Source organism: Pseudomonas sp. Sample_9 (genome assembly GCF_004307535.1).
GTDB lineage: Bacteria > Pseudomonadota > Gammaproteobacteria > Pseudomonadales > Pseudomonadaceae > Aquipseudomonas > Aquipseudomonas mercuritolerans.
Map to the genome: position 1 here is coordinate 1 of NZ_RAZO01000020.1, position 40,881 is coordinate 40,881.

The following is a 40,881-nucleotide window of genomic DNA, read 5'->3' on the forward strand; positions in this document are numbered from 1 at the left end:
CCTGCCGGATCTGCCGAGTCCGACCAGTGAGGGCGTCAGCTTGTGGGATTGACCCCGGGCGCCGTCGCACCGCCGCGTTGCGCGCGACGACACTTTGTTTTTCTGACCCGCCTTGTGCGGGTTTTTTATTGGGAAAAAATCCATGACTCCGATGTTTCGAATCGTCGCCGATGGGGCCGACGTCACGGCCAAGGTCAACGATCGGTTGTTGTTGCTGCGTACCTCTGACAAGCCGGGCATGGAGTCCGATGAGTTTGAGTTGCGTATCGACGACCGGGATGGGCAGGTGAAATTGCCACGACGTGGCAGCTCAATCGAGATCTACCTGGGGTATGCGGAAACCTCATTGGCGCGCATGGGCAGTTACACCGTGGACACGGTCGAGGTATCAGGTCCACCCGATACCATCGTGATCAAGGGCAAGGCCAGCGACATGCGTGGCAGTGGCAAGACCATCCGCAGCGGAAGCTGGGAAGACGTGCCGCTGTCGAAGATCGTGGCTGACGTTGCGGCGCGCAATGGCTGGACGCCGGTGTGTCCGGTGTCGACCAAGGTCGCCCGGGTCGACCAGCTCAACGAGTCCGATTTTAATTTTATCACCCGGCTGGCCAAGCAATACGACTGCACAGCCAAGGTCGCCGACGGCAAGCTGTTGGTGATGCCGCGCCAAGGTGGCCAGACGGCCAGCGGGAAAGCATTTGGCGCCATCACCTTGACCCGCAGTGACCTCAGTCGCTGGCAATTCAGTCTCGGTGATCGCAACTCGCATAAGGCGGTGTCCACCAAGCACCAGAACAAGAAGGACGGCAAGCTGGCGGTGGTTACCATCGATAACGACGACGCCCCGGACGGTCTGCCGGCGGTGCATACCGATCGCCACATCTACCCGAACAAAACCGCTGCTGAAGCGGCGGCCAAGGCCCGTCTATCAGCGTTTAACCGCTCGACCGCCGACGTGCGGCTTGAGATGCCCGGACGCACGGACATCTTCGCCGAGCGTCCCATCATCGCTCAGGGTTTCAAGGTCGGGCTTGATGGCGAATATCTGGCGGATTCGGTCGAGCAGGTGTTCACCCAGTCCGGCTGGTCGACCACGGTTGAATGCAATGCCGGCAAAGCCGGCAAATCCAAGGGCAAGAAAAAGAAAGGGCCGAAACCACCACTCAAGGTGGTGAACATCAAGAAGCAATAACCGCATCCCATCGCCGCCTGAGTGCGGTTTTTTTACGTCTGGAGTTTGTATGTCCATCACTGAACAACAGCTGCAAAGCATCATGCCCAACGCCCGCCGCCAAGCGGGCGTTTTTGTATCCGCCCTCAACGCAGCCATGGCCCATCGACAGATCAACACGCCGAAACGCCAAGCCGCGTTTCTGGCGCAAGTCGGTCACGAGTCGGGTCAGTTGCAGTACGTCCGGGAACTGGGCGGCGATCAGTACCTGAGCAAATACGACACCGGCAATCTGGCTGCAAAACTGGGCAACACGCCGGCAGCGGATGGTGATGGCCAGCGCTATCGCGGTCGCGGCCTGATCCAGGTCACTGGCCACGACAACTACCTGCGCTGCAGCTTGGCGCTGTTCGGTGACGAGCGATTGCTGCGTACGCCTGAATTGCTGGAGCTGCCGCAGTGGGCCGCCGAGTCGGCCGCGTGGTTTTGGTCCGTGAATGGGCTGAACGCGCTGGCCGATCAAAATGAATTCAACACGATCACCCGCAGGATCAATGGCGGTCTCAACGGCCTGCAGGATCGGCTGGAGTTGTGGGGGCGGGCGAGGGCGGTGCTATGCGTCTCGGCGAACTGATCCCGACGCCGTATCGGCTACTGGCAAAAGGCGTGCTGCTGGTCGTCTTGGTCGGTGGTTCTGCGGCCATCACCTGGCGAGTCCAGGAATGGCGTTATGGCGCCCAGCTCGCCGAACAGGGCCGCCTGCACACCGAAACGCTCAATCAGATAACCCTTGCTTCGGCCGCTCAGCAGCGTGCCGAACAGGATAAACGCCTCGCGCTCGAGCAGCGCCTGGCCACCAGCGAACAAATCCATTACCGAGCCTTGAGCGATGCCCAACGTGATCAAGGTCGCCTGCGCGACCGCCTTGCCACTGCTGATCTGCGCTTGTCAGTCCTCCTCGACGCCACCACCGGCGCCGGCAACGGAACGGTGTCAGCCACCACCGCCTCCGGCGGCGTGGTTCATGGCCCCACAAGAGCCGAACTTGACCCAGCGCATGCTCAACGAATTATCGGCGTCACCGATGACGGCGACCGGGGGCTGATTGCCCTCGCGGCCTGTCAGGCATACGCCAAAGAAGTCTCAACACCGAAGTAAAAAAGAGCGGCCGGTCCGTATGCGTCAACATCCGGATCGACCGCCGTCCCTGCAGATGGTCCCTGCAAGTCCAGCCAAGGCTCTTGCTCCGTGCACAAAGCGCGGCGAGCCTAGCACCTGTTTATCCATACAGTAAAGGTCTTGCTTTTTATGTCTACACCCATCATCCCTTGGATGGGCGGCAAACGCCGCCTGGCCGACCGCCTCATTCCGCTTTTTCCGCCACACGAATGCTACGTTGAAGTCTTTGCCGGCGGTGCCGCGCTGTACTTCATGAAGCCCCAGCCATCGCCGGTCGAAGTCCTGAACGACATCAACGGCGACCTGGTCACGCTTTACCGCGTCGTGCAGAACCACCTCGAAGAGTTCGTGCGCCAGTTCAAATGGGCGCTCAGCTCGCGGCAAGTGTTTGAATGGCAGAAAATGACCCGCCCCGAAACCCTCACCGACATCCAGCGCGCCGCCCGATTCTTCTACCTGCAGCACCACGCCTTCGCCGGCAAGGTCTCGGGCCAGACTTTCGGGACGGCGACGACTGCCCCGGCCATCAACCTGCTGCGGATCGAGGAAAACCTCTCGGCCGCGTGGCAGCGCCTGTCCGGCACCTACGTCGAAAACCTCCCCTGGCTTGAATGCGCAGAGCGCTACGACCGTGCCCACACCTTCCACTACATGGATCCGCCTTACTGGCAAACCGCCGGCTACGGCGTGGACTTTCCGTTCGATAACTATGAACGGATGGCCGACTTCATGCGCCGTTGCAAAGGTAAGGTGATGGTCAGCATTAACGACCATCCCGAAATCCGCCGCGTATTCGAAGGCTTCCACTTCGAGACCTTGGACATTCGCTACACCACTGCCAACCAGCGGCAAGGCAAGGCCGAGGTGAGCGGTGAGCTGGTGATCATGAACTGGGCGCCAGAATCGTTGGGCGGCTTGTTTTGAGGAGTCTCGGGCTTACTTACTCCGCCCGGAGACAGGCGGGGTGGCACACTCCGCTCCGATAGCGAAGCGCCACGATAGTGCTGCTGGCTCAATTGCGTTAAAACTCGGAGGCATTGGTCAGCGGCAAAGGGTTCGAGAGATGTCCCATGGCTTAGACGTTCCCATCACGCACGAATATCGCGGTCATAAGCTGGTCGTGAAGTTTGATTGGGATAGGCCCAACGATCGATCCCCGACGGCGGCACACGTACTGGAAGAGAGCGGGGTGCACGGGCTCGCTGATACGGTTGCGGAACTGCCAGGCCCATGGCCGGATTATCCCGTGCACTGGCTGAGGCGATGGCGGCCGCTGAATGCTGGATTGATAGTCAACTGCCCTGACAGCCGATCGTCTGACCGAACGACTATGTTCTCCAAATGCTGTCATAATGATGTCATATGGATGGCGCGGATGCGCTTTACACTCACGCCACGAAGTATGACGTCATGCCCTCGACTGATGATTTTCGTTTCAATGCCCATCACCTGTTGCTCGATCTTGATGCAACCACCAATCAGCTCATGATGCTGGTCGTTTCACACGAAATCTTTGGAAGTCGTTGGAATGAGGCGGTCGCTCGTCAGAAGCAAGCCTATGCAGCGTGGATTTCCATCCTAACGGGTATTCAAATCGACCCGATGCCTGTGCTGGACGGCAGAGCAGTGGGCGGGGACACCACTACTTCCGAGTAGGTTTCGGTATTGACTATTTACGCGTGGTCTTCCTCCCAAACGACCGATACCGATCCTCGCCATTTCACGTCGGTCACGCCGAAGCGTTCGGCCATCGGCTTGGAAAAGCGCTTTAGTGGCGGACGGCCCGGCCTGGGAATGGGCGTAAGGCCGGCGTCACAGCTTGCCCACTGCCAAGCCTCGGCGTTGTTCATCACTTTAGTTCTGATGATGAAGCTCCTCGATTTTCCATGAAGTTGGTAATCGATGACATACAGATCGGCTTGAGTCACGAGACCTCCTATTGCTCATAGTTAAATGAGTTTGCGGGGCGCAAAAGATTCAGAGAAATGTACGGCGATTGTTAACGCAATCAGTACGCCACTAATCCGCATGCAGTGAACAAGACTACAACGCAGTCAGCGGTCGACAGGAGAGCATTCGTCATCTAGGCCGGATCTCGTTAGCTCTCGTGGCTTCACGGAATGAATCAGCGCCTCCACTAGCGCGTCGGTGCGAACCAAGCTGTCCGGGTGATCTATCTCGATTGCCGTGACCGGCATGCTGGACACCACCGCATCGCCCGGATCTTGCACTAGGCTAACCCCACCGGCCGCCCGCACAGCGGCAGCACCGGCGGCGCCGTCCCTGCCATTACCGGAGAGAATTAAGCTGACGACTCGTTCTCTGTATACCGTTGCGGCTGTGCCAAACAACCGGTCTACGGCAGGTTTTGAGAAATGCAGTTTCGGTCCATCGCTGAGGTGCAAGACTCCCGGTTCTACGACTTCAAGATGTTTTCCAGGCGGGGCAAGGTAGACACGGCCCGCTTCGATGGGTATATCGTCGTCTCCATAGACAACCGGCAACGCGGACCAAGCGTCGAATATCGACGCGAGCAGCCTGGGGCTGGAAGAGCCTATATGCACAACGATCAATACCGCAGCGGGAAAGTCCGCAGGTAACCCTGAAAGAATCTGACGCAGAGGGAGAAAGCTTCCCTCCGATCCGCCGATCACAACAATGTCTCTCACTATATCCATGTCGCTCGCACGCTCTGTCTTTCATGAGTGGATCAAAAGCGCCGGGCAAATGTTCAATGCAGCGCGGAAAACTGCGCTTGAGGGGCGAGGGCGGAGCCCGTGAATAGACATTGCCCGGGAAAATGCTTCTGCAGGAGGCGCTCTGACTCGTTTTGCCTTGACCTCACGTCACCTGTGAGAGGGAGAGCTAAGGCGTAAATCTGCTCATAACGCCACGCTTTCGACAAAACGGCTCACGCCCGTCAACAAGTACAGATGCGCAGCGGCTCACACCGCGAGCGCACCGGTGGCCTGCGTCCCCGGCTTCCGTCCACACGAATCGATAGGCACCAGTTGCGGGCCGCCATCGACTTTGGTCGCGAGGCAGTCACGCAAAGCGTGCTGTTCAACCGATGCGCGCAACACTCCTTATGAATGCCTTCGCCGATCATCTTTCAATTCCCGCTGGCGCGCCTGTAAGGCGCGATCAAATATCATGTACAAGCCTTCGATCACCCCAGCGTCAAGCGCCTTCGGTCTCAGTGCCCAGGGCAAACCCTGCGGCACGGCCGGCCGCGTGCAACGCGTCGGCGACGGTGCTTGCCTCGGTATTGCCGAGAGCAGTTTCCATGCCCGCGCCTGTACCAAGCGCGGCAGGTTCAGCTCGGCAATTCGCCGTCTTCATTCATTGCCATTGCCATCCATTCAGGGTGCCTGGTTGCTCAAGCGCTAATTCGTATTGCTCGACGTCGATCAGCAGCCAGCCGCCGGTGGGTTCGTTAGACCCGTCGACTATGAGCCCCTGCACCATTGTTCCATGCGGCAGCATCACCCGTAGCGCATTGGCCTCCTTGGGGCCTTGCAGGTAATGTTGCAATTCGACGCGGACACGACCGGAGCCTACGTTAACCAGGCGCAACGGGAATTCGAGACTTGTTCGCTCGGCCGGCTCCTGCCCCTCATAGAGGGCCAACACGGTTACGGTGGCCAAACCTTCATAAACGCACATGGGCATCCTAAGCAAAATGATTGGCTGAAGTGAGCCAAGCGGTAGAAGGATGGTAGACCAGTCCTGGGGACGCCTGGTTTCCACTGCGCATGAAAAGGCCCCACGCGGGGGTAAGGTGTGGGAGCCTTTTGAACATAAACGGCGTCAAACGTAGCAGACGTCAACGGTCATACCCGGTCGAGACCTGACGTAACAAAAATCTTGATTTCGAGAGATTTATTATGGCGAGACTCGTAAGCGGCTTCACAAAACTCAAAAATATTACCAGGCGCTTTATCTCTATATCTTCGCGGCAGGAGTCTGGTGATCAGCGAAATAGACAAGAGATGGGGTGCGAACGAGGTGGAACTGCGATTCCACGTCCATTGTATTCAAGTCAAATTGAGTCCATAAATGAAAGTATGCCCCCAAGGATCGAAAAGCCGCTCCTCCAAACTGGAGGCCGAATGAGGCGTCGGACGATGATGAAAAATCCGCAAACTATTTCCGCATGGCATGAGGCCACTGATCGCACCAACGAGTTATTCCAAGAGGCAGATCGCCTAAACGCCATAGCTTATGAGCTGCTCACTCATGCGGCAGATTCGCCTGAAGCCATGATCGCGTTTCAAAAAGCGCGCGCTGCAGCTGATTCTAAAAGCCTTGAAGGGAAAAAAGCTTGGGACCAGGCGAGGGCTAAATTCCAGAAGAAACACTGAGCGCTAGTCGCGCTTCAATTGAATTTCCGCCCGATAACGTCGCCTTCCACTCGGACGGGTGTTATTTGGCGTAGTGCTTTGGTACAGGGAGGTGGTTTTGGATGCAGCTCGATAGCCGGGGTCGGATTATTGTTATTGGTGCTTCTGCCGGCGGAGTCGAAGCGTTGAGAAGCCTATTTCGCTATTTACCTGCTGACTTACCGGCAGCGTTTTTGGTCGTGTTACATATTCCTCCACACTCTCCAAGTGAGTTGAGCAGAATACTTGCTCGAGAAACCAGAATGGAGGTCGTTTCGGTCCAAGCCAATCAGTCTCTTAGAACCTCAACCGTCTACGTCGCCAGCGCTGATCACCATCTGCTTTTGACGGAGGAAGGTGTTCGTCTCACCCGCGGCCCCAAGGAATGCAGAGTTCGTCCAGCTATCGATGTGCTCTTTAGATCAGCGTCTGTCGCTTATGATTCTAGGGTGATCGGCGTGATATTGACCGGCGCACTGGACGACGGAACTGCGGGCCTTTGGGCAATAAAGGATAGAAACGGTACGGCACTCGTGCAGGATCCTTCTGAAGCTACTTATGATTCCATGCCCCGCAGTGCGATAGAGCACGTGGAAACAGACTTCGTAGGCACGCTCGCGGAGCTGGCGAATCAGATTGCAACGCGGGTTAGATTACCAATAGAGCAAATGGTTACAGGCCCCTTGAACGAGCGCCATCTGATCGAAACGAGCATCAGTGAACACGGCAACGGCTTGGAAGCTGGCGTTATGAATATAGGGAATATCTCAAACTACACATGTCCCGATTGTCACGGAGTTTTGGTGCAAATAAAGGAAGGATCGATCGTCAGATTTCGCTGCCACACGGGACATGCTTTTTCGATAAAGACCCTAATTGCTGAAGTTAACGCCGCGATCGATACCGGGCTGTGGGACGCGCTTAGAGCGATTGAAGAAAGAATCATGCTGCTTCGTCAAATGGGTGATCTGGCAGAAGCGCAAGGATCTAAGGAAGATGCGGAGCTTTCCCGATCCCAAGCCAAAGACGCCGAGGAGCATTTGAAGCCGCTTCGCGAGCTTGTATTAGACCCAGACTTTTTTCACACCGGTTGAGTCACGCAATCGATCACGACCCATTAAGCGGATCAGCGGCTCATTGCTCCTGGCCGATCACTACGTACCGGTGCGACTGCCTAAACCTGTCGTAGCCGGGTAATCGCATGTGTGATCGCTTTTGCGTTTGTATCCAGCGTCTCCAAAGCGGCGACGGCGTTATCGACCTCGGTGTCTGTGCCATCCCGTGAAATCCAATGAATGATCTCTTCGATTGCCGCACCCAGCGCATGCTGGTTGTGCAGCAGCAGCGTAAGCGCATCGGCAGTGGCGATATTGGAATCCGAATTATTTGGCATTTGGATCGTCCTTGAATGAAAGCTTGGAGAGCTATACGTTCCTGCCAACAAGATTAGACAAGGCATCTTTTTCTGCGAAGTTTATTTCGCACCAAAAAGCGCGTCTGTCCCATATGGGCTTTTTTTCAGACGGCGAAAACCACAAACCCCCGGCTTTCTTCGGACAATCAGGGGCTCGCGATTACTGAATTTGACTGAGAAGGAGGGATTCGAACGTTCTGCGTCGTAACCCGAAATTAATACACGCAACATCCGACCGCTCAACACAACGCTTGCATCCGGAATATCGTGTCGGCGGCCGCTTATCGCCAAAAGCAATCGTCCCATCAGTCGCAACGAACGTTTGCTAAGGTGTCAATCGAGCTGTCAGCAATGCCTAAGCGCGTTCTCCACAGCTGCTAACGAACTGCGGAGGCCATAGCAGACCCCAAATCATTCATGGTAATCAGCGCCTGCAACAGCGCGTAAATAGGCCTGGTCAGCTTCGATTCGCAACTCCTTCCACTCTTGCCCATTGATTACGCCGAGCCTGTCCATTTCATCCGCAAGGCGCAGGAGCTCCTCATGGTAGGCATCCGGGCAATTTTTTCGAAGCGTGCAATCATCCAGCGCTTGGTGCCAGCTAGCATAGGCGCGCAGCTTGGCTTCCTGGTCCAGCGAAAAGATGTTTTTGCAGATATTCATGGCGATGACTTATCGAAGTGGTTTATGAGTGGAGCCCGGTTAGGCCCAACAGTTCAGTAGCGTCGATGAGAAAAAAAGCGACGAATAAAGCAGATGGGAAACCTGAGATCTCGTGGCGTCTGGTCCGAGTAAGTGGCGCATCAAGGTGCCACGCTCATGCTTCATCTTTTCGCTTCGAGGTTGGGATCTTCGGAGCGGATAAGGAAGGCTTGAGTTATTTCCGGAAGGTGTTGGAGCAACCAGTCAGCCATCTCGATTTCCTGCGGCAGGATTTGCTCGCAGGCGGCGAGAGTCTCGGTGTCGCCTGCAGCTCTTGCAGCTGCGATAAGTACGGTATATGCAGCAATTTCGACGTTCTCAAAAACGTACCCTGCCATAGCACCTTTGACTACTTCATCGCTCATCAGTGTCCCGCCTACCGCTTGGCCAAACGCCATTAGTCGACCAGTCATGTCTTTGATGGTCGACGAACTGCCGCCGAGCCTAGCGAGGCAGTCATCAATCAGTTTTTGCTGATCGAGCGTTTCCTCAACGTGCTGGTCAATACGGGCTTTTAGTTGCGGGTAGTGCTCCAACCTCTTCGATTGAGCTCTCAGCATTTGTTCGGCTTGTTGCTCCATTGCGTGAGCATCACGGAGCCAATCAATCAGATTCTCTTGCGGAGTAGCCATATCGATATCCTCACTATGTGTGTAATGAGGTGGATGCGCTTGCAATCAAAGAGTTCAGGTTTTTTGAAGGCCCCTGCACCGTTGGTCTAGATATGGTCGTCTACTGAAAATTGTTGAAACTCCCAGCCTACACGGAGAATCTTAATACTAGCCTGGCACCATTTGCAGGCTGCTCATGGAACTCCTTTTATAGCCCATACCCCGTGTGGGCTCTTTTTCCAGATCTAAAGAATTCCGCGTACGCGGATGTGCGTTTTGGAGAGACCGATGGACGTCAGCACGCTTAGGTCAAAATCTCGATCCGAATGCTCGCATCCGTACATTCGAAAAGGGTATTACTTAGGCTTGCCTCCTGAGGTTTATGTATGCACGAGGTGCGGGGAGCAACGTTTAAAAGTTCAATGGGAGAATTTCGAGTTGCGTCGACGACCGCCCTCTGGCTTGTTAGATTACTGATAAATCCGTCTCTTACGAGTTAGCGCCGTCCTCGGGGCTCATTGATACACGTCATGTCCCGAAGCAGCGAGGATATCTCAAGGCCCGGCAACAATTCTTGGCCATTTGCAGCTCACTGCTACTTCTCTATTAGCCCACAATGCCGGACTCTGCCCACCTGCTGGAGAAATCAAGCCTTTTGGCATGGCCTACAGAAACCGCTCTTCTTGGTCGCTTAGAAATTGCTACGCAGCACTGTGCTACACCAACTAAGTTCAACGTACTGGGCTTTGATGCGGTCTTGGATCCAATCCATCGGACCTAACCAGCTGGGGCCGTTGTCGGCTGAAACGGATACTCGCACGGTGAGCAATGACGTTGCAGCGCCGCTGGGTTGAGAGCTGAGTTAATTCGCGAACCGATCTTCTATCCACTGTAAATCAATAAACAGATAGCCAAGCTGTTTCCCGGTGGGATCGGTAAGGAGATTGACGTTCATGATGTTTTTAGGGCAGATTTAGGGCAAATTTAGGGCCGCAATAGACCGCATGACGCCAAAGGTTCGGACGTTAAAACCCTTTTTTGTTGGCCTTAAGCGGCCTGCGATATCGACAGAAGGGGTTCGAATCCCTATCTCTCCGCCATTATTGAACAAGACGAAGCCCCCGTAATCATTGCTGATTACGGGGGCTTTTTCGTTTCTGGCGTTTTGTTCGTGAGGCTTTTCAGGTACAACCTGCCGACTGCATAAAAGGAACAGCTCGATGAGTGAAGTTCAGCCGTTGGTGGGTGATGACGACGTTAGGCCGCAGGCCGTGAGTCTGCGCGTGGCGTTCTGGTTCTGGTTGAAGCTGGGCTTTATCAGTTTTGGCGGGCCGGCCGGGCAGATTTCGATTATGCACCAGGAGTTGGTCGAGCGGCGGCGCTGGATTTCCGAGCGGCGTTTTCTGCATGCCTTGAACTATTGCATGTTGCTGCCGGGGCCTGAGGCGCAGCAGTTGGCGACTTACATTGGCTGGCTGATGCATCGGAGCTGGGGCGGGATTGTGGCCGGGGCGTTGTTCGTGTTGCCTTCGCTGTTCATCCTGATTTTCCTGTCGTGGCTCTATATCGCCTTCGGTGAAGTGCCGGTGGTCGCCGGGCTGTTTTACGGGATCAAGCCTGCGGTGACGGCCATTGTCGTGCAGGCGGCGCATCGCATCGGTTCGCGGGCGCTGAAGAATAATTGGCTGTGGGCGATTGCGGCGGCGTCGTTTACCGCGATTTTTGCGTTCAATGTGCCGTTCCCGTTGATCGTGCTGGGTGCGGCGGTGATTGGTTATTTCGGCGGTCGACTGGCGCCGGAGAAATTCAGGGCGGGCGGGCATAGCGCCGCGAAGAAGTCTTTCGGCGCGGCGTTGATCGACGACGACACGCCAACCCCGGCGCATGCCCGTTTCAGCTGGACGAAACTGGCCATGCTCGCCGTGATTGGTGCCGCGCTGTGGGCATTGCCGATGGGGGTATTGACCGCGCTATTCGGCTGGCAAGGCACGTTGACGCAAATGAGCTGGTTCTTCACCAAGGCAGCGCTGCTCACCTTCGGTGGAGCTTATGCGGTGTTGCCCTATGTCTATCAAGGTGCGGTTGGTCACTACGGCTGGCTGACCCCGACGCAGATGATCGACGGCCTGGCGCTGGGCGAAACCACACCGGGGCCGCTGATCATGGTGGTGGCGTTTGTCGGTTTTGTCGGCGCTTATGTGACGCAGGTGTTCGGCGCCGATCAGGTGTTCCTCGCCGGAGCGGTCGCCGCCGCGCTGGTGACGTGGTTTACCTTTCTGCCCTCATTCCTGTTCATCCTCGCCGGCGGCCCGCTGGTGGAGTCGACGCACGACGAACTCAAATTCACCGGCCCACTGACCGCGATCACCGCTGCGGTGGTCGGCGTGATTCTCAACCTGGCGTGTTTCTTCGGCTACCACGTGCTCTGGCCGCAAGGCTTCAGCGGCAGCCTGGACTGGCCGTCGGCGTTGATTGCGCTTGCCGCGGCCATTGCGCTGTTTCGCTTCAAGCGCGGAGTGATTCAGGTGTTGCTGGGCTGTGCGCTGGTCGGATTGGTGGTGCATCTGCTGCGTTAGTGATCGCGGCGCCGGAAATCGAATCGCGCGCTGGAGACTCGATTCCGGCAATAAGTTCCAGTCGTTCCAGTGCGAATATCCCCAGCGGTACACCCCCGCTTCGCTTGCTCGCGCGGTTCAAACCATTTGTCCTGTCCCCACGATTTTTTTGAAATTTTCGCACAGACAATGCTTCACAAAAGGGTAGGCAGGCTTTTAACCCACGACTTGCCACGCTTATCCGACTGAGGAGATTTGTCATGTTTCTACATAACAAGCGACTTCAATACACCGTTCGTGTCGCCGAGCCCAATCCGGGGCTGGCCAATCTGTTGCTCGAGCAGTTTGGCGGCGCACAAGGTGAACTGGCGGCGGCTTCGCGCTATTTCACGCAAGCCCTGGCCGAGGACGATCCGGGACGCAAAGACCTGCTGATGGACATCGCCACTGAAGAACTCAGTCACCTGGAGATCATTGGCTCGATCATCGTCATGCTCAACAAGGGCGCAAAAGGCCGGATGGCTGAAGGCGTCGAGCAAGAAGGCGAGCTGTATCGCTCGCTCAATGGCAACGGCAATGACTCGCATATCACCAGCCTGCTCTACGGTGCCGGTTCTCCGCTGACCAACTCGGCCGGCGTGCCCTGGACGGCGGCGTACGTCGATACCATCGGTGAGCCGACCGCCGACATGCGTTCCAACATTGCAGCTGAGGCACGGGCGAAGATTGTTTATGAGCGCTTGATGAACGTCACCGATGATCCCGGCGTAAAAGAAGCATTGGGCTTTCTGATGACCCGTGAGATTGCGCACCAGTTGTCCTTCGAAAAAGCCCTGCATTCGATTCAGCCAAACTTCCCGCAAGGCAAGCTGCCCGGCATGCCTGAGTTCACCAACGTCTACTTCAACATGTCGCAAGGCACCGAAAGCATGCGCGGTCCATGGAATCAGGGCGACGATTGGGAGTTCGTCGAAAGTCCGACGCCGGCGGTCGACGGCGGTGATGGCCTGGCCACCGTGCAACTGGACAGCGCCGACGAAGCGCTGCTGGAAAACATGAAAATGCGCACCATGTCCGACCCCAACAGCGAGCCGGTCACCGGTGCGGATCTGGGCTCCGGCGCGCAGGCCAAGCCTGGTTTGTAAGACACGTGGGGCGCGCCGGATATCAGGCGGCGCGCCCCGGTTGATTACTGTGAAATCATCAAGAAGAGGACTCGACAATGGCTACTCCACAGGAAAACCTGCTCGACTGGCTGCGTGATGCCCATGCCATGGAGCAACAGGCCGAGCAAATGCTCAAGGCACAATCCAAACGTCTGGAACACTACCCGCAGCTCAAGGCACGCATCGATCAGCACATCGAAGAAACCCTTGGCCAGCAGAAACTCATCGACGAATGCCTGCAACGTCTGGGCGGCGATTCGTCGACGATCAAGGACCTGGGTGGCAAATTGATGGCGTTCGGTCAGGCGGTTGGCGGCTCCTTGATGAGCGATGAAGTGATCAAGGGCGCCATGGCCGGCTACGTTTTCGAAAACATGGAAGTCGCCAGCTACACCGTCCTTATTGCAGCGGCGAAGGCGGCGGGGGACACGCAAACACAGAAGGCCTGCGAACAGATTCTGCCGCAGGAGGTGGCCATGGCTGAATGGCTGCTCAAGCATTTGCCGCAACTGACCGAAGCGTTTCTGGAACGCTCGGCGGATCCGGACAAGGAAGCCAAGAAGTAACCCTGCCCACCAGCGTCCGCCTGCCGAGCGGGCGGACGCGGTATCAAAGCTACGGCGCGATTTCCATCGCTTTGCGCTCGATTGCCACGGGCAGCAAATGCCCAAAGCGGTCGAGGTGATAGCGTTGCAGATCCCGCGCCAGAATCAGTTGGCCGTTATACAGCGCCGCCGCTTCACTGCGCACATCTTCGATCGACGGACTCACCGCCGGGTTGGCCTGATAGCGCGCGCTGAAGTGCGTCAGCACCAGATTGCGCACACCGGCGGCCTCGGCAAATCCGGCGACGGCGGCGGCGCTGCTGTGGCCGTAACTGGCACGAGCGCGGTCGATTGCTGCCTGCACGAATGTCGCTTCATGCACCAGCACATCCGCCGATTGCGCCACTTCTGCCAGCAGTGCCGGCCGATCGTTGTCGCCGCAGACGATGATGCGCCGATCAGGTCGCGCGCTCAGCAGATAGTCGCGAGCGTGCAGCATTCGCCCGTCAACCTCCACATCCTGACCATGGGCCAACTGACCCCAGAGCGGGCCGCGTTCGATGCCCTCGGCATCCAGGCGCCCCACGTCCAGACGCGGCTCCGGGTCGGACTCGGTAAACACATAACCATGACACGGCACACGGTGGGACAACTCGACGGTCTGCACCTGAACGTTGAAGTTGCGCCATTCGGTAAGCGTTTCCACAGCGTGCAGGTTGATCTCGAAGGGCAGATGCGATTGCGTCACCTCCAGGCTCATTCTCAGCCACGGCTGCAGCGCCGCCGGCAGAATAATGTCCAGCGGCCGCGTGCGTCCGGACATGCCGGTGCTCGCCAGCAGACCCGGCAAGCCCAGGCAGTGATCGGCGTGCACATGAGTGATGAAAATCGCCCGCAATTCACTCAGTGACAGCGGCGTGCGCAGCACCTGATGCTGAGTGCCTTCGCCGCAATCGATCAGGTACCAGCCTTTGCCGGCAGAAGCGATCAATGCCGTTGCGCTGACATTGCGCTGGCGGGTCGGCACGCCGGCAGACGTGCCCAGAAACAACAAATCCACGGTGGTTCTCCCTGGCGGACCTCGGTGAGCTTTCGACAATCAGCGACACGATTCGGATCCGTCGATGTTCTGCGGCAATTCATCGGACGCCCGCGCTATCGGCGTCCGGCCTTGGCACTACGCTCGCAGATGATGGTCACAGCGAAACGGCAGTAACTCAGCGGAGGTCAAATTGCCCAGAAAATCCAGGCCGATCGTCGACCGCGCCGATGCGGCGACCCTTTCGCAAGAACGCAAAGATGTGTTTTTCGCGGCGGTGCAGGTCAGCCGCATGGCCATGATTGTCACCGATCCTGCGCAGCCCGACGATCCCATCATTTTTGCCAACAATGCGTTTCTTGAACTCAGCGGCTACGAGCTGGAAGAAGTGCTCGGGCGCAACTGCAGATTTCTGCAAGGCGAGCAGACTGATCGCACCGTGTTGCAACAGGTCAAGCAAGCGCTCAAACATCAACACGAAACCTGCGTGGAGGTGCTCAACTACCGCAAGGACGGCTCATCGTTCTGGAACGAGCTGTTCATCGCGCCGCTTTTCAACGAGCGCGGACAATTGGTGTATTTCTTCGCCTCGCAAATGGACGTCAGCCGCCGACGCGACGCCGAGGACGGTCTGCGCTACAGCGAGAACATGGAAGCGCTGGGCCAGTTGACCGGTGGCATTGCCCACGATTTCAACAATCTGTTGCAAGTGATGATCGGCTACATCGAGCTGATCCAGCACACCGCCAAGCGGCCGAGCATCGATCCGCAACGCATTGTGGTAGGCGCCGGTCACGCCCGTGCGGCGGCGGAAAAAGCTCGTCTGCTGACCCAGCATCTGCTCGCGTTTTCCCGGCGGCAACGGCTCGAAGGCCGGGTGATCAATCTCAATGCCATGCTTGAGCGCTCTGCGCTGCCGACGCATGAATCCGCCGATCTGGAACCGCGATTCGAACTGGCCGAGGACTTGTGGAATTGCCGGCTCGACCCGGCGCAGGCCGAGATGGCGCTCAATCATTTACTGTCCAATGCCCGTGACGCCCTGCTGGGGCAACCGCAGCCAGAGATCACCGTGCAGACCCGCAACGTCGTTGTCCCGGACGCGACGGACCCGCACCAGGGCGGACTGGCGGCGGGGCGTTACGTCTGCATCGCGATTGCCGATAACGGCGTGGGCATTGCCGCTGACGATCTCGATAAAGTGATGGAACCGTTTTTCACCACCAAGGAGGAGGGCAACGGTGCCGGCCTCGGTTTGTCGATGGTCTACGGTTTCGTCAAGCAATCTGGCGGCGTGGTCAAAATCGAATCGGCGCCGGGGCTCGGCACCACGGTGCGCCTGTTCTTCCCGGCGGATGACAGTCAGCTATCGGCACCTGGCTCCGCTGAAACCGCAGAAAACCTCAAGGGCACGGAGCGCATCCTGATCGTCGAGGACCGTCCGGAAGTCGCTGAACTGGCGCGTCTGATCCTGTCCGAACACGGTTACCGCACAGCCATTGCTGCAGACGCGAGCGAGGCGCTGGCGATGTTGCAAAGTAGCGACTTTGAGCTGGTCTTCACCGATCTGGTCATGCCCGGTGAGATGAACGGGCTGGCACTGGCGCGGGAAATCAGCCGGCGCTATCCGGCCATGCAGATCCTGCTGACGACCGGCTACTGCGCGGACGAGTCGGCGCCCAATGAGCTGGCTGACAATGAGTTCGAATTGATTGCCAAGCCCTACGCGCCGGTGGATCTGTTGCGCAAGCTGCGCTCGATGCTCGATTAAAAAAACGAACTGTCGGCGCGGGGCCGGCGTCCATCCTTAAGACCACGTTGAGCATTCATTGAGGGAACCAGTCCCCGAGGAGATGTTGGCAATGAGCGATTATCCGATGGACGAAACCGATTCCGATCACCGCAACCGCCAGTTCGGCCAGGCGCTGGGGCTGGATGCTGACGAGGTGGAGTCGTGGGTCAGTGCAATCGAAGAAGATGGCAGCGGCATGGGCTATGTTGTGCATTTTTCCAGCGAAACGCCGGTGGACGTGCTGGCCAAGGTGCAAGGGCTGGGCGATGACCTGATGATCAATATCGGGCCGATTGATTGACCGCCGGGAGGGCGATCCATGCAGGAGCAACCGTTGGTAGTGATAACCGGCGCCAGTGCTGGCGTGGGTCGCGCAGTGGCCCACCGGTTTGCTGCTGGCGGCTACCGCATCGGCCTGTTGGCGCGTGATCCGGCGGGACTGGCTGCCACGCAAGAGGAGCTGCAAGCGTATGGCGTGCAGGTTGAAACCGTCAGCGTCGATGTCGCCGATGCGCTCGCCGTGCAGGAGGCCGCGCAGCAACTGGAAGCCATGCTCGGGCCGCTGGCGGTCTGGATCAACGCGGCGATGGTCACAGTGCTTTCGCCGATAGATCAATTGTCTGCCGCCGAGATCGAGCGCGTCACTCAGGTGACCTATCTCGGCACGGTTCACGGCACCTTGGCGGCGCTGTCGTTGATGCGTCCGCGCAACAAGGGCCTGATCATCCAGGTCGGCTCGGCATTGGCCTATCGCGCGATTCCGTTGCAGGCCGCCTATTGCGGGGCGAAGTTCGCTGTACGCGGTTTTACTGATTCATTGCGCTGTGAGTTGCTGCATGAGCGCAGCCATATTCGCGTGTGCATGGTGCAGTTGCCGGCGATCAACACGCCGCAGTTCGACTGGGCGCGCAACAAATTGCCCAAGCGTGCGCAACCGGTGCCACCGATCCATGACCCCGACGTCGCGGCGCGAGCGATTTTCAGTGTGGTCAGGCACCCGCCTCGTGAGCTTTGGCTCGGTGGATCGACGATCAAAGCGATTATTGGCCAATCGGTCATGCCCGGTCTTCTCGACCGTTTGATGGCGCGAAGTGCATGGTCCGGTCAGCAGACCAATGAGCCTGAGGACAACGAGCACCCGGACAACCTGTTCGAAGCGCAGCCGGATCGGCATCAGACCCGTGGCCGCTTTATCGGCCGCTCAAAGGACGCGGCGCTGGCCTTGACTTCGACTCAAGTGCTGGCGGTATCGGCAGTGATTGCCGTGCTGTTGGGCGTAGCTCTATTACAGCTTTGATTGTTCCCCGCTTGGTCAGGGGTTGACGGATTTCAGTGCGCCAGCGGAGGGCTTGAGTTTTTCCTGCAGGTCGCGGGCAGTTTTTGCCTGTTTCTCGATGCTCGGCAACGCGGATTGGGCGAACGCCTTGAGCTGCGGATTGTGCGATGACATGGCTTCTTTCTTGAACAGCATCAGCTTTTGCTCAAGGGTTTCGGCCTGGCTGTCGATGTAGATGCGGTCGAAGGCGTCATCCCTTGATTCAAGGCGTAGCTGCTTGGCTTTGGATGCCACGGAGGGTTCGGCGGGAACCACCATATGTTGGCTTTGCCCCAGCTGCCTGATTTGTTTATCGAAGTGCTCATGGTCGGCGATCATTTGTCTGGCGAACGCTTTGACTTCGGGCAAGCTTGCCTTTTCCAAGGCGATGCGCGAACTGTTGTGCTGGAACAGGCTTTGCTGTGCCGCCTCTTCGATGAAGGCGTCGATGGTGTCTGCATGGCTTGGCTGGACGCTCAAAGCCAGGACCGCAAGGCATATCGCGGCGAGTGATTTCATGGAGCGTAATCTCCGCAGCATCAATGGATGGTGGCGGCCCGGGATCGGCTCATGGCTGCTGATAGTGGCCGGGGACGTTGTCGCCTTCGTCGGGCCTGATGCGTTTCTGCACCTGGACGTCGCTCAGTGAAGCGGCCTTCAATTCGGGAAAAGCGGTCTTGACCAGCGTTTCAGCGAGACCCGGATCAAGGGTGTCGCCATCGTGGATCAGCGTGCGGCTTTGCGGCTGGTTGTCGACGATGAAACTGATGAGGTAGCGGTGCTCATGGGACATGGCTGAAATCCTTGGGTGCATGGCAGCAAAAATTGCAGTACATGCACCTTTGATGAACACCGCTGGCAAGCATTCAAATAAACGCCTTGAAGGGCGACAAACGGTGCCGGTTTGCAGATGAACCGGACGTCGCTCAAGTTTCCTTGATTGGCGTCTCGTCCTGTACGGCTTTGATCAGGTTGATCACGTGCAGGCAATCAGCTTTGTTCACATACGATTCGCCACTGGCGACTGTCTCGTGGTTGCGCGCGCGCAGACGCCAGCGCCACTGGCCTTTGCCTGTGCTTGGGGTGCCTCGGGTTTGTCGGTAGATTTCGAAATACATGGGGTTCGCTCCCTGCGATAGAAAGGTGCGCCAACCTGTGTGGCGCATCGACGCAAGCCTAGCGCAGCGGGTTTTTTTGGCTATCGGGGATTTGTTTCCAATCGTTCGCGGATGTTTCTCAAAGACGCTGGCCAGAGCGCCGCGACTGCCCGGCGAATTGGCCGATATGACGCCGTGTCATGCTTGCACGTGCGTGCCTGCTACTGCTTAATACGGGACGGCTCATGGCCTCGAAATACTTTCGATGACCGACAAACTATAAAAAGAGCACTCCTTTGACTGAGCACGGAACGCAACAGGCCGGGCAAGTGACGTTGTCGCTGGTGATCCCCGTTTTCAATGAGGCCGACAGCCTCGACAGCTTTCTTTCGCGCATCGACGATGTCTTTCAGGCGCAGGCGCTGATCGATCTTGAACTGGTCTTCATCAACGATGGCAGCACCGACACCACCCTTGAGCGCTTGCTTGAACGGCAACGGCAGGATTCGCGTCTGCGCATCGTTGATCTGAGTCGCAACTTCGGCAAGGAAGCGGCGTTGTCGGCCGGTCTGCAAATGGCCACCGGGCAGATCGTAGTGCCGATCGACGCCGATCTGCAGGACCCGCCGGAAGTCATCTTGCAGATGATCGAGCGCTGGCGCGAAGGTTACGAAGTGGTGCTGGGGCATCGCGTCAGCCGCCGCAGCGACACTTGGGCCAAATCGACCTCGGCCCACTGGTTCTATCGCCTGCACAACCGCATCGCCGAACAGCCGTTACCGGAAAATGTCGGCGACTTCCGCTTGATGGACCGCTGCGTGGTCGATGCCTTGCTGACCCTGCCCGAGTCGCGCCGCTTCATGAAAGGTCTGTTCGCCTGGGTCGGTTTCCGCACCACGCATGTCGACTACGAGCGCCCCGAGCGCGTGGCCGGACAGAGCAAGTTCAATGGCTGGCGCCTGTGGAATTTCGCTCTGGAGGGCATCACCAGTTTCAGCACCGAACCGCTGCGGGTCTGGACTTACCTGGGAGCGACGGTTTCGCTGGTGTCGTTTGCCTTCGCGATGTTCATTGTCTTGCGCACGCTGATCCACGGTATCGATCTGCCCGGTTATGCGTCTTTAATGGTCGCGGTCACGTTTCTCGGCGGTCTGCAATTGATCGGCATCGGCGTACTTGGCGAATACCTCGGCCGCACTTATATCGAATCCAAACGCCGGCCGGTTTTTCTGGTGCGTCGCGTCTACGACCCCAAGGACTGACAGATGGATCTCAAGGAAACCGACATCCTCGGCGACAGCATCGATGAGCATTGGTATTACTGCTCGAAAGCGGCGGCGACCCGGCAATTGCTGGGTGACATGCCGATCCGACGAATACTCGATGTCGGTGCCGGCTCGGGGTTTTTCTCGCATCATCTGCTGACCCACACCGACGCGCATGAGGCGTGGTGCGTCGACATCAGTTACCCCGCCGATTCAAGCGCCACCACCGCGGGCAAACCGGTGCATTACCGACGCAACATCGACAGCATTGATGCCGATCTGGTGTTACTGATGGATGTGCTCGAGCATGTCGTCGACGACCTCGGCCTGCTCAAAAGCTACGTCGATAAAGTGCCTTCGGGCAGTCGTTTTCTGCTGACGGTGCCGGCGTTTCAGTTTCTCTGGAGCGGTCACGACGATTTCCTCGAGCACAAGCGCCGCTACACCCTCGCGCAATTCGAAACCCTGGCGGGCGATGCCGGTTTGACCGTGCAGCGCGGCGCCTACTATTTCGGTGCGGTGTTTCCTATCGCCGCTGCGTTGCGCCTGATGCCTCAAGGTTCGCAAACCGCAGAGCCACAGTCGCAACTCAAGCGTCATCACCCGTGGGTCAACAGTGTGCTCAAGACCCTGTGCCGCCTTGAGCTGCCGTTGATGAGGAAAAACCGGCTGGCCGGTTTGAGCGTTTTCGTGCTGGCGCAGAAACCGTGATCGCCGGCGACAAATCTGCGCTTGTCCGGCGCGGTCTGCGCTTTGCCGTAACCGGGCTGTTCGTCACCGCGTTGCATGCGCTGGTGGCTGTGCTGTTCATCCGCTTCATCGCGCCCGAACCGCCGCTGGCCAATGGTTTCGCCTTTGCCGTGGCGACTGTGGTTTCTTATGTGATCAATACCGCCTGGAGCTTCTCCGCGCGTCTGCATGGACGCACGTTGCTGCGCTTTCTGACAGTGTCGGCGGGTGGTTTTCTGCTGGCGATGCTGGTGGCCTGGGCTGCGCAGATGGCCGGGTTGAATTATCTGTTTGGCATCGGCGCAGTGGCCCTGACGATTCCGGCGTTCACTTTCGTTTTGCATAATTTCTGGACGTATCGATGAAGCCCTGGAACAGATCTTCAGCGTTGACGATTCTGCCGTTGCTGTTGGGCGTGCTTGCTTTTTTCATGGTGATCGGTCCGCGCGCACTCGATCCGCAGAACATTGCCTGGCTCAGCGAGGGCGATCCGGCTACGCATTATCTGGGCTGGGTTTTTTTCCGCCAGTCACCGTGGACTTTTCCCCTCGGGCTCAACCCGTCCTACGGCATGGAGTTGGGCAGTGCGATCATCTTTTCTGACTCCAATCCGCTGCTGGCACTGCTGTTCAAACCGTTCAACGCCTGGCTGCCAGAAACGTTCCAGTATTTTGGCTTGTGGTTGCTCATCTGTTTCGTACTGCAAGCGTGGTTCGGCTGGAAGCTGCTCGGCTTGATCACGGATAACGTCGTAATCCGGCTTCTGGCCACGGGACTGTTGCTGTTTTCCCCGCCGATGTTTGTTCGTGCCGGAGGACATCTGTCTCTGGCCGGGCACTTTCTGCTACTGGCGGCACTTTACCTGGCGCTGCATCCTGCGTTGCAACGGCGGCGGCTGGCCTGGGGCTGTCTGCTGGCGGCGACAGCGCTGGTGCATGCGTATCTGTTGGTCATGGTGGCGTTGATCTGGTTTGCCGATCTGCTCGGCAAAGTCATTTTTGATCGATTGACTCGCCGTCAGGGGCTGATCGAGTTCGGCGGTCTGTTCGCACTGGTCAGCGTGTGTTGCTGGCAGGCCGGATACTTCAGCATTGCCGACGGCGCTGGCAGTGGGGGGTTCGGTTTTTACCGGATGAATCTGCTGGCGCCATTCGATTCGGATGGCTGGTCGCAGGTATTGCCGGACATCCGCACGGGCGGCGGCGATTATGAAGGCTTCAATTATTTCGGCCTCGGTGTGCTGATGCTGTTACCGCTGGCGGCGGTGGCAGGGTTGCGCGGCGGGATTTCGCCGAGGGCTGCGCTGGGCGAGCGGTGGTGGCTGGTGTTCGCAATGATCGGCCTGACCCTGTTCGCGTTGTCCCATCACATCGGTATTGGGACGCAGACTTTCAACTATCCGTTGCCGACATTCATCGAGCGGCTGGCCAGTATTTTTCGCGCTTCGGGGCGCATGTTCTGGCCGGTGTTTTATGCAATCGAACTGTTCCTCGTGTACCTGCTTGTGCGGGGCTTTCGCGCGCCAGTTGCCATGGGGTTACTCGCCTTGGCGCTGGTGGTGCAGGTGGCAGATACGCACAACGGCTGGGCGGGGCTGCGCGCATCAAGGATGGTAGCCCCCGCATCGGACTGGGTCAGTCCGATGCGCGACCCCTTCTGGAACAGCGCGGCCGGGCACTACAGGAATGTTCGCGGGTTGCTGCCGCAAAACCAGCCCGAACGCTGGCAAGCGATCGCTGATTTCGCTGGAGCACATGGACTGAAAACCGACGCGGTGTACATGGGGCGCATGAGCATTTCGGCGCTCGACAAGGCGCAGCGCGTGGCTCGGCATCGGCTGCAAACCGGAGAGTACGAAGCCGATTCTCTATATATCCTGGACGATGAAGCGCAGGCTCTGGCGGCCAAAAGCGTTCACAGCGATAGCGATCTGCTGACCCGGGTCGATGACTTCGTTGTGCTTGCACCAGGCTGGAAGCGTTGTCAGCAATGTCTGCCGATGATCGATGAGGGGCGGGCGCTGGCATCCATCGCGCTGAGCCGTCCTGGCGTTGTCTACACATTCGATCGCAAGAGTCGACAACTGATCAAAGGCTGGGGGGCACCGGAAGCGTGGGGCACCTGGAGTGAGGGCCATGACGCGGAAATGGCGCTGCGCGTGCCAGCGCAAGCCAAATCGATTTCGATCCAGGCGCTGGCGTTCGTCATGCCGCCAACTCTTGCTCAGCGAGTCATCGTCAGGCTCAACGGCGTTGAAGTTCTTTCGACTCGGCTGACAGCCTTTCAGGGCAATTCTCTGGAAATCCCGTTGAATGAACAGGTCAGGCAAACCCTCCCGGAGGATGGCGCGCTGAGACTTGAACTGCATTTGCCCGACGCCGTCAGCCCGCGCAGTCTCGGAATGAGCGATGACGCACGCATCATGGGCCTGGGCGTGAAATCCGTGAGTGTGCAGTAAACCGCGTAACCGTTGATGGACGTCGGGTCCCGGGCTTTTCTACACTGCCGCTATTCCGGGGGAGCAGGGGGCAATGGATGAACCGCAATGAACTACGCAAGGCCGACATCAACCTGATGGTGGTCTTCGAGACTCTGATGCTCGAACGCAACGTGACTCGCGCGGCGGAGAAGCTGTTTCTTGGCCAGCCGACCATCAGTTCGGCGCTCAACCGTTTGCGCACGATGCTCAACGACCCGCTGTTCATCCGCGTCGGCCATCGGATGGAGCCGACGGCCCGCGCCGAAGACATTTACCGCCATCTCAAACCGGCACTGGATTCACTCTCGGCGGCGCTGAGCCTGACCCGCGATTTCGATCCCGCCACCAGCACCATGACCTTTCGCATCGGTCTGTCCGACGACGTCGAATTCGGCCTGCTGCCGCCGCTGTTGCGCGCGCTGCGCCAAGAGGCGCCGAGCGTGGTGTTCGTGGTGCAGCATGTCGATTACTGGCGCATTCCCGACCTGCTCGCTGCCGGCGATATCACCGTCGGCATCAGCCAGACCCGCGGCCTGCCGGCAAACGCCAAACGCAAACTGCTGCGACACATCCAGCCGAGCATCCTGCGTGCCGATGCCTCTGATACGCCGCTGACCCTCGACGAATATTGCGCTCGCCCGCATGTACTGGTGTCGCACACGGCCAATGTCAGTGGCTACGCCGATGAATGGCTGGCGGAACTCGGTCGCACGCGGCAGGTGGTGTTGTCGGTGCCGCAGTACAGCGCATTGCCGGCGTTGCTGGCCGGCACCGACCTGATCGCCAGCCTGCCGGATTACACCGCAGCGGCCATGGCGGCGTCAGGGTTGTTGTTCCAGGAACCGTTCCCGTTCAAGACGCCGACGCTGGACCTGTCGATGGTCTGGCTCAGCCACGTCGACAGCGACCCGGCCGAACGCTGGCTGCGCTCGCGGCTCGAAGCGTTCATGAGTGAACGGCCAACTGAGCACTACGATCCCTTTTAGGAGCTGCCGAAGGCTCGGGCCGCGATCGGACGATCTTTTGATCTTGATTGGGAAAAACACAAAATCAAAAGCTCGCAGCCTCGTTTCACTCGACAGCTCCTACAGGGAGTGCGTTGAGCCGACTGTGTTATATGTACGCCCCCCGCATCCGTCGACTGGAGATCCGCAATGCCACACCTGCACATGGAATACACCGCCAACCTGACGCAGTTGAACGCTGACATCGCCCTGATCCGGCTCAACAACACGCTGGTCGGTTCCGGTCAGTTCGGCGCAGAGTTCGATATCAAGAGCCGCGCGATCAAGATCGACAACTTCAAGGTCGGCACGGCGCAAGGCGAGCGTGCCTTCGTCCATGTGAAGCTGGCCTTGCTCAGCGGGCGCTCGGCGGAGATCAAGAAGCAGCTCTCGCAAAGTCTGCTGGCAGTGTTGCAGGAACTCTGCGAATGGCCGGCCGGGCTCGAAGTGCAACTGTGTGTCGAACTGCTCGACATCGATCGCGAGTCCTACAGCAAAGCCGCGATCGGCGTCTGACGCTCAGGCGTTTTCCAGCTCGCTGCACACTTGAATCACCTGTTCGCGCAGCCAGACGTTGGCGCTGTCCTGATCGGCGTTCTGGCTCCACTGCATGTCGAGGGTGAAACCCGGCAAGCCATTGGGCGCCTCGCAGTGGTTGAACACCGCGTCGTTGGTCAACAGACGCTGGATACGCCGGGGCAGGGTGAGGATGAAATCGGTGCCGGTGATCATCTTCAACGCGGCGCTGTAGCTGTTCGAGCGCGCCACTATCTGGCGCTTTTGCGCTTGCCGCGCCAGCCAGCCGTCGACCATGTTGGTGCTTGATGTCCATGGGGTCGGGAACACATGCCGACGTTCGGTGAATGCTTGCAGGCTCAAACGCGGTTCCAGTGGCGTGGCGCGTTTGTCGAAGACGCAGACCAGGTCATCTTCCAGCAGCATCCGTGATTTCAGATCCGCATGCTGGCGGTGAAAGTGCGGGCCGAAACTGATCACCAGATCGAGGCTGCCGTCGCGCAACTCTTCGGCCGGAACGTCGGTTTCAAACTTGTGCATGTTGACCATCACCGGCAAATCGTCGAAGTCGAAGCGCTTCAACAGTCGCGGCAGAATCAGTTGCTCGAAGTATTCCGGGGCGCAAATGTTGAAAGTCACCGCCTGCCGGCTCGGGTCGAAGGCCGGGGCACCGGCGTGGCAGAGGTTGATGCTTTCGAGGATTTTCTGCACATGGCCGTACATGCTGCAGGCCTTGTAGGTCGGGCGCATGCCGGTGCGGGTGTTGATGAACAGTTCGTCTTCGAAACTGGTGCGCAGTTTCTTCAGGCAATAACTGACGGTGGACTGGCTGACGAACAAAGTTTCCGAGACATCGGTGACACTGCTCTGCTCGTACACGGCCACAAATACCATCAAGTCCTGCATGTCGAGCTTGCGAAGCAAATTACTGTTCAGCATGAGTTCCGTCTCGCTGTGCCCCCTTGCGCAGAATTCGCGCAAACGTGTGCGTACGATCCTAACGGAACGATGGTGCCAGGAGAAACCCTTGTAGGACATTTCACGGACACATGTGGGACAGAAACTTTTAGCAACACGACGTTGCCAATCTCGTGCGCAAAAGATGGCCAGAGGCCTCTAGCCCGGGCGAGGCAAGTAGCGCGCGTAGTGGCGAGGGTCGAAGCGCATCACCATCAGCAGCATGATCACCATCACCGCCGTCAACGCCCACCACGCGCCTTCGAAATTGCCCAGCCGATCGCGAATCATCCCTGCCAACAGCGGCGAGAGGCCGGCGATCAGATAACCGATCCCCTGTACAAACGCGGTCAGGCCACCGGCACGCTGCGGCTCGTCGCAGTGATCAAGCGCTACGATCAGGCTCATCGGAAACAGACCGCCAATCCCCAGCCCCAACAGACAAGGCCACAGCAGCGCCGAATGTTGCGGGGCGAGAATCAGCCCGCAGAAACCGCCGATGATCAGTAGCAGCAGAACCGCTAATATGCCACGCCGATCACGGCTGCGATTAGCGATCGCCGGCACTGCCAGGCCGGAAATGACCTCCATCGCTGTAAGAAAACCCAACAGCAGCCCGGCGCTCTGTTCGCTCCAGCCTTTTTCCACGTAATACGGGGCGAGCCAGGCGAGGACACAGGTGTAGGACGCCGTACCTAGGCCAAAGAAAATCGCCAGCAACCAGGCGCGACCGTGGGTGATGAAAGACTCCCGCTTGGTCACTGTCGATATGGCTGGCGCGGGCTGCAAGCACCAGACCAGCAAGGCGACTAAAGCCAGCCCCGCCCAAATGGCCAGCCCCATGCGCCAACTGCCGGTTCGCGTCATCACCAGCGGCGCGAACGATGCGGCAATCGCAGCGCCGCCCATGATCGAAGTCACGTAGACGCCCATGTACAACGCCACGTTGTCAGCAAAGCGCGTCTTGATCAGCGCCGGCATCAATGCCTGAATCAGCGCGATGCCGATGCCAGCCACGATCGCGCTGACGATCAGTTCGACCGCCGAATCGATAAACAGCCGTGACAACGTCGCCAGCCCGATGATCAGCAATGACAGCAGGACCGTGCGCTGCTCGCCCAGGCGCCGGCTGAGGCCCAGGCCGAAAAACATCGCCAGCCCCATGGCCATCACCGGCAGCATCGTCAGCAGTGAGGCGAGGCTGAAGCTCAACGGTGTATCGCTACGGATCGCCGACAGCAGCGGCCCGATGGCTGCCATTGATGGGCGCAGATTAAGTGCGACAAGAATGATTGCGAGCATCAGCCAAGCGGCGGGGCGGGAGTGATTCATCAGCGGGCCTTCAAATGCAGGGGCTGAAGATTAGGCGTCGCGACGCGCGCATCGGCAAATCAGAAAACCCCGGGCCAGACCTAAAAACTCGATAACACCCTGTCCCGATGTGGGAGCGAGCCTGCTCGCGAATGCGTTCCTCCAGACAGACATTCATTTTGCTGACACTGCGCTTTCTCGAGCAGGCTCGCTCCCACAGAGGACATTGCGAAGTGCCTGAAACTGAATAAAACCTGAACCATTCTCAAATACTCGCAAACTTTCACGTTTGTACTCCGAGGCAACTAATCATTAGCATCTTTTTCACGAAAAATTGATCCATGGCTGCCTAAAGTTTGGCATGCCTCGGTGAATGAAATTTTCACAATCGACGAGGCTCTTCTTTCAGGAACAGTCACTCATCATGTTGAAGTTAAAAGCCGTGCGCCCGGAATGGGTGACGTTGTTTGCCAGCGCCTTTTTATTGCTCGGTTTCAATCTGGTGCTTTGGCAACATCTGTTCGAGATCACCGCAGCCGATGGCAAGGGCATCGCCATGCGCGTGGCCTTTGGCGTGATGATCTTTGCCGCGTTCAATATCGTGCTGACGTTATTCGCTTTCCGGCCACTGCTAAAACCACTCTTGACCCTGTTGTTTTTAGTCAGCGCCGGCGTGGCTTATTTCATGAGCCAATATGGCGTCATGATTGATGCGGGCATGTTTCGCAACTTTGCCGAAACCAACGTGACGGAAGTGCGTGATCTGCTCTCATTGAAGTTGTTTGCTTATATTCTCTTGCTGGGTGTCCTGCCGTGTTTGTTGTTGTGGAAAGTTCCGGTCAGTTATCGGCGCTGGCATCGCGAGTTGTTCAGCAAAGTTATTGTCAGTGTTGCCTCGGCGGCGGTGATCGGTGTTGTCGCATTGGCCAACTATCAAGGCTTGTCGTCGCTGTTTCGCAATCACCACGAAATTCGCCTGATGCTGGTGCCGAGCAATTACATCGGCGCATCCATTGGTTATCTGCAAGAGCAAGTGGTTTCGGCGCAGCAGCCGTTCATCAAGATCGGCGAAGATGCCCAGCGCAATCCCGACCTGCAGCTACAGCCACGCAAATCCCTCACGGTGCTGGTGGTGGGGGAGAGTGCGCGGGCGCAGAACTTCGGCATTCTCGGTTACGACCGAGACACCACGCCGCAACTGGACAAGGAGGCCGGGCTGATCGCTTTTACTGACGTGCATTCCTGCGGCACGGAAACCGCAGTCTCGGTACCGTGCATGTTCTCCAACATGGGCCGCAAGGATTACAACGCCAGCAAGGCCAAGAATGAAGAAGGCTTGCTCGATGTGCTCAAGCGTGCCGGCATCGATGTGATCTGGCGCGATAACCAGTCCGGCTGCAAAGGCACTTGCGACCGTGTCACGGTGCAGGATGTCAGCAAGTTGCAAGACCCTGCGTTGTGCGCCAACAGCGAATGCCGCGATGAAATCCTCCTGCAAGGGCTGCAAAGTTTCATCGATCACCTGGACAAGGACACCGTGCTGGTTCTGCACCAGATGGGCAGTCATGGCCCGGACTACTTCAAGCGTTATCCCAAGGAGTACGAACACTTCACTCCGGTCTGTGAAAGTAACGCGCTGAACAATTGCAGCCGCGAAAGTATCGTCAACGGTTACGACAACACGCTGGTCTACACCGACCATGTGCTGGCGAGCCTGATCGATGTGCTGCGCAGCAATCAGGACAAAGTCGACACCGCCATGCTTTATCTGTCGGACCACGGCGAATCGCTGGGCGAGTACAACCTGTTTCTGCACGGCACGCCGTACATGCTGGCGCCCGAGCAACAAAAGCATGTAGCGATGCTGGCGTGGTTCTCCGACAGCTATCAGAAGGCCTACTCGGTCGACACCCATTGCCTGCAACTGAGCCGGGACAAACCGCTGAGCCAGGACAATCTGTTTCACTCGATGCTCGGCCTGCTGGAAGTGCGCAGCAGCGTGTATCAGCCGGCGCTGGACATGTTTGCCGGTTGTCGCGGCGCGGTGATCGACGGCGTGTTGGCCAAGCAGTGAAGTGTTTCCTGCCCGTCGCGCCAATGCGACGGGCCTTTCTGTTTCTGCTGTCAGACTATTCTTGCTGACAGGCAAGACATTTCCTTACAGCTCTTGCCCTTCAAAGGCGCGTAAATCGCCGGTGGCGATATATACTGCGCGCCATTCTTCAAGGGAGAGCCGTGTGGCTATCGATATTCACTGGATTCGCGACAACGAAAGCCTCGCGCAGTTTTGCGCCGAGTGGCAGCAGCTGCCGTTCGTTGCCCTCGACACCGAATTCATGCGGGTCGACACCTTCTACCCGATTGCCGGCCTGTTGCAGATCGGCGACGGCAAACGCGCCTACCTGATCGATCCGCTGACCATCAACGCCTGGCAACCGCTGGCCGCGTTGCTGGAGAACCCGGCGGTGCTGAAAGTCCTGCACGCCTGCAGCGAAGACCTCGAAGTGCTGTTGCGCCTGACCGGCAGCCTGCCGGCGCCGCTGTTCGACACGCAACTGGCCGCCGCTTACCTGAACCTCGGCTTTTCGATGGGCTACTCGCGACTGGTGCAGGAAGTACTCGGCATCGACCTGCCCAAGGGCGAAACCCGCTCCGACTGGTTGCAGCGCCCGCTGTCCGAAACCCAGATCAGCTACGCCGCCGAAGACGCCGTGCATCTGGCCGAGGTGTTCGTCGAGTTGCGTCCCAAGCTATCCGCCGACAAGTTCGCCTGGGTGCTGGAGGATGGCGCCGAACTGGTTGCCAACCTGCGCCGCGAAACCGATCCGTACGAGGTCTATCGCGAGGCGAAACTGGCGTGGAAGCTGTCCCGGGCGCAACTCGCCGTGCTGCGTGAACTGTGCGCCTGGCGCGAAAAAGAAGCCCGCGCCCGCGATCTGCCGCGCAACCGCATCGTCCGGGAACACTCGCTGTGGCCCTTGGCCCGCACGCAGCCGGATAACCTCGCAGCGCTGGGCAAGATCGAAGACATGCACCCGCGTACCGTACGTCAGGACGGTCAGTTTCTGCTTGATCTGATCAAGCGCTCTGGCAGTGTGGGGCCGGATCAATGGCCGCCGGCAGTGCCGGAGCCGTTGCCGATCGAAGCCGCTGCGTTGATCAAACAATTGCGCGCGCTGGGTCAGGCCGAGGCCGAACGCCTGGGTATTGCCCCGGAACTGATGCTGCGCAAGAAAACCCTCGAAGCTCTGGTCAAGAGCGGCTTCCCCGAGGGTCCTTACCAATTGCCCGATTCGCTGCGTGGCTGGCGCCGCGAATTGCTCGGCCAGAAGCTGCTCGACAGCCTGGCCACCGCCGGAGAACAGCCTTGAAACGTATTTGCTCCATCTACCAAAGCTCCAAGCGCAGCGGCATGTATCTCTACGTGCTCAAGAGCGATGCGCTCGAGCGCGTGCCGGAAGCGCTGATGACGGCTTTCGGCAAAGCGAAGCATTCCTTCGATCTGGTGCTGTCGCCCGAGCGCAAGCTGGCCAGCGAAGACATCACCGTGGTCCTGGAAAACCTCGACAAGCAGGGCTATCACCTGCAAATGCCACCGGCCGAGGACGAGTACATCGAGCACCTGCCCGAAGAGTTGCTGCGACGCAACGACCCGGTCTGACCCGCGAGGCCCTGTCCTGGGCCTCGGTTAACCCTGGAACTGTTTTTACCGCGATGGCCGGCCCGAATCCGGCGGCTGTCTGCACGGTTTGCGAAAGGTTTGAAGATGCGCGTTCTGATTGCTGAACACGACCACGCGATATACGCCCGCCTGCTGCGTCAGGCACTGCCCGAGCTTGAAGTCCTGACCAGCGGCGACTCCGCCGAACTGGCGCGGCAGGCCGCCGATTGCCCGGTGTGGCTGGGCCAGCCGGATCTGCTCGCGACCCTGCTGCGCCAGGGCCATCAACCGCAATGGCTGCAATCGACCTGGGCCGGCATTACGCCGCTGCTGGCCGACGGCTTGCGCCGCGATTATCGCCTGACTCGCGCCGTGGGGATTTTCGGTCAGGTCATGGCCGAATACGTGCTGACCTACATCCTCGGCCACGAACGCGAAGTGCTGGCGCGGCTGGTCAGCCAGGTCGAGCGCAAGTGGGATAACCGCAGCGGCCAGAGTCTGGTCGGGCGCAAGGTGCTGATCGTCGGCACCGGTGACATCGGCCAGAGCGTTGCGCAGTTTCTGCGGCCGTTCGGCGTCGAGCTGTACGGCATCGCCAGCAGCGCCCGCGAACAGGCGCCGTTTGTCGAAGTCGGCGCGCTGGCGGATCTGCCGCGTCTGGTGGGCGAGGTGGACTACGTGGTCAATCTGCTGCCGAACACCGAACACACCCACGATATCTACGACGCGGCACTGTTCAAGCAATTCAAGCCGACCGGCTTGTTCATCAATGCCGGGCGTGGTGTCGCGGTGGTTGATGCCGATCTGGTCGAAGCTTTGAAAGAAGGGCACCTGGCCGGCGCGGTAATCGACGTCTGCCGTCAGGAACCATTGCCGCAACGTCACCCGTTCTGGACCGCGTGGGGCTTGCTGCTGACCGGGCACAGCTCGGCACCGACCTCGCCGGCGCTGATGGTGGATTTGTTTGTGCAGAACCTGAAAGCGTATGAGACCGGTGAGGCGTTGCGTGGCGAGGTGGATTTCAGCCGCGGATATTGAGGTGTCATCAAAAGATCGCAGCCTTCGGCAGCTCCTACATTTGGAATGCATTCCCATGCAGGAGCTGCCGAAGGCTGCGATTTTTTGCTTTCAAAGGGTGAAATCGCCCTCAGCCACCAGCTCGCTCAGCGGGCGACGCGGGCTCGGCATTTCGCGGGCTTGCAGGTACTCGGCCAGGGTGGCCTTGTCACCGAGTTTGCCCACCGCCACTGCCGCGTGCAGGGCGTATTCCTCAGGAATGTTCAGTTCCTTGCGGGTCAACTCCTGATCGAAGCCGGCCATGCCGTGGGTGTGCCAGCCGCTGAGGCTCGCTTGCAGCGCCAGATGGCCCCACGCCGAACCGGTATCGAAGGTGTGCCACAGGGCAGGGGATTCTTCCGTCGCACCCGGTGCAGTGAACGTGGTCTTGGAAATAACGATCACCAGCGCCGAAGCGTGCTGTGCCCAGCTGCGGTTGAATTCGTTGAGCAGGCCCAGATAACGCTCCCAGTTCGGTGTATCGCGACGTGCATAGAGGAAGCGCCACGGTTGCGAGTTGTACGCCGACGGCGCCCAGCGCGCGGCTTCGAAAAAGCTCAGCAGGGTTTCTTCAGCAATCGCTTCGCCGGTGAAGGCGCGGGGCGACCAGCGCTCGGTGAACTGCGGGTGAATGGCGTAATCGGCAACGCGAGGGTTGGCACTCATGCAGGATTCCTTGCAACGGAGGGGGAAGAAGTTCGCTGCAAAACCCTACTGGGCGGCGCTGGGGCTGACAAGCGGATTTACCGACAGTCGCCAGCGCTTGGCCCTTGCGCTCGCTGGCACTAGACTGGCGGCCTTTTCACCACCTTGATGTTGATGCTTGAGCCATGGCCGCCATAGTTGAACCGTTCTGGAAACGCAAAACCCTCGATCAACTCGATCATGAGGAATGGGAATCGCTGTGCGACGGCTGCGGTCTGTGCTGCCTGCAAAAGCTCGAGGACGAAGAAGACAACAGCGTCTATTACACGCGCATCGCCTGCAAATTGCTGGATCTGAAGACCTGCCAGTGCAGCGATTATCCGAACCGGATCAAGTTTGTCCCCGACTGCATTCAGCTAACGCCAGGGCAGGCGGAAGAATTCAAATGGCTGCCGCCAACCTGTGGTTATCGTCTGGTCAGCGAAGGCAAGGATCTGCCGTTATGGCATCACCTGGTGTGTGGCGACCGCGATGCGGTGCACCATGAGCGGATTTCCCAGTCCGGGCGCATGCTCGCCGAAGGCTGCGTGCCGGAGGATGACTGGGAAGATCATCTGATTTTTCGCGCGGGCTGATGAAGTGGTGGGTTCTTGAACCCGTAAAGATCAAAAGATCGCAGCCTTCGGCAGCTCCTACCATGGAAAACGTGATTCCGTGTAGGAGCTGCCGGAGGCTGCGATCTTTTGCTTTAAAACCTCAAACCCCAGCCTTCGGCGAGGTCAGCGAATCATTGCCGGTAACGGTCGCCGTTTCGGTGGCCACCTCGGCATTGGTTTTCAGCTTGCTCAGTTCTTCCCCGGCGCGTTCGATCTTCGCCCGCACGTTGCTCATGTCCTGACGGCCTTTTTCCAGCAGGCTTTTCGCCGAGCAGTGCCCGGTAATGCCACGGGCCACGGCCATGCCGCCGAGCGCCACTTGAATCAGGCCGAACACGCCGCCACGGCGCAGGCCCTTGCCGACCATCAGGACGCCGCCGGTCAACGAGCCGACGCGCTCCCAGCCGTGCACGTTTTTATGCGAAGGCGACTGGAACGGGGTGGATTCGATGCGTTCTACGCGTTTGAGCTCGCTCATGGTCTATCTCCAGGCAGGGTGCGATTGATAGATAAGCTGACTGCCAGGGCGGTCAGCTTGTTCCATCGAATGTGCAACGCTTCAGCGGAATTTCGGCCCGGAGCGGGTGTTCAGGCCTTTGGCCATGCGGTCGTAGAGCACGACGTTGACCGTGGCGGCGAGGTTCATGCAGCCGGTGGTCGGGATGTACACGACGTCTTCGCACCAGTCGCGAATCTCTTTATCCAGCGAACCGTCCTCGGGGCCGAAGATGTACAGGGCGCGGTCGGGATGGGTGTATTCCGGCAGCGGCCGGGCGCCTTCGACCAGTTCCACGGCGACCGGCACGCAGTTGAGCGGAAGGATTTTTTTCAGATCATCGATGCCGATCAGCGGGATGTCGTAGTGCACGCGTTTGGTGTCGGTGACGAAGTCGGCGGCGCGTTCATAACGCTTGCCGGTGTAGAACACCGATGCCACGCCGTAACAGCCTGCGGCGCGCATCACCGAACCGACGTTCTCCGGTGATTTGGGGTTATACAAACCAATGCAGCTGTACCGTTTGTCTGCCACGAGCGGGTGCCTTCGGGAAAAAGAGGGCGATTATACGGGGATAAGATCAAAAGATCGCAGCCTTCGGCAGCTCCTACAATTGCATGGCGTACACCCTGTAGGAGCTGCCGAAGGCTGCGATCTTTTGCTTTTAATCTTCTTTTTTCATCAGGCCAGCCAGGGCGGCAAACGGGTTATGCGTGGCCTTGGCGATCTTTGGTGTGCTCAGCGAGCCTTCGCCGAAATACTGCTGATCGGTGTAGCGCGAGTGTTCGTTGTCGTGGCAATACAGGCACAACAGCTCCCAGTTCGAGCCGTCCTGCGGGTTGTTGTCGTGGTTGTGGTCGCGGTGGTGCACGGTCAGTTCGCTCAGGCGCTTGCCGGAAAACTCACGGGCGCAGCGGCCGCAGACGTGCGGGTACATTTTCAGGGCCTTGTCGCGGTAGCCCATTTCCTTGTCGCGCTGGTTGTCGGCGAGGATGCGGTCCAGCTTCGACGTGTTGGTGGGGGTGGACGAACTCATGGGTTCACCTTTGCAGAAAGACTGATGACGGTTATGCGCAGAGTTTAGCTCAGCCCTTGAGCTTCTCGGCAATCCAGATCGTGTGGCGGGTGCCCTTGTTGCCGTGGGCGAAGACCTGGACTTCCTCGGCCTTGAAGCCGGCCTTCTTCAATTTGTCGGAAAACTGCCGGTCGGCGCTGGCCGACCACACCGCGAGCACGCCTTTGGGGCGCAGGGCCTTGGCGCAGGCATTCAGACCAGCAGCCGAATACAACCAACTGTTGGCTTTTTGAGTCAGGCCTTCAGGGCCGTTGTCGACGTCGAGCATGATCGCGTCGAAACCGTTCGGCTCGCTTTGCAGCACCTTGGCCACATCTTCCATGCGGATCACCGTTCGCGGATCGAGCAATGGCCGACCGGACTTCTCCCCGAGCGGGCCGCGATTCCACTCGACTACGCCGGGCACCAGCTCAGCGACCACCACTTCGGCGGACTTGCCCAGATGCTTGAGTGCCGAGGCGAGGGTGAAGCCCATGCCCAGGCCGCCGATCAACACCCGCGAATTCGGCCGGCCGGCGACCTTGCGGCAGGGAATCTCGGCCAGTGCGTCTTCTGAACCGTGCATGCGCGTGTTCATCAACTGTCCGCCGTCGCCGCCCTGGATCTTGATGACGAAATCCTCGCCATACTCGAACAGGCACAGGGCACCGCCGTTTTCAGGGATCGGGGTGGTGTCGAGCAGAACGAAACGTTTCATGGAAATCTCTACAAGGGGGAAGGCAAGCAGGCGCGTTGGGAGTAGCCTGAGCACAGACTAAAGGCCAAACGGAGCCCTTGATGAAGCGCACCATTCTAACGGTCATTACCCTGGCCGCGCTCGCGATTACTGCAGTGCAGGCCCAGCAGAGCGTTCCGGTCAGCCCGACGCCGCAGCCCGGTTCGCCCGGCACCGCGACGCCAACGCCGTATCCGCAGATCACCCCGATTACCCTGCCCAAGTCCGGCGCCGGCAGCGGCAGCCCGCCGCTGGTACCGATCGAAATGCCCAGCCCGCCAAGCAAGGATCAACCGGTGCCGGGCATCGAGCCAAACGGCAACAAGGTCAAATCCCCCGGCGGCTAAACCTGTTGCGCGGCGAGTTGGCCGTCGGCCATGCGCAGGCGTTTGGACAGCGAGACGGCGAGGGCGCGGATGATTTTTGCGGCGATTTTCGGTGCGTCGTTGAGCATTTTTTCCAGCGAATCCTTGCCCAGGTTGAGCAACTGACAGTTGCTCGCCGCGATGCAGGTAGCCGAACGGCGCTCGCCATCAAGCACGGCCATTTCACCGAAGGCACGGCCGCTGCGCAGGGTGGCCATGGTGATGACCTGGCCGTCGGCGCCGGTTTTCTGCACGGCGACCTGGCCGGTGTGGATGATGCACATGAAACTGCCGGCATCGCCCTCGCGGAAAATCGCCTCGCCCTCAGCCACGGTGCTGATGCTGAAGTAACCGGAAGCGGCCGCAAAGTCGGCCAGCTGCAATTGATCGAACAGGCCACAGTCCATCAGCCAGTCGCGGATTTCGTTGTTCAGAAAGGTCGGTTCAGACATGTCGATGCGGTCTTTTTGTTATCACTATTTCCAAGGAGCACACGGTCCCCATGTAGGAGCTGCCGAAGGCTGCGATCTTTTGATCTTGTTGTTCAAAACCAGGACCAAAAGTTCGCAGCCTTCGGCAGCTCCTACACAGGGAATCGGTGGAGGCTTTGGGTCTGCTGTTAAGACCCAAGCCACCCTCAGAGTTCCTCAGGCAATCTGCAAAACCTTGAACACAAATGCATATTCGAGCGCTACGTCACGTAATCCCTGATAGCGCCCGCTCATGCCGCCATGCCCGGCGCCCAGTTCGGTCTTGAGCAGCAGCACGTTGTCATCGGTCTTGGTTGCGCGCAATTTCGCCACCCACTTGGCCGCCTCCCAATACTGCACACGGCTGTCGTTGTAGCCGGCGATCACCAGCAGTGGCGGATAAGCCTGCGCGGTGACGTTTTCGTACGGCGCGTAAGCCTTGATCCGATCATAGACGTCCGGTTCTTCCGGGTTGCCCCATTCGTCGTATTCGGTGACGGTCAGGGGCAGCTCGGGGTCGAGCATGGTGTTGAGCACGTCGACGAACGGCACTTCGGCAATCGCTACGCCGAACAGATCCGGGCGCTGGTTGAGCACCGCGCCGATCAGCAGGCCACCGGCGCTGCCGCCGCTGATCGCCAGTTTCTCCGCCGTGGTGATGCCGTTGAGGATCAGAAACTCGGCGCAGGCGATGAAGTCGCTGAAGGTGTTGTGTTTGTGCTCCTGCTTGCCGGCGCGATACCAGGCTTCGCCCAATTCACCACCACCGCGTACGTGAGCGATGGCGAAGGCCATGCCGCGATCGAGCAGGCTCAGGCGTGCGTGGGAAAACCACGGGTCGAGGCTGGAGCCGTAAGCACCGTAACCGTACAGATATAGCGGCACCGGTTTACCGACCATCTCGCGCTTCATCACCAGACTGATCGGCACTTGCGTGCCGTCCGGCGCGGTGGCCCATAGACGTTGGCTGACATAGGCATCGGCATCAAATTGGCCGAGTACCGGGGTTTCCTTGAGCACCGTTTGCTCGCCGCTGGCGAGGATCAACTGGCGCACCTGGGCCGGGCGATTCAACGCTTCGTAGCGCAGGCGAATGCGATCGCTCTCGAATTCCAGGCTGTTTTGCACATGGAGGCTGTAGGCCGCATCGGGCAATTGCACGCGGTACGACGCTTGGCCCTGCGGGTGAACCTCGATGATCGGCAGACCACCTTCGCGCAGGCTCAAGGTCATCGCCTCTGCGTTGAGGCTGACGCCGTCGAGCATCACTTCATCGCTGTGCGGAATGAGGTTCTGCCAGTCGGCCTCGCTCGGCGGTACGCCGGTATCCGCAGCCTGATACAGGGCGAAGTTGATGCCGTCGCGGTTGGTGCGGATAAACCAGGTCCACACGCCATCGAGGAGGCCGTGGTCAACGTCGTATTCGTGATCTTCGACCCGTGGCGCCAGGCAACTGAATGGCAGATGTGGCTGATTGGCGTCCAGCGCCCAGACTTCACTGGTGGTCTTGCTGCCCAGCGACAGCAGCAATTGCTGTTCGGAGCTGGCGCGGTAGCAATGCAGGAAGAACCGCCCATCCGGCTCGTGGAAGACTTCTTCGGCGGCAGTGCCATCGAGGCGATAGCGGAACAGTTTATGCGGGCGATGGGTGTCGTCGAGCACGCCGAAGAACAGGGTCAGGCTGTCATTGGCCCAGGTCATGCTGCCGTCGCAGTCCTCGAATTCCAGTTCGCTGACCCTGTCGTTGGACAGCTCTTTGACGAACAGCGTGTACACCTCGTCGCCCGAAGCATCGACGCTGTAGGCCAGGCGCTGGTGATCAGGGCTGATGCTGAAAGCGCCGAGCGAGAAGAAGCCGCCATTGGCCAGCGCATTCGGGTCGAGCAGCAATTGTTCGCGGCTTTCATCTAGGGTCAGGCTGTCGTCGGCAGGACGCGGGCAGCGATAGTGCCGGGCGTATTCGTCACCGGCGGTGGTGCGCGTGTAATACAGGTAGGGTCCCCAAGGCGAGGGCAGTGACAGATCAGTCTCGAGAATCCGGCCCTTGATCTCATTGAACAGGCTTTCACGCAGCTCGGCCTGATCGGCGGTTTGCGCTTCCTGATAAGCGTTTTCAGCCTTGAGGTAGTCGAGCACCGCGTCGGTGTCGCGCTCCTGCAGCCAGGCATACGGGTCGGCGCCGGGCGCCCGCTGGGCAATCGGGGCAGTCATGACATTGGCGGATTGGGGCATGGAAGGCTCTCGGACAATATTCGGAATTGGGTTGTTCGCAGGTCTTGAAAGCGCCGCAGCCCTTGTGGGAGCGAGCCTGCTCGCGAAAGCGGTGTGTCAGGCAACGCTCTTGCAACTGACAGTCCGTATTCGCGAGCAGGCTCACTCCCACAGGGGCGGCTGCTGGCCGTCTGGTATTGGGACAAGCCGCATGGGCGAAAAGTCGTTACTATAAGCGCCTATTTGCTTGCCTTGCCATGGACACCATGACCGAGAACGACTATCTGATCGCCTGGGGCCTTTACGCCTTTGCCGCCGTGGGCTGCCTGTTGGTATGGATGCGCCTGACCACCTGGATGTGGCGCTGGCTGCGCGAGCCGCTGCGTGTGCTGATGGCGGTGTTGCTGTTCAGCCCGACCATCGTCGATCCGGTGAAAGCCAAAGTTGCACCGGCCATCGCCATCACCGCCCTGGACATGCTGTTCAAGGTCGGCAACAACGCCTGGCGCGCGGTTTCCGATCTGTTCATGTACGGCATGATCGCCTTCGGGGTTTATCTGGTTTTCGTCTTGATCCGCCTGCCGATCGAGCGCGCCTCGACAGCGCGGCGTGAACGCGCCGAGGCCGCCAAGGCCGCCGCCCGTGCCGAAGAGCGCGACGATGATCAACCGTTCGGCGGCGCCGGTGACGACCGCTACGGCCGCCCGCCAGTGCCGAACAATCCGCAGCGCATGCGGGTCGAGCCGCGTCTGTAACCCGAGAGTCCGCACATGTGTGAATTACTGGGCATGAGTGCCAACGTGCCGACCGACATCGTGTTCAGCTTCACCGGCCTGATGCAGCGCGGCGGCCGCACCGGCCCGCACCGCGACGGCTGGGGCATCGCCTTCTACGAGGGGCGCGGCTTGCGTCTGTTTCAGGACCCGGCAGCGAGCAGCGAGTCGGAAGTGGCCAACCTGGTGCAGCGCTATCCGATCAAGAGCGAAGTGGTCATCGGCCACATCCGCCAGGCCAACGTCGGCAAGGTCTGCCTGTCCAACACCCACCCGTTCGTCCGCGAATTGTGGGGGCGCAACTGGTGTTTCGCGCACAACGGCCAGCTCGCCGATTTCACTGCGATCAAGAGTTTCTACCGCCCGGTCGGCGATACCGACAGCGAAGCGGCATTCTGCGACCTGCTCAACCGGGTACGCGCAGCCTTCCCCGAACCGGTCGATATCGAAGTGCTGCTGCCGGATCTGGTCGCCGCGTGCGCTGAATATCGCAGTAAGGGCGTGTTCAATTGCCTGCTCAGCGACGGCGACTGGCTGTTCTGTTACTGCTCGACCAAACTCGCTCAGATCACCCGCCGCGCACCGTTCGGCCCGGCGCGGCTCAAGGATGTCGATGTGATTGTCGACTTCCAGGCCGAAACCACGCCCAACGATGTGGTCACGGTGATTGCCACCGAGCCTCTGACCGAAAACGAAACCTGGACCCGCTACGAACCGGGCCAATGGAGCCTGTGGCGACGCGGCGAATGCGTCAGCCAGGGCAAGACCGAATAAGGATTTGCATCCATGTTGCTCAGTTATCTACGGCTGGTGTTGTTTGCGGCGGGCCTGTTGATCGGTGTCCAGGTCCCGGGGTTCATCAACGATTATGCCCAGCGGGTCGAAGCGCACCTGATCGAAGCGCAGACCGGCCTGCGTGGTTTCCAAGGCACGGCCGACCAGTTTTTCAAAGGCGATATGCAGGCGCTGGTCGCGCATTACCGGGCCAGCGAAGACCCGATTTTCCGCAGCGATGCCGACAGCCTGAACACCTTGCTCACCCGCCAGGTCGCGCTGGACAAGCAATTCCAGGCGATGCAAGGCCCGTGGTATGTGCGCTTCCTGCAAGTGGTCCTGGCCGCCGATCCGGACATTCGCAAGGAAACCTGGAACGGCTACAGCTATCAGATCCTGCTGACGCCAGAGGCAATGATCTGGGGCATGAGCGGCGCGTTGCTGCCGTCGTTCGGTGTCGAATGCCTGTTCCGCCTGATCGACTGGGTCGTCCTCGGCGGCCGCCGCCTGCGCCAGAGCCGACCGATCGAAGATCGCGACGTCCGCGGCCTCTAAGGGCTCCAGAGCAAAAGATCGCAGCCTGCGGCAGCTCCTACAGGGGAATGTGAACACCTGGAGCTGCCGAAGGCTGCGATCTTTTGCTTTTCAGGTACACAACACGATGTAGGTTCCACCCACTCTGTGCGCATACCCCGCCAGCACCTGCTGACACAACGTCACAATCTCCTCGACCCACTCAACCCCGACCCGCCACG

At 59.0% G+C, this 40,881-nt stretch carries 47 protein-coding genes and 1 pseudogene; 28 read left to right on the top strand and 20 right to left on the bottom strand.

Going from position 1 to position 40,881, the window contains the following annotated elements:
- Positions 1–142 precede the first annotated feature (142 nt).
- The 5 genes from D6877_RS01195 to D6877_RS01220 all read left to right on the top strand — a co-directional run bounded on the left by D6877_RS01195 (position 143) and on the right by D6877_RS01220 (position 4,006).
- Positions 143–1,192, top strand: coding sequence for a contractile injection system protein, VgrG/Pvc8 family (locus D6877_RS01195; RefSeq protein ID WP_130909593.1), 1,050 nt, complete (start codon positions 143–145; stop codon positions 1,190–1,192).
- 49 nt (positions 1,193–1,241) lie between these two features.
- Entirely contained in the window at positions 1,242–1,805 is a 564-nt protein-coding gene (locus tag D6877_RS01200; protein WP_123377008.1) for a glycoside hydrolase family 19 protein, read from the top strand.
- Positions 1,787–2,329 (top strand): lysis system i-spanin subunit Rz, encoded by a 543-nt coding sequence (locus D6877_RS01205; RefSeq protein WP_130909594.1) that lies wholly within the window; start codon positions 1,787–1,789, stop codon positions 2,327–2,329. Before D6877_RS01200 ends, D6877_RS01205 begins: the two co-directional genes overlap by 19 nt.
- A gap of 150 nt (positions 2,330–2,479) precedes the next feature.
- Entirely contained in the window at positions 2,480–3,274 is a 795-nt protein-coding gene (locus tag D6877_RS01210) for a DNA adenine methylase (protein ID WP_130909595.1), read from the top strand.
- A gap of 438 nt (positions 3,275–3,712) precedes the next feature.
- Positions 3,713–4,006, top strand: a complete 294-nt coding sequence (locus D6877_RS01220; RefSeq protein ID WP_130909596.1) for a hypothetical protein — start codon at positions 3,713–3,715, stop codon at positions 4,004–4,006.
- A 17-nt stretch (positions 4,007–4,023) separates the two neighbouring features.
- Here D6877_RS01220 and D6877_RS01225 read toward each other — a convergent pair whose 3' ends face one another.
- The 3 genes from D6877_RS01225 to D6877_RS01240 form a co-directional block, all read right to left on the bottom strand.
- A complete protein-coding gene (locus D6877_RS01225) occupies positions 4,024–4,278 on the bottom strand; it encodes a DUF6555 family protein (protein WP_130909597.1) in 255 nt (84 codons plus the stop codon).
- A gap of 126 nt (positions 4,279–4,404) precedes the next feature.
- Positions 4,405–5,028 carry a chemotaxis protein CheB gene (locus tag D6877_RS01230; RefSeq protein ID WP_130909598.1) on the bottom strand — a complete coding sequence of 208 codons (624 nt, stop codon included), beginning with the start codon at positions 5,026–5,028 and terminating at the stop codon, positions 4,405–4,407.
- 664 nt (positions 5,029–5,692) lie between these two features.
- The gene (locus D6877_RS01240; protein WP_130909599.1) at positions 5,693–6,016 is read right to left on the bottom strand and encodes a hypothetical protein; all 324 of its coding nucleotides are present in this window, start codon (positions 6,014–6,016) and stop codon (positions 5,693–5,695) included.
- Between the two features lie 461 nt (positions 6,017–6,477).
- On the opposite strand from D6877_RS01240, the gene D6877_RS01245 reads away from it, so the two are divergent.
- Together D6877_RS01245 and D6877_RS01250 are read left to right on the top strand one after the other, a co-directional pair.
- The gene (locus D6877_RS01245) at positions 6,478–6,714 is read left to right on the top strand and encodes a hypothetical protein (protein WP_130909600.1); all 237 of its coding nucleotides are present in this window, start codon (positions 6,478–6,480) and stop codon (positions 6,712–6,714) included.
- 101 nt (positions 6,715–6,815) lie between these two features.
- Positions 6,816–7,826, top strand: coding sequence for a chemotaxis protein CheB (locus D6877_RS01250; protein WP_130909601.1), 1,011 nt, complete (start codon positions 6,816–6,818; stop codon positions 7,824–7,826).
- Positions 7,827–7,906: 80 nt separating this feature from the next.
- Here D6877_RS01250 and D6877_RS01255 read toward each other — a convergent pair whose 3' ends face one another.
- The 3 genes from D6877_RS01255 to D6877_RS01265 form a co-directional block, all read right to left on the bottom strand.
- On the bottom strand, positions 7,907–8,125 hold the full coding sequence (locus D6877_RS01255) for a hypothetical protein (protein WP_130909602.1): 219 nt from the start codon (positions 8,123–8,125) through the stop codon (positions 7,907–7,909).
- Between the two features lie 432 nt (positions 8,126–8,557).
- A complete protein-coding gene (locus D6877_RS01260; RefSeq protein ID WP_130909603.1) occupies positions 8,558–8,809 on the bottom strand; it encodes a hypothetical protein in 252 nt (83 codons plus the stop codon).
- Between the two features lie 161 nt (positions 8,810–8,970).
- Positions 8,971–9,480, bottom strand: a complete 510-nt coding sequence (locus D6877_RS01265; protein WP_130909604.1) for a ferritin-like domain-containing protein — start codon at positions 9,478–9,480, stop codon at positions 8,971–8,973.
- Between the two features lie 1,199 nt (positions 9,481–10,679).
- Between D6877_RS01265 and chrA the strand changes: the two genes are divergently transcribed.
- From chrA to D6877_RS01280, 3 genes are all read left to right on the top strand, one after another.
- Complete coding sequence (gene chrA, locus D6877_RS01270) at positions 10,680–12,035, top strand: chromate efflux transporter (protein WP_130909605.1); 1,356 nt, start codon at positions 10,680–10,682, stop codon at positions 12,033–12,035.
- 239 nt (positions 12,036–12,274) lie between these two features.
- Positions 12,275–13,159 carry a manganese catalase family protein gene (locus D6877_RS01275; protein ID WP_073472943.1) on the top strand — a complete coding sequence of 295 codons (885 nt, stop codon included), beginning with the start codon at positions 12,275–12,277 and terminating at the stop codon, positions 13,157–13,159.
- 77 nt (positions 13,160–13,236) lie between these two features.
- Positions 13,237–13,746 (top strand): DUF892 family protein, encoded by a 510-nt coding sequence (locus D6877_RS01280; protein WP_101158525.1) that lies wholly within the window; start codon positions 13,237–13,239, stop codon positions 13,744–13,746.
- A 49-nt stretch (positions 13,747–13,795) separates the two neighbouring features.
- Here the strand turns inward: D6877_RS01280 and D6877_RS01285 are convergent, their stop codons facing one another.
- Positions 13,796–14,785 carry a ribonuclease Z gene (locus D6877_RS01285; RefSeq protein ID WP_130909606.1) on the bottom strand — a complete coding sequence of 330 codons (990 nt, stop codon included), beginning with the start codon at positions 14,783–14,785 and terminating at the stop codon, positions 13,796–13,798.
- Between the two features lie 172 nt (positions 14,786–14,957).
- Between D6877_RS01285 and D6877_RS01290 the strand changes: the two genes are divergently transcribed.
- The 3 genes from D6877_RS01290 (at position 14,958) to D6877_RS01300 (ending at position 17,853) form a co-directional block, all read left to right on the top strand.
- On the top strand, positions 14,958–16,535 hold the full coding sequence (locus D6877_RS01290; protein WP_130909607.1) for a histidine kinase famiy protein: 1,578 nt from the start codon (positions 14,958–14,960) through the stop codon (positions 16,533–16,535).
- A gap of 91 nt (positions 16,536–16,626) precedes the next feature.
- Positions 16,627–16,857 carry a hypothetical protein gene (locus D6877_RS01295; RefSeq protein WP_071174678.1) on the top strand — a complete coding sequence of 77 codons (231 nt, stop codon included), beginning with the start codon at positions 16,627–16,629 and terminating at the stop codon, positions 16,855–16,857.
- Positions 16,858–16,875: 18 nt separating this feature from the next.
- The gene (locus D6877_RS01300; RefSeq protein WP_130909608.1) at positions 16,876–17,853 is read left to right on the top strand and encodes an SDR family oxidoreductase; all 978 of its coding nucleotides are present in this window, start codon (positions 16,876–16,878) and stop codon (positions 17,851–17,853) included.
- A 15-nt stretch (positions 17,854–17,868) separates the two neighbouring features.
- Here the strand turns inward: D6877_RS01300 and D6877_RS01305 are convergent, their stop codons facing one another.
- The 3 genes from D6877_RS01305 to D6877_RS01315 form a co-directional block, all read right to left on the bottom strand.
- The gene (locus D6877_RS01305) at positions 17,869–18,411 is read right to left on the bottom strand and encodes a DUF4142 domain-containing protein (protein ID WP_241662829.1); all 543 of its coding nucleotides are present in this window, start codon (positions 18,409–18,411) and stop codon (positions 17,869–17,871) included.
- Between the two features lie 28 nt (positions 18,412–18,439).
- Positions 18,440–18,664, bottom strand: coding sequence for a hypothetical protein (locus D6877_RS01310; protein WP_130909610.1), 225 nt, complete (start codon positions 18,662–18,664; stop codon positions 18,440–18,442).
- 133 nt (positions 18,665–18,797) lie between these two features.
- Positions 18,798–18,989 (bottom strand): DUF1508 domain-containing protein, encoded by a 192-nt coding sequence (locus D6877_RS01315; RefSeq protein ID WP_130909611.1) that lies wholly within the window; start codon positions 18,987–18,989, stop codon positions 18,798–18,800.
- 275 nt (positions 18,990–19,264) lie between these two features.
- Between D6877_RS01315 and D6877_RS01320 the strand changes: the two genes are divergently transcribed.
- The 6 genes from D6877_RS01320 to D6877_RS01345 all read left to right on the top strand — a co-directional run bounded on the left by D6877_RS01320 (position 19,265) and on the right by D6877_RS01345 (position 24,961).
- Positions 19,265–20,230, top strand: coding sequence for a glycosyltransferase family 2 protein (locus tag D6877_RS01320; protein ID WP_130909612.1), 966 nt, complete (start codon positions 19,265–19,267; stop codon positions 20,228–20,230).
- A 3-nt stretch (positions 20,231–20,233) separates the two neighbouring features.
- Positions 20,234–20,944 carry a methyltransferase domain-containing protein gene (locus D6877_RS01325; protein ID WP_130909613.1) on the top strand — a complete coding sequence of 237 codons (711 nt, stop codon included), beginning with the start codon at positions 20,234–20,236 and terminating at the stop codon, positions 20,942–20,944.
- The gene (locus tag D6877_RS01330) at positions 20,941–21,327 is read left to right on the top strand and encodes a GtrA family protein (RefSeq protein ID WP_130909614.1); all 387 of its coding nucleotides are present in this window, start codon (positions 20,941–20,943) and stop codon (positions 21,325–21,327) included. The genes D6877_RS01325 and D6877_RS01330 overlap by 4 nt, the downstream gene beginning before the upstream one ends.
- Positions 21,324–23,420, top strand: a complete 2,097-nt coding sequence (locus D6877_RS01335; protein WP_130909615.1) for a DUF6311 domain-containing protein — start codon at positions 21,324–21,326, stop codon at positions 23,418–23,420. Before D6877_RS01330 ends, D6877_RS01335 begins: the two co-directional genes overlap by 4 nt.
- A 77-nt stretch (positions 23,421–23,497) precedes the next feature.
- Positions 23,498–24,427: a LysR substrate-binding domain-containing protein gene (locus tag D6877_RS01340; RefSeq protein ID WP_130909616.1), complete on the top strand. Its 930-nt coding sequence runs from the start codon at positions 23,498–23,500 to the stop codon at positions 24,425–24,427.
- Between the two features lie 168 nt (positions 24,428–24,595).
- Positions 24,596–24,961: a 5-carboxymethyl-2-hydroxymuconate Delta-isomerase gene (locus tag D6877_RS01345; protein ID WP_016771238.1), complete on the top strand. Its 366-nt coding sequence runs from the start codon at positions 24,596–24,598 to the stop codon at positions 24,959–24,961.
- A 3-nt stretch (positions 24,962–24,964) separates the two neighbouring features.
- Here D6877_RS01345 and D6877_RS01350 read toward each other — a convergent pair whose 3' ends face one another.
- Together D6877_RS01350 and D6877_RS01355 are read right to left on the bottom strand one after the other, a co-directional pair.
- On the bottom strand, positions 24,965–25,900 hold the full coding sequence (locus D6877_RS01350) for a LysR family transcriptional regulator (RefSeq protein ID WP_024012014.1): 936 nt from the start codon (positions 25,898–25,900) through the stop codon (positions 24,965–24,967).
- 177 nt (positions 25,901–26,077) lie between these two features.
- Positions 26,078–27,250 (bottom strand): cyanate transporter, encoded by a 1,173-nt coding sequence (locus D6877_RS01355; protein ID WP_130909617.1) that lies wholly within the window; start codon positions 27,248–27,250, stop codon positions 26,078–26,080.
- 403 nt (positions 27,251–27,653) lie between these two features.
- Here D6877_RS01355 and D6877_RS01360 point away from each other — a divergent pair, with 403 nt between their 5' ends.
- From D6877_RS01360 to D6877_RS01375, 4 genes are all read left to right on the top strand, one after another.
- Positions 27,654–29,303: a phosphoethanolamine--lipid A transferase gene (locus D6877_RS01360; RefSeq protein WP_130909618.1), complete on the top strand. Its 1,650-nt coding sequence runs from the start codon at positions 27,654–27,656 to the stop codon at positions 29,301–29,303.
- 163 nt (positions 29,304–29,466) lie between these two features.
- Positions 29,467–30,600 (top strand): ribonuclease D, encoded by a 1,134-nt coding sequence (gene rnd / locus D6877_RS01365; RefSeq protein ID WP_071174688.1) that lies wholly within the window; start codon positions 29,467–29,469, stop codon positions 30,598–30,600.
- Positions 30,597–30,890 carry a YcgL domain-containing protein gene (locus D6877_RS01370; RefSeq protein WP_041478850.1) on the top strand — a complete coding sequence of 98 codons (294 nt, stop codon included), beginning with the start codon at positions 30,597–30,599 and terminating at the stop codon, positions 30,888–30,890. Before rnd ends, D6877_RS01370 begins: the two co-directional genes overlap by 4 nt.
- A gap of 105 nt (positions 30,891–30,995) precedes the next feature.
- Complete coding sequence (locus D6877_RS01375; protein WP_130909619.1) at positions 30,996–31,928, top strand: D-2-hydroxyacid dehydrogenase; 933 nt, start codon at positions 30,996–30,998, stop codon at positions 31,926–31,928.
- Positions 31,929–32,018: 90 nt separating this feature from the next.
- On the opposite strand, the gene D6877_RS01380 is transcribed toward D6877_RS01375, so the two are convergent.
- Positions 32,019–32,612 carry a nitroreductase family protein gene (locus tag D6877_RS01380; protein WP_130909620.1) on the bottom strand — a complete coding sequence of 198 codons (594 nt, stop codon included), beginning with the start codon at positions 32,610–32,612 and terminating at the stop codon, positions 32,019–32,021.
- A 164-nt stretch (positions 32,613–32,776) separates the two neighbouring features.
- Here D6877_RS01380 and D6877_RS01385 point away from each other — a divergent pair, with 164 nt between their 5' ends.
- Positions 32,777–33,226 (top strand): YcgN family cysteine cluster protein, encoded by a 450-nt coding sequence (locus tag D6877_RS01385; protein WP_130909621.1) that lies wholly within the window; start codon positions 32,777–32,779, stop codon positions 33,224–33,226.
- A 121-nt stretch (positions 33,227–33,347) separates the two neighbouring features.
- Here the strand turns inward: D6877_RS01385 and D6877_RS01390 are convergent, their stop codons facing one another.
- From D6877_RS01390 to D6877_RS01405, 4 genes are all read right to left on the bottom strand, one after another.
- Positions 33,348–33,725 carry a DUF2892 domain-containing protein gene (locus D6877_RS01390; protein WP_110645006.1) on the bottom strand — a complete coding sequence of 126 codons (378 nt, stop codon included), beginning with the start codon at positions 33,723–33,725 and terminating at the stop codon, positions 33,348–33,350.
- A gap of 81 nt (positions 33,726–33,806) precedes the next feature.
- Complete coding sequence (locus D6877_RS01395; RefSeq protein WP_007911337.1) at positions 33,807–34,277, bottom strand: RNA methyltransferase; 471 nt, start codon at positions 34,275–34,277, stop codon at positions 33,807–33,809.
- Between the two features lie 130 nt (positions 34,278–34,407).
- Positions 34,408–34,779 (bottom strand): YajD family HNH nuclease, encoded by a 372-nt coding sequence (locus D6877_RS01400; protein WP_007944009.1) that lies wholly within the window; start codon positions 34,777–34,779, stop codon positions 34,408–34,410.
- 49 nt (positions 34,780–34,828) lie between these two features.
- Positions 34,829–35,515 (bottom strand): MnmC family methyltransferase, encoded by a 687-nt coding sequence (locus tag D6877_RS01405; protein WP_024012020.1) that lies wholly within the window; start codon positions 35,513–35,515, stop codon positions 34,829–34,831.
- An 80-nt stretch (positions 35,516–35,595) separates the two neighbouring features.
- Here D6877_RS01405 and D6877_RS01410 point away from each other — a divergent pair, with 80 nt between their 5' ends.
- On the top strand, positions 35,596–35,880 hold the full coding sequence (locus D6877_RS01410; RefSeq protein ID WP_016771228.1) for a hypothetical protein: 285 nt from the start codon (positions 35,596–35,598) through the stop codon (positions 35,878–35,880).
- Here D6877_RS01410 and D6877_RS01415 read toward each other — a convergent pair.
- Together D6877_RS01415 and D6877_RS01420 are read right to left on the bottom strand one after the other, a co-directional pair.
- Positions 35,877–36,350 (bottom strand): cyclic nucleotide-binding domain-containing protein, encoded by a 474-nt coding sequence (locus D6877_RS01415; protein ID WP_016771227.1) that lies wholly within the window; start codon positions 36,348–36,350, stop codon positions 35,877–35,879. The genes D6877_RS01410 and D6877_RS01415 overlap by 4 nt on opposite strands.
- 195 nt (positions 36,351–36,545) lie before the next feature.
- Complete coding sequence (locus tag D6877_RS01420) at positions 36,546–38,600, bottom strand: S9 family peptidase (protein ID WP_130909622.1); 2,055 nt, start codon at positions 38,598–38,600, stop codon at positions 36,546–36,548.
- A 236-nt stretch (positions 38,601–38,836) separates the two neighbouring features.
- On the opposite strand from D6877_RS01420, the gene D6877_RS01425 reads away from it, so the two are divergent.
- The 3 genes from D6877_RS01425 to D6877_RS01435 are packed head-to-tail and all read left to right on the top strand — an operon-like array spanning position 38,837 to position 40,681.
- Positions 38,837–39,334: a hypothetical protein gene (locus D6877_RS01425; protein ID WP_016771225.1), complete on the top strand. Its 498-nt coding sequence runs from the start codon at positions 38,837–38,839 to the stop codon at positions 39,332–39,334.
- Between the two features lie 15 nt (positions 39,335–39,349).
- Entirely contained in the window at positions 39,350–40,126 is a 777-nt protein-coding gene (locus D6877_RS01430; RefSeq protein ID WP_041478844.1) for a class II glutamine amidotransferase, read from the top strand.
- A gap of 12 nt (positions 40,127–40,138) precedes the next feature.
- Complete coding sequence (locus D6877_RS01435) at positions 40,139–40,681, top strand: DUF2937 family protein (protein ID WP_130909623.1); 543 nt, start codon at positions 40,139–40,141, stop codon at positions 40,679–40,681.
- A gap of 90 nt (positions 40,682–40,771) precedes the next feature.
- Here D6877_RS01435 and D6877_RS29740 read toward each other — a convergent pair.
- Positions 40,772–40,881, bottom strand: a pseudogene (locus D6877_RS29740) (LysR family transcriptional regulator); the annotation flags it as partial.

What these genes read in the sequence shown, in the direction of transcription:
- D6877_RS01425 (WP_016771225.1), top strand. Translation starts at nt 38,837, where the DNA reads ATGGACACCATGACCGAGAACGACTATCTGATCGCCTGGGGCCTTTAC.
- D6877_RS01210 (WP_130909595.1), top strand. Translation starts at nt 2,480, where the DNA reads ATGTCTACACCCATCATCCCTTGGATGGGCGGCAAACGCCGCCTGGCC.
- D6877_RS01420 (WP_130909622.1), bottom strand. Translation starts at nt 38,600, where the DNA reads ATGCCCCAATCCGCCAATGTCATGACTGCCCCGATTGCCCAGCGGGCG.
- D6877_RS01265 (WP_130909604.1), bottom strand. Translation starts at nt 9,480, where the DNA reads ATGGCTACTCCGCAAGAGAATCTGATTGATTGGCTCCGTGATGCTCAC.
- D6877_RS01255 (WP_130909602.1), bottom strand. Translation starts at nt 8,125, where the DNA reads ATGCCAAATAATTCGGATTCCAATATCGCCACTGCCGATGCGCTTACG.
- D6877_RS01355 (WP_130909617.1), bottom strand. Translation starts at nt 27,250, where the DNA reads ATGAATCACTCCCGCCCCGCCGCTTGGCTGATGCTCGCAATCATTCTT.
- D6877_RS01340 (WP_130909616.1), top strand. Translation starts at nt 23,498, where the DNA reads ATGAACCGCAATGAACTACGCAAGGCCGACATCAACCTGATGGTGGTC.
- D6877_RS01375 (WP_130909619.1), top strand. Translation starts at nt 30,996, where the DNA reads ATGCGCGTTCTGATTGCTGAACACGACCACGCGATATACGCCCGCCTG.
- D6877_RS01390 (WP_110645006.1), bottom strand. Translation starts at nt 33,725, where the DNA reads ATGAGCGAGCTCAAACGCGTAGAACGCATCGAATCCACCCCGTTCCAG.
- D6877_RS01325 (WP_130909613.1), top strand. Translation starts at nt 20,234, where the DNA reads ATGGATCTCAAGGAAACCGACATCCTCGGCGACAGCATCGATGAGCAT.
- D6877_RS01195 (WP_130909593.1), top strand. Translation starts at nt 143, where the DNA reads ATGACTCCGATGTTTCGAATCGTCGCCGATGGGGCCGACGTCACGGCC.
- D6877_RS01220 (WP_130909596.1), top strand. Translation starts at nt 3,713, where the DNA reads ATGGATGGCGCGGATGCGCTTTACACTCACGCCACGAAGTATGACGTC.
- D6877_RS01410 (WP_016771228.1), top strand. Translation starts at nt 35,596, where the DNA reads ATGAAGCGCACCATTCTAACGGTCATTACCCTGGCCGCGCTCGCGATT.
- D6877_RS01435 (WP_130909623.1), top strand. Translation starts at nt 40,139, where the DNA reads ATGTTGCTCAGTTATCTACGGCTGGTGTTGTTTGCGGCGGGCCTGTTG.
- D6877_RS01280 (WP_101158525.1), top strand. Translation starts at nt 13,237, where the DNA reads ATGGCTACTCCACAGGAAAACCTGCTCGACTGGCTGCGTGATGCCCAT.
- D6877_RS01275 (WP_073472943.1), top strand. Translation starts at nt 12,275, where the DNA reads ATGTTTCTACATAACAAGCGACTTCAATACACCGTTCGTGTCGCCGAG.
- D6877_RS01415 (WP_016771227.1), bottom strand. Translation starts at nt 36,350, where the DNA reads ATGTCTGAACCGACCTTTCTGAACAACGAAATCCGCGACTGGCTGATG.
- D6877_RS01345 (WP_016771238.1), top strand. Translation starts at nt 24,596, where the DNA reads ATGCCACACCTGCACATGGAATACACCGCCAACCTGACGCAGTTGAAC.
- D6877_RS01310 (WP_130909610.1), bottom strand. Translation starts at nt 18,664, where the DNA reads ATGTCCCATGAGCACCGCTACCTCATCAGTTTCATCGTCGACAACCAG.
- D6877_RS01405 (WP_024012020.1), bottom strand. Translation starts at nt 35,515, where the DNA reads ATGAAACGTTTCGTTCTGCTCGACACCACCCCGATCCCTGAAAACGGC.
- D6877_RS01350 (WP_024012014.1), bottom strand. Translation starts at nt 25,900, where the DNA reads ATGCTGAACAGTAATTTGCTTCGCAAGCTCGACATGCAGGACTTGATG.
- D6877_RS01385 (WP_130909621.1), top strand. Translation starts at nt 32,777, where the DNA reads ATGGCCGCCATAGTTGAACCGTTCTGGAAACGCAAAACCCTCGATCAA.
- D6877_RS01400 (WP_007944009.1), bottom strand. Translation starts at nt 34,779, where the DNA reads ATGAGTTCGTCCACCCCCACCAACACGTCGAAGCTGGACCGCATCCTC.
- D6877_RS01315 (WP_130909611.1), bottom strand. Translation starts at nt 18,989, where the DNA reads ATGTATTTCGAAATCTACCGACAAACCCGAGGCACCCCAAGCACAGGC.
- D6877_RS01430 (WP_041478844.1), top strand. Translation starts at nt 39,350, where the DNA reads ATGTGTGAATTACTGGGCATGAGTGCCAACGTGCCGACCGACATCGTG.
- D6877_RS01245 (WP_130909600.1), top strand. Translation starts at nt 6,478, where the DNA reads ATGATGAAAAATCCGCAAACTATTTCCGCATGGCATGAGGCCACTGAT.
- D6877_RS01300 (WP_130909608.1), top strand. Translation starts at nt 16,876, where the DNA reads ATGCAGGAGCAACCGTTGGTAGTGATAACCGGCGCCAGTGCTGGCGTG.
- chrA (WP_130909605.1), top strand. Translation starts at nt 10,680, where the DNA reads ATGAGTGAAGTTCAGCCGTTGGTGGGTGATGACGACGTTAGGCCGCAG.
- D6877_RS01295 (WP_071174678.1), top strand. Translation starts at nt 16,627, where the DNA reads ATGAGCGATTATCCGATGGACGAAACCGATTCCGATCACCGCAACCGC.
- D6877_RS01360 (WP_130909618.1), top strand. Translation starts at nt 27,654, where the DNA reads ATGTTGAAGTTAAAAGCCGTGCGCCCGGAATGGGTGACGTTGTTTGCC.
- D6877_RS01380 (WP_130909620.1), bottom strand. Translation starts at nt 32,612, where the DNA reads ATGAGTGCCAACCCTCGCGTTGCCGATTACGCCATTCACCCGCAGTTC.
- D6877_RS01335 (WP_130909615.1), top strand. Translation starts at nt 21,324, where the DNA reads ATGAAGCCCTGGAACAGATCTTCAGCGTTGACGATTCTGCCGTTGCTG.
- D6877_RS01230 (WP_130909598.1), bottom strand. Translation starts at nt 5,028, where the DNA reads ATGGATATAGTGAGAGACATTGTTGTGATCGGCGGATCGGAGGGAAGC.
- D6877_RS01250 (WP_130909601.1), top strand. Translation starts at nt 6,816, where the DNA reads ATGCAGCTCGATAGCCGGGGTCGGATTATTGTTATTGGTGCTTCTGCC.
- D6877_RS01260 (WP_130909603.1), bottom strand. Translation starts at nt 8,809, where the DNA reads ATGAATATCTGCAAAAACATCTTTTCGCTGGACCAGGAAGCCAAGCTG.
- D6877_RS01200 (WP_123377008.1), top strand. Translation starts at nt 1,242, where the DNA reads ATGTCCATCACTGAACAACAGCTGCAAAGCATCATGCCCAACGCCCGC.
- D6877_RS01205 (WP_130909594.1), top strand. Translation starts at nt 1,787, where the DNA reads ATGCGTCTCGGCGAACTGATCCCGACGCCGTATCGGCTACTGGCAAAA.
- D6877_RS01240 (WP_130909599.1), bottom strand. Translation starts at nt 6,016, where the DNA reads ATGTGCGTTTATGAAGGTTTGGCCACCGTAACCGTGTTGGCCCTCTAT.
- D6877_RS01305 (WP_241662829.1), bottom strand. Translation starts at nt 18,411, where the DNA reads ATGCTGCGGAGATTACGCTCCATGAAATCACTCGCCGCGATATGCCTT.